We start from the raw sequence: 54,847 nt of genomic DNA on the forward strand, positions 1-54,847 counted from the left end.
CGCCGGTCACGCGCTCACATGGCACTCGAACGCGTGCAGGTACGGGTTCACCGGCCGGACGGTGTCCACCGCGAGCCCCGCCGCGGTGAGCCGGCTCACCATGCTGTCGGTGGTGTGCTTGGCCCCGCCGACGTTGAGGAGCAGCAGCAGGTCCATCGCGGTGCTGAAGCGCATCGACGGGGTGTCGTCGACCAGGTTCTCGATGACGATCACCCGGGTTCCGGGCCCGCCCGCCTGGACCACGTTGTGCAGCAGCCGGGACGTGCTCTCGTCGTCCCACTCCAGGATGTTCTTGATGACGTAGACGTCGGCCTTGACCGGGATCGCCTCGCGGACGTCGCCCGGCACGATCTGCGCGCGGCCGGCCAGGTCGCCGCCTTCGCGCAGCCTCGGCAGCGCGTTCTCCACCACCCGGGGCAGGTCCAGCAGACTGCCCCGCATCCCCGGGTACTTGTCCAGCAGACAGGCCACCACGTGCCCCTGGCCGCCGCCGAGGTCGGCGACGGACGCGGCCCCCGACAGGTCGAGCAGGGCCGCGACCTCCCGTGCCGACTGCTCGCTGGAACGGGTCATCGCCCGGTTGAAGACGTCCGCGGACTCCGGCGCGTCCTCGTTCAGATAGGTGAAGAACTCCTTGCCGAACAGGCCCTCCACCACGTTGCGGCCGCTGCGCACCGCCTCGTCCAGCTTGGGCCAGGCGGCCCAGGTCCACGGTTCGGTGCACCACAGCGCGATGGCGCGCAAGCTGTTCGGGTCGTCCTCGCGCAGCAGCCGGGACATGTCGGTGTGCGCGAAGGTGCCGTCCGGCCGCTCGGTGAAGACGCCGTAGCAGGCCAGGGCCCGCAGCATCCGGCGCAGCGGCCCGGGTTCGGTCCGCACCTCGGCCGCGAGGGCCTCGGCGCTCTGCGGGGTGTCCCCGAGGGCGTCCGGCACACCGAGGCGGGCGGCGGCCCGTACGGCGGCGGACAGGGCCGCCCCGAAGACGAGTTCGCGCAGCCGCATCGGCGCGGGCGGGGCGGTGGGGGCCTGGGCGGTGGCCCGGTTCGGCGGTGCCGTCTCAGCGGTGGTCATCTGCCGCCTTCCTTCGTTCTCGGCGTGCGTCGGTGCAGCGGGGGCAGTGGTCGGGCGGTCAGCACAGGCCGGCGGGCTTGGAGACCCGGCAGGCGTTGTAGTCGAAGGTGTTGCCGATGCCCTTGGTCTCGGTGTCGACCAGGTCGGCGGGGGAGTTGCCGGCCAGCGCGTTGCCGCTGATGCGGTTCCGGTCGTTGGTGACGCCCACGAAGCTCTTGAACAGCACGATGCCGCCGGACATCGGCGCGTCGCCCGAGTTGTTGGTGACCCGGTTGCCCTCCACCACGGTCTTCTCCGCGCCGGTCAGCACGATGCCGGAGCCTTTGATGGCGGGCAGCCGGTCGGTCTTGGGGCAGGACTTGTTGTTCTCGGTGACGTCGTTGAAGGCGACCTCCAGGTCACCGGCCCTGGGCTTGTTCTCGTCACCGACGACGAACACCCCGGCGCAGTTGCCCGCGATGTAGTTCTCGGCCACCGAGAGGTTGCGCAGCCGCCGCACCGTGACGCCGATGCGGTTGCCCTCCAGCCGGTTGTGGGCGACCACCGTCCGCCGGGTGTCGAGGGCGCCGGCCTCCTCGGTGATGGTGTTGGCGAGGAAGACGCCCGCGTCGCCGTTGCCCTGCGCGTAGTTGCCCGTGATGTACCCGTGCACGGACCGCTCCTGGGCGATGCCCCACACGGCGTTCTCCACGGCCTGGACGTCCCGCACGGTCATGGTGTCGGTCGCCATGCCGAACACCCCCGCGCGGCTGAAGCCGGTCACCTTCAGGTCGGCGACCGTGACGCCCTCGACGTTCTTCGTCTTGGTGCCGATCACACAGATGCCGTTGCCGCCCTCGGCGCAGCTCTTGGTGGCCTTGGTGTTCTTGGTGTCCTTGGCCGGCGTCCTGCCCGCCGTCGTCTTCTCGGCCGGCTCGATCACCGTGTTCGCGCCGGTCCCGCGCAGGGTGACCCGGGGCGTGCCGATGGTGACGCTCTCCTTGTAGGTGCCGGGGAGCACGAGCACGGTGTCGCCGGGCCGTGCTCTGTCGACGGCCTTCTGGATCGATTCACCCTGGTGGACCACGAGGGTCTGGTGGAGGGCGGCCGCGGAGGTGGCGCCCGGACCGATTGCCGTACCGACGAGTGCCGCGACGGCACCCGCGGCGTAAGCGATGTGACATCTCTTCATACTGGGTACGTTATGACCGAATAATCCGTAGATGTGCGGATAGGCCAATCGGCGGCGTGTCCGCGCGAGGGGACGCATACTGGCGACGTGACCCGGGTCAGTCCCCTCCGCCGCGGACTCGGGGCGGTCGCGGGCTGGGTCCGCAGCGCCCCGGGCACCTACGTCTGGCTGGCGGTCCTGTTCGTCACCACCGTCGCCGTGCACCACATGTCGCCCGGGTTCGAGCAGCACTTCCTGCGCCGCAGGTCCACCAACATCCACGAGCTGTCCCGCACCCCGCTGCGAGTGCTGGTCACCAGCGCGATGTGGATCGACGGCGGGCACTGGCTGCCGTACGCGTTCCTGTACACCGTCTTCCACGCCCCGGCCGAACGCTGGCTCGGCACGGCCCGCTGGCTCGTGGTGTGCGCGGCGGCCCATGTACTCGCGTCGCTGGTCAGCGAAGGGCTGCTGCTGAAGGCGATCCGGGACGGCATCGCGCCCCACTCGGCGGTCGACACCCTCGACATCGGCGTCAGTTACGCCCTGGCCGGCGTCGTCGGCGTCCTCACCTACCGCATCGCGGCCCCCTGGCGCTACGCCTACCTCGCCGTCGCCACCGCCGTCTTCGCGCTGCCCCTGACCGAGACACCCACCTTCACCGACATCGGACATTTCCTCGCGCTGCTGATCGGTCTGGCCTGCTATCCGCTGACCAGAGGCCGCGGAAAAGCATGGAATCCGAAGGAGACACTGACCGCGCTCAAGGGTTAGGTTCCCGGCCATGAGCAGCTCGGCAAGCAGCGTCGTGAACGGTGGCATCTCCTTCTGGTACGCGGACGACGGCCTCCCGGCGGTACGGGAACCGCTGCCCGGGGACGCCACGGCGGACGTGGTGATCGTCGGTGGCGGGTACACCGGCCTGTGGACCGCGTACTACCTGAAGAAGTCCGCGCCCTTCCTGCGGATCACCGTCCTGGAGCAGAAGTTCTGCGGATACGGTGCCTCCGGCCGCAACGGCGGCTGGCTGTACAACGGCATCGCGGGCCGCGACCGCTACGCGAAGCTGCACGGCCACGAGGCCGCGGTACGCCTCCAGCGGGCGATGAACGACACCGTGGACGAGGTGATCGCGGTCGCCGAGGCGGAGGGCGTCGACGCCGACCTGCACAAGGGCGGCGTCCTGGAGGTGGCCACCAGCCCCGCGCAGCTGGCCCGGCTGAGGGCGTTCCACGAGCGCGAGCTGGCGTACGGCGAGAAGGACCGGGAGCTGTACGGCGCCCGGGAGACGGCCGAGCGGATCCGGGTCGCGGACGCCGTCGGCTCCGCCTGGACCCCGCACGGCGCCCGGCTGAACCCGGCGAAGCTGGTGAAGGGCCTGGCGGCCGCGGTGGAGGCGCTCGGCGTGGTGATCCACGAGATGACCCCGGTGACCGAGATCCGTCCCAAGCACGCCGTCACCCCCTACGGCACCGTCCGCGCCCCCTACGTGCTGCGCTGCACCGAGGGCTTCACGGCCGCCCTCAAGGGCCAGAAGCGGACCTGGCTGCCGATGAACTCCTCGATGATCGCCACCGAGCCGTTGACCGAGGAGCAGTGGGAGGCGATCGGCTGGGCGGGCCGGGAGACGCTGGGCGACATGGCGCACGCCTACATGTACGCCCAGCGCACCGCCGACGGCCGGATCGCGCTGGGCGGACGCGGGGTGCCGTACCGCTTCGGCTCCCGCACGGACAACGACGGCCGCACCCAGCGGGCGACCGTGGAGGCGCTCCGGGACGTCCTGGTGCGCTTCTTCCCGTCCCTGGCGGGGGTCGCCGTCACACACGCCTGGTCCGGCGTCCTCGGTGTGCCGCGCGACTGGTGCGCCACCGTCACCCTCGACCGCGCCACCGGCCTCGGCTGGGCGGGCGGCTACGTCGGTTCCGGCGTCGCCACCACCAACCTCGCCGCCCGCACCCTGCGCGACCTCGTCCGGCAGGACTCCGGGCAGGCGGGCCGCACCGAACTGACCGAACTGCCCTGGGTCGGCCACAAGGTCCGCAGATGGGAGCCGGAGCCCTTCCGCTGGCTCGGGGTCCACGGCATGTACGCCACCTACCACACGGCCGACCGCCGCGAGCGCCGCCACCCGGCGACGGAGTCCTCGCGGCTGGCCAAGGTGGCGGACCGGGTGGCGGGACGGCACTGAGGCGCCGGCCGTTGGCTCCCTGACGAAAGCGGGACGGGGCCATGACAAAAACGCGACCTGGGGCGGCAAGTATGATCCCCGCCGCAGATCAACAAGCGGAACATTCGGGTCCGGTTTGCCGTGGCAATCGTGCGGCGGGCCCGCGTTCCGCTACGGGGAGAGGTTCTGTTTTCATGCGTATCCGTGTCGCCGCCCGCGTTCCCGCCGTCGCCGCGATAGCCGTGTGCGGCCTGCTGCTCACCGGGTGCAACGACGATTCCGGTGCGGGCGCCGATTCCGCGTCCTCGCCCGCACCGACCGCGTCGGCCACCGCCGGCGGCTCCGCCCCGGCGGCGTCGCCCTCGCGGTCGGCCGCCGGTGACGGGGGCGCGGCCGCCGGGACCGCCGTGCCGGTGAACAAGACGATCGACGACGAGGTGATGGGCGAGAAGGCCACCGTCGTCAAGTACGTCGAGGACTTCCAGCCGTCGGCGGCGGCCAAGGCCAAGTTCCCGGCGCTGGCGGACGAGAAGGTCGTCCTGGTCGACGTCGCGGTCACCGCGAGCTCGAAGTACTACGACAGCTTCGGCGCCTCGTCGTTCTACCTCACCGGCATGCCCAACGGCATCGACCAGGCGAGCACCACCATCCTCGACGACGAGATCAAGGCGGCCGGCTACCCGCCGCTCGAGGACGCCGAGACCGGCAAGACGTCGACGGGCTGGGTCGTCTTCACGCCCACCAAGGACGCGGACAAGCTCGTCCTGCGCTACAAGCGGCTGGCGGCCAAGGCCTCCGACGGGACCGAGATCACCGCGAAGAACTTCGACGTCCCGCTCGGCTGACGGGCGCGGAACGGGTCGCGTCCCTCTCTCAGCCCACCGACTCCCGCACCGGAGTGCCGGCCGGCGTGCCGTGCTTCGGGGCCGGGGCGGTCACCAGGAGGCCCGCGGTCAGGGCGGAGACGAGCATGATCGCGGCGGCCCAGGCGATGGCGACGGCGTAGCCGTGCACGACACCCGCCGGGACCGTGCCGGGCCGGTGCGGGCGGGTCGCGATGTAGGTCGCGGCGCTGGTGGTGGCGATCGTGTTCAGCAGTGCCGTACCGATCGAACCGCCGACCTGCTGGGCCGTGTTGACGGTCGCGGAGGTGACCCCGGCGTCACGCGGCGCGACCCCCGCCGTGGCCGTCGCGAACACCGGCATGAAGGTGAGCCCCATGCCGAGCCCCAGCAGCACCAGGGAGGGCAGGATCTCCCCGGCGTAGGAGGAGTGCACGGTCAGCCGGGTGAGCAGCAGCAGCCCGCTCGCCGCCAGCAGCATGCCCGGAACCAGCAGCCACCGCGGCGGCACGTGGGGCAGCAGCCGCGCCGAGATCTGCGTGGACCCGGTGACGATCGCGGCGGTCATCGGCAGGAACGCCAGGCCCGTCCGGACCGGCGAGTAGCCGAGGATGACCTGGAGGTAGTAGGTCATGAACAGGAACAGCCCGAACATCCCGATCACCGCGAACATCATGGTCAGCAGGCAGCCCGCCCGGTCCCGGCTGCGCAGGATGCGCGGCGGCAGCAGCGGGCTCGGCGCCCGCGCCTGCCACCACACGAACGCCACGAGCAGCAGGACCCCTGCCGCCAGCAGCGCGAGCACCAGCGGGTCCGCCCAGCCGCGCGGCTGGGCCTCGCCGAAGCCGTAGACGATCGCGACCAGGCCCCCGCAGCCCAGCAGCACACCGGGCACGTCGAGCCGGACGTCCCGGTGCCCCGGGCGGTCGTGCAGCAGCGTGAACGCGCCGAAGACCGCGAGCGCCGCGATGGGCACGTTGACGTACAGGCACCAGCGCCAGGTCAGGTACTCGGTGAGCACCCCGCCGACGATCAGCCCGATCGCCGAACCGCTGCCCGCCAGCGCGCTGTAGAGCCCGAACGCCTTTCCGCGCTCGCGCGGGTCGGTGAACATCGTGGTCAGCAGGGACAGCGCGGAGGGCGCGAGCAGGGCGGCGAAGACCCCTTGCAGCGCGCGGGCGCCGAAGAGCATCCCGGAGCCGGTCGCGGCCCCGCCGAGCGCGGAGGCGAGCGCGAAGCCGGCCAGCCCGATCACGAAGGTGCGTTTTCGTCCCACGAGATCGGCGATCCGGCCGCCCAGCAGGAGCAGCCCGCCGAAGGCAAGGGTGTACGCGGTGATCACCCATTGCCGGTTGCCGTCGGACATGTGCAGGGCGCGCTGCGCGGAGGGGAGCGCGATGTTCACGATCGTGGCGTCCAGGACCACCATCAGCTGGGCCAGGGCGATGACGACCAGCCCCCACCAGCGGTGCGGATCCGTACCCTCCGCGGCGGCCCGGGACTCACCCGTTCGGCCGATGCTCATCTGGCCAGAACACCATGGATCGCCAGGTGCCGCATCTGGGTGACTTCGCCCTGATTCTCAGGTATTTCTCAGGGTTCCGGTACGCGCGTCCCGGCCGCCTTTCCGGCGGTGCCGCGACCCCGCGTCCGGAAGCGGGTCCGGGGCCGGGAGGGGAGGAGCGGTGCGGGCGGGCGGCGGTGATTGTCAGTGGTGGGGTGGAGCATGGAGTCATGGCGAGGGGAACGACCGGCAGGAGCCGGATGGGACGGGGCGCACGGCGACCGGAGCTGCGGCTGCCGCCGCTGGAGCCGTGGGCCGGCGCCGGGCTGGAGCCCGACGGGGACTACGACGGGCTGGAGTTCGCGGACGCGGACCTCACCGGCCAGGACGCGGCGGGCGCCCGGTTCATGGACTGCGCGCTGCGGGGCTGCGCGATCGACGGGACACGGCTGCGGCACGCCCGTGTGCTGGACTCCGCGCTCACCGGTCCGCGCGGGGTCGGCACGGATCTGTCCGAGGCCACCCTGCGCGACGTCGAACTGACCGACCCGCGCCTCGGCGGCACCCAGTTGCACGGCGCCGTGCTGGAGCGGGTCGTCGTGCGCGGCGGCAAGATCGACTGTCTGAACCTGCGCATGGCCCGGCTGCGCGACGTGGTCTTCGAGTCCTGCGTCCTGGTCGAACCGGACTTCGGCGGCGCGCGCCTGGAGCGGGTGGAGTTCGTGGACTGCGCGCTGAAGGGGGCGGACTTCACCGGGGCCACGCTGAAGGACGTCGATCTGCGCGGCGCCGCCCCGCTGGAGATCGCCCGGGGCCTCGACCGGCTGTCCGGCGCGGTGATCGGCACCGCCCAGCTGCTCGACCTGGCACCGGCGCTGGCGGCGGCGCTCGGGATACGCGTGGAGTAGCGGGCGGGCGGAGCCCTCAGGCGACGCGGGGGAAGCGGGCCTGGAGGGTCCAGATCGCCGGGTTCTCGCCCAGGTCCTCGTGCAGGTCCACGAGGTCGGCGACCAGGTCCTGGAGGAAGTCCCGTGCCTCCCGCCGCAGTTCGGTGTGCGCGAAGGAGAGCGGGGCCTCGTCCAGCGGCTGCCAGTCGGCCGTGATGTCGACCCAGCCGAAGCGACGCTCGAACAGCATCCGGTCGCTGGACTCGGTGAAGTCCAGTTCCGCCCGCTGCGGCCGGGCGGCGCGGGAGCCCATCGGATCCCGGTCCAGCCGTTCCACGATGTCGCACAACGCCCACGCGAAGTCCAGCACCGGCACCCATCCCCAGGCTGTGGACAGCTCCCGGTCCGTCCTGGTGTCCGCGAGGTAGACGTCTCCGCAGAACAGGTCGTGCCGCAGCGCGCGCACGTCCGCGCGGCGGTAGTCGGTCTGCGGGGGATCCGGGAACCGGTTGGAGAGGGCGTAGCCGATGTCGAGCACGGACCGATGGTGTCACGGCGGCGCGGGGGCCCCGGGCGCGGTGCCGGTCCGGGGCCGCCGCCTTCCTGTGAACGGGCTGTGTCCGGGAGCTGTTTCCGCAGGCAGCGGGCTTCGCGACGCCGATCGATCCGCTCCCGAAGACGTCTCCCCCGATGATCCGCTTCCGCCTAAGATCGCTGACATGTCCAGATCCGTACGCCTGGTACCGGCCGTCGCGGTCGCGTTGGCACTCGTCCTCGCCGGCACCGGGTGCGGGGGCGGGGTGCGCGGCACGCCGGGGGGTCCGGGCGTGCGGGACCCGTATTTCCCGAAGGCGGGCAACGGCGGGTACGACGTCGACCACTACGACCTCACCCTGGACTACACCCCGGCCACCCGCCGCCTGGTCGCCACGGCCGTCATCAGGGCCCGCGCCACCAAGGACCTGTCCGCGTTCGACCTGGACCTCGCCGGGCTGCACGTGGACTCGGTCGGCGTCGACGGCCGGGACGCCCGCTACAACCGGGCCGGGCAGGAACTCACCGTCCGGCCGCACGACGATCTGCGCAAGGGCCGCGTCTTCCGCACGACCGTCCGCTACTCAGGCGTCCCCGGCACTCTCACCGACCCCGACGGCTCCGCGGAGGGCTGGCTGCCCACGGCCGACGGCGCGCTCGGGCTCGGCGAGCCGGTCGGGTCCATGGCGTGGTTCCCCGGCAACGACCACCCCTCCGACAAGGCCACCTACGACATCACCGTCACCGTCCCGCAGGGCCTCCAGGCCGTTTCCAACGGCGAGTTGGCGGACCGGTCCACCCGCGCGGGGCGTACGTCCTACCACTGGCACGTCGCCCAGCCCATGGCCAGCTACCTCGCCACGGTCGCGATCGGCCACTTCGACATCACCCGGTCCAAGGGGCCCGGCGGGCTGCCCGTGCTCACCGCGGTCGACCCCACGCAGGCCAAGGCGAGCGCGGCGGTCCTCGCGAGGCTTCCCGAGATCGTCAAGTGGGAGGAGGACACGTTCGGGCCGTACCCCTTCTCCTCCGTCGGCGCCATCGTCGACCGGCCGGACGACGCGGGCTACGCCCTGGAGACCCAGAACCGCCCGGTCTTCCCGGGCGCCCCCGAGCTGGGCACCCTCGTCCATGAACTCGCCCACCAGTGGTACGGCGACTGCGTCACCCCCAAGTCCTGGCGGGACATGTGGCTCAACGAGGGGTTCGCCACGTACGCCCAGTGGCTGTGGGACGAGGACCACGGCGGCGACACGGCCGAGAAGACCTTCCGGTCCTACTACGACGCCCACGACAGCGCCCTGTGGGCCTTCCCGCCCGCGACCCCCTCCGGCGCCGCGCACATCTCCGGGTCGCCGGTCTACGAGCGCGGCGCGATGGTGCTGCACAAGATCCGGCAGAAGGTCGGCGACAAGGCATTCTTCGCCCTTCTGCGCGCCTGGCCGGCCTCGCACCGCTACGGCAACGCGAGCACCGCGGACTTCACGGCGTACGTCGAACACCGCTTCCCGGACCAGGACTTCGGCGAGATATGGAAGGACTGGCTGTACGGCCAGGGCAAACCGGCCCACCCGTGACCGGGGCGCCGCGTGCCGGGGGCTCCGCCCTCCCCCGGGCCCTCGGGCGGGGAAGGGCGGAGACGGCGGTACGTCAGACGTTCACGCCGAAGTCCTGGGCGATGCCGACCAGGCCGGAGGCGTAACCCTGGCCCACCGCGCGGAACTTCCACTCCGCGCCGTTGCGGTACAGCTCGCCGAAGACCATGGCGGTCTCGGTGGCGGCGTCCTCGGACAGGTCGTAGCGGGCGATCTCCGCGCCGCCGGCCTGGTTGACGATGCGGATGTAGGCGTTGCGCACCTGGCCGAAGTTCTGGCCGCGGTTCTCCGCGTCGTAGATGGAGACCGGGAAGACGATCTTGTCGATGTCGGCCGGGAGGCCGCCCAGGTTGACGTTGATCGCCTCGTCGTCGCCCGCGCCCTCGCCCGTGCGGTTGTCACCGGTGTGCACGATGGTGCTGTCCGGGGTCTGCTTGTTGTTGAAGAAGACGAAGTGGGCGTCCGAGAAGACCTTCCCCTGCGCGTCGACCGCGATCGCGGAGGCGTCCAGGTCGAAGTCCGTGCCCGTGGTGGTGCGGACGTCCCAGCCGAGGCCCACGGTGACGGCCGTCAGGCCCGGAGCCTCCTTGGAGAGCGAGACGTTGCCACCCTTGGACAGGCTTACAGCCATGTTGGGAGTCCCTTCCTAGTTGTCCCTGTGCGTGCCGACGAAGCTACCGTCACCCGGGAGAACGTCGAGGGGGGTGCCCATGGTTCCGCACCCCTTTACCTTTTTTACCCGCTCTCCGCCGCGGATCCGGGAAATCCAGGTGACGTGGACGGCCCCGGGCCGGGAACATGGAGGGCATGTCCGGTCCATACGTCGTCCGCGGCTCCGTCTCGCTCCCCGAGGCCGAGCTGATGTGGCGTTTCTCCAGGTCGTCCGGTCCGGGCGGGCAGCACGTCAACACCAGCGACTCCCAGGTGGAGCTGCGCTTCGACCTCGCGGCCACCGAGGCGCTGCCGCCGGTGTGGAAGGAGCGGGCGCTGGAGCGGCTGGCCACCCGGCTCGTCGACGGGGTGGTGACCGTGCGGTCGTCCGAGCACCGTTCCCAGTGGCGCAACCGCGAGACCGCCGCCGTACGCCTCGCCGCGCTCCTCGCGCAGGCCAGCGCGCCCCCGCCCAAGCCCCGCAGGCCCACCCGGATACCGAGGGGCATCAACGAGCGCCGGCTGCGGGAGAAGAAGCAGCGCGCCGAGACCAAGCGCGGCCGTTCCGGGCGCGACTGGGGGTAGCGGGGCCCGCCCTTCCCCGCCGGCTACCCGTGCCCCACTCCCAGCACCCCCACGGTCTGCCCCCCGCTCGTCTCCCCGTTCTTCCGGAAGCCCAGCCGGAGGTAGAACCCCTCGGGGCCGTCCGCCCCGGGATGCCAGGTGACGTACAGGTCGGAACCGCCCCGGCGCCGGATCTGCGCGCCCACCGAGCCGACCGCGAAGCGCCCGTACCCGCGCCCCTGCTCGCCCGCCGCGATGTTCAGCCGCCACAGCCCCGACCGGCGCACGCTTCCGTCGCCGTACCAGTCGATGTCGAGGAAGGCCATGAGGAACCCGACCGGCCGTGCGCCGTCGAGGATCAGCCGCGGCCAGGCCACACCCGGGGGGTGGACGTACGCCTCGGCGAGGGAGCGTTCCACCGGCTCGACCGCGTGCTCCTGGTCGGGCCGGACACGGATGCCGAGAGCGGCCTCGAAATTCCCGGGCGTTATTTCTTCCAGGTGCAATGTCACGCGCGCACCTTAGACGGCGAGTTCACCCCGCCACCACGGAATTACCCCGGAGGGGATTTGCGGGTTCTCAGCCCAACTTCCGGTAACGGCCCCGGAAATACGTCAGCGGGCCGCCCTCCGTGCTCGGCACCCGGGCCGCCAGCACCCGCCCGACGACCAGGGTGTGGTCGCCCGCCGCCACCCGCTGCTCCGTGCGGCACTCCAGCGTCGCGAGCGCGCCGTCGACCAGCTGGGCGTGCGTGACCTCGCCGCGGGTGCAGCCGAGGTCCGCGAAGAGGAGCCGGTCGCTGATGCGGCCCTTCATGGCGAAGCGGCCCGCGATGTGCCGCTGGCTCTCGGCGAGCACCGACACCGCCCACAGCGGCTGTTCGGCGAGCAGGTCGTCCATGCGCGAGCCCTCACGCAGGCTGACCAGCACCAGCGGGGGATCGAGGGAGACCGACAGGAAGGCCGTGGCGGTCATGCCGACGTCCTCCACGCCCGGGGCGTCCGGGTCGTCGGGGTCGAGCGGCGGCTCCTGCGCGGTCACCAGGACCACGCCCGCGGCCAGCCGGGACATCGCGGCCCGGAACTCGTCGTTGCTCACCCCCTCAGCATGCCCGGAAGCTGCGAGGGCGGTGGGGGAAGGCGTCTTCAGCACGCCGGAAACGCTAGTGTGCGCTCTGCGCCGGCCGCATCGGGCCTCCGCCCGAGCCGGGTCCTAGGACCAGCGGCGGAGCGGAACCGGAAAGCAGGCATTCGACGAACGCTTGGAAAACGCCGAAACGCCGCCCAATTGTTCATGTTTTGCTGTGACTTGAGTCACAAGGGGTAGGAATTGTTGACCCTGTGTACCGGGTTAGCGGCGCGCTGTGATTCAGTGGCGGTGGAACTGCCGGAGCAACCACGAGGCGCCGAGGACGACGACCCTTGATTCGCTGCGAGGTCTCGGGGGGAGGGCGAGCATGGAGACCGAGTCGGAGCCGTATGTCCGTCTTGCGTCCCTGCGGCAGCTGCACCAGGTCATGGCGGACATGAACACGGCGCGCAGCCTGGCGGACACGCTGCAGACCGTCGCCGACGGTGTGGTCAACGCCCTCGGGTACGAGATGGCCGGGGTGAACCTCGTACGCCCCGACGGCGATCTCGTCGTCGCCGCGTTCTCCGGGAACTCCGCCGCCGAGGCCCTGATCACCGGCCGGGTCGGCTCCCGTGACGCCTGGGACCGGCGCCTGGGCATGGGCGAGCGCTGGGGCGACCTCGTCTTCATACCGCACACCGAGGGCTGGGTGCTGGACGACGACGACGTGCCCCAGTGGTTCACGGACGGACCCGCGCCCCGCTTCGAGGACGAGTGGCACCCCTCCGACCGCCTCTTCGCCCCCATGTACACCCCGGGCGGGCCGGGCGGCTCCTGCGGTGAACTGCTCGGAGTCATATCCGTCGACCGCCCGCGCAACGGCCGCCTGCCCGGCGCATGGGGCCGCGAGGCCCTCCAGATGTACGCCTTCCAGGCCGCCATCGCGATCAGCAACGCCCGGCTGCGCTCCAACATGCAGCGCGCCCTGGTCCGCCTGGAGCGCGAGCAGCAGGCGCTGCGGGCGAGCGAGGAGAGTTTCCGGCAGGCGTTCGAGTACGCGCCCTCCGGCATGGCCATCGCCGAGATGGGCGGCGAGCAGCAGGGCCGCATCCTGCGCACCAACGACGCCCTGTGCCGGCTGCTCGGGCGTCCGGCCTCCGCGATGCGCCGCTACTCCTTCTCCGACCTGGTGCACCCCGAGGACATCGGCACCCTGCTGCGCACCTCGGCGGAGGGCGGGCGCGCCGAGCTGCGCCTCGGCCGCCGTGACGGCAGCTACGTCTGGGTGTCGCTGCGCAACAGCGTGGTCGCGGACGCCGCCGACGGGCCCCGCTTCCTGCTCACCCACGTCGAGGACATCGAGGAGCGCAAGCGCCGCGAGCTCCAGCTCGCCCACCGCGCCTCGCACGATTCGCTGACCGGCCTGCCGAACTCCGCCGAGCTGCGCTCACGGCTCGCCGCCCGGCTGTGCCGCCGCCCGGCGCACGCCCTGGAGTCCCTGGACGCGGCCTACGGCCACCACCCCGCCTTCGACGGGCCCAGCGGGCACGGCTTCGACTTCGCGCCGGGCGCGGAGTCGTTCGACGGCTACGACCACCATGTGCACACCGTCGCGCCCGAGGGCGAGCAGGACGACGGCACCAAGGGCCTCGCGGTGCTCTTCTGCGACCTGGACGGCTTCAAGTCGATCAACGACCGGTTCGGGCACAACGCGGGCGACGCCGTCCTGATCGAGGTCGCCCGGCGGCTGTCCCAGGGGGTGCGCGACGGCGACACGGTGGCCCGGCTCGGCGGCGACGAGTTCGTGATCCTCGCCGACGGGCTCGGCCGCGCGGACGCCCAGGACCTGGCGGTACGGCTGCGCAACGAGATCATCCAGCCGATCCGGGCCGAGGGCCGGGCGGTCCGGGTGGGGGCGAGCTTCGGCATCGGCTGGGCGCACTGCGGGATGACGGCCGACGAAGTGCTGAAGTCCGCCGACGAGCGGATGTACGTAGAGAAACGATCTCGTCCCAAACAACACCGCCGCGCGGGATGAGCCGCAGGTCAGCTAGTTGATGCGGTCTGCGTCACCTGTTTGGCTCAAGCGGAACGGGTAGGCTCGCCTTTCCAGCCATGACCGTATCCGTTCGCACCTGTTGAGGAGTACCAAGGGATGACGCCCGGCGACAACGGCGCGAGCACGCCCGAGGAAGACGACCCGTTCGGCTATCTGTACGCGGACGGCCAGGCCAGAGGAGCCCAGCCGCCGTCCGGTGGTTACGGCTACCCGAACTCGGTCAGCAGGGTGCGCGCGGTCGGCGAGCGTCAGTACGGCCAGCAGCAGGCGCCCTACGTTCCGCAGCAGGGCGGCTACGGCCAGCCCAACGCGCACTACCAGGCCCCGGAGACCCTCCCCGGCGGCGCCCCGCCCGCGGGCCACGCCCCGGCCCCCGGCCCCGGCCGCCGCGGCCCCAACACCAAGGGCCTGCTGATCGGCGCGATCGCGGTGGTCGCCGCGGTGGTCATCGGCATCGGCGTCGCCATGCTCAACGGCAGTTCCGACGACAAGTCCGGCGACCGGGCCGGGACCACCCCGACCCAGACCCAGTCCGCGGATCCGACCCCGACGAGCAGCAGCTCGGCGGGCGGCGAGCTGCCGAAGGTCGACGCGGCGGACAGCTCCGTGCAACTGGCGGGCGGCACCTCGGTGGCCACGGACGTCAAGGGTGCGAAGGGGGCGGGAGGCAGGTATGTGGCCGGCCTCAACCAGGTCGGAGCCTCGGTCACCTGGACTGTCGGTGACATCCAGAAGGCCGGCTCGTACCGCCTGTACGTGCGCTATGCGATTCCCGGTGAGGACGCCAACGCGACGGTGACGGTCAACGGCAAGGCCAACCAGCAGCCGCTCGGCATGAAGAACTTCATCGGCTCGCCGAAGGGCGACTTCGAGAAGGGCTGGCAGACCACCTGGGCCCCCGTCACGTTGAACCAGGGCTCCAACACGGTGACGATCGCCTGCGGTCAGGGCAACCAGTGCAACGCCCTCATCGACCAGCTCTACATCGCCAAGGCCTGAATCACCACGCAGAGGCCGATAGGGTCCGTCATTCGCGACAGCCGCCGGAGGTGTTGTTCTCCAGCGGCTGTCGCGCATGGCGAACTTCAGGTAAAGCCCTTTGGCGCACCTCAGCCGTAAATCTCGACCGAGTTGGCGCTGCCGGGGTTGTCCGCGTAGCTGCCCGGCTTCAGAGTGACCAGCTTGGTGCCGGTGGCACAGCCGAGGGTGGCCTTCCAGAAGACCAGAGTGTAAGAGGTCTGGTTCGAGACGGACCGGGCGATGTGGGCGAGAGGGATACAGCCGGGTGTTTCGGAGTAGACCGTCCTGGTCCCGGTCCTGTTCGTCCCCGACCATCCGCAGAACCTGCCCTTCGGGCAGGTGTTGGGAGCGGCCGCCGCGGCCGGTGTGGCAAAGGTGCCGCCCAGCAACGCGCCGGCCACAGCCACCGTCGCCAGGCTCTTCGTGAGCATGCTCATGTGAGGTTCCCCTATATCGGCCACTACTGGTCAATGTAGCAAATGGTGATCATTCGGCTGGTATAAGGGGAAAGAGTGCTTTTCGATCGATCTGTCAGGCGGTGTGTCCGGATGCAAGGCTATGACGCCGTCGTCACCGACACTCGCTCCAGGAGTCTCTCGTAGGTCGCGCGGTCGAACTCGCCCGCCGCGGGCGCTCGTACGGTGGCCGCCGAGAGGGCGACGGCGTGGGCGAGGCGGGACGGCCAGGGGAGCCGGGTCACCAGGCCGGACAGGAGCGCGGCGACCGCCGAGTCGCCCGCGCCGGTGGGATTGCCGTGCATCCGGCCCGGCGGGGTGGCGTGCCAGCGGCCCTCGGGAGTGGTGGCCAGCAGGCCGTTCGGGCCCAGGGAGGTGATGACCGTGTGGGCGCCGCGGCGGCGGGCGGATTCGGTGGCGCGCAACGGGTCGTGGGACCCGGTGAGTTCGGCCAGTTCGTCGGCGTTGGGCTTGATGATGTCGGGGCGGGCCGCCACCCCGCGGCGCAGCGGCTCGCCGCTGGTGTCCAGCAGGACCGGTACGCCCATGGAGCGCGCCGTGCGGATCAGGCCCGCGTACGCCCCCACCGGGACCCCCGGTGGCAGGCTGCCGCACAGGGCCACCGCCGAGGCGCCGGAGAGCAGCTCCGCGTAGCGGTCCAGGAACGTGACCCACTCCGCGGGCGCGATCTGCGGGCCCGGCTCGTTCAACTGCGTGGTGTCGCCGGAATGTTCGTCCACGACCGCGATGGTGCGCCGTGTCGCCCCCGCCACCGGCACCAGCGCGTCCGTCAGCCCCTCGGTCCCGGCGAGCCCGTCCCGCAGCGCCCGGCCCGTGCCGCCGCCCGCGAACCCGGTGACCGTCACCTCGTGTCCGAGCGCGGCGAGCACCCGGCCCACGTTCACGCCCTTGCCGCCCGGACGCTCGATGACCTCCGACACCCGGTGCGAGGTGTGCGGACGCAGCGACGCCACCCGATGGGTGATGTCGAGAGCGGTGTTCAGCGTGACCGTGAGAATCACCCGGGCTGCCTCCCTCGAAGCCGTCGTTCCGGGGCCCGATCATGCCAAAGAGCCGGGGGCCGACACAGACGCGGGTCGGCCCCCGGCAGCGGGAGAAGCCGGGCCTATCAGCCCAGTTGGGGAGCGACCACCCACTCGCCGCGCCGCATCACGCCCCGCACGTCGAAGTCCGCGTCCAGCAGCACCAGGTCCGCGTCCTTGCCGGGCTCCAGGGAGCCGACCCGGTCCGAAACGCCGAGCAGCCGGGCCGGGTTGGCGGACAGGGCCTTCACCGCGTCCTCGACCGGCAGCCGGTCCACGGTCACCGCCCGCTTGAAGGCGCGGTCCAGCGTCAGCGTGGAGCCCGCGATCGAACCGCCCTCCACCAGCCGGGCCACCCCCTCGCTGACCTCCACCTCCAGCGGGCCCAGCATGTAGCGGCCGTCGCCGGTCCCGGCCGCGTCCATCGCGTCGGTGATGAACGCCACCCGGTCCGCGCCCGCGTGGTGGAACGCCAGCTCCAGGGCGGCCGGGTGCAGGTGGGTGCCGTCGTTGATCAGCTCGACCGTCACCCGCTCGTCCTCCAGGAGGGCGGCGACCGGACCCGGGGTGCGGTGGCCGAGGCCGGGCATCGCGTTGAAGAGGTGCGTGGCGACCGTGGCACCCGCCTCGATGGCGTCCACCGTCTGCTCGTACGTCGCGTCCGTGTGCCCGATCGCCGCGATCACCCCGTGTTCGGCGAGCAGCCGTACCGAGTCGATGCCACCCGGCAGCTCGGCGGCGAGGGTGAGCATCCGCGCCTGCCCGCGCGCCGCGTCGATCAGCTTGCGCACCTCGGCCGGCTCCGGGTCGCGCAGCAGCGCCTCGGAGTGGGCGCCCTTGCGGCACGGCGAGATGAACGGCCCCTCGAAGTGGATGCCCGCGATCTCGCCCTGCTCGGCCAGCTCGCTGAGCAGCCCGGCCTGGCGGACCAGCAGGTCCATCTCGTCGGTGACGGTGGAGGCGACGAGGGTGGTGGTGCCGTGCGCCCGGTGGGTGCGGACGGCGGTGAGGATCTGCTCGGCGGTGCCGGAGAAGGAGGCGCCGCCGCCGCCGTGGTTGTGGAGGTCGACGAAGCCGGGGACGAGCCAGTGGCCGGACACGTCGAGCACGGCGGCGCCGGCCGGCGCGCTGCCGGCGATGCGCGTGCCGTCCACGGCCACGCGGCCGTTTCGCACCGTTCCGGTGGGGAGGACGACGTTCGCGCCGGTGAGTACCCGCGGGTTCGTCGCGGCTCCTCTTGGACTGGCCATCAGGTGTCTACCTCCGGAGTAGAAGTGATCGTCAACAGGTCCCGCGCGAGCAGGCCCGCGCCCAGGCAGCCGGCGGTGTCGCCGAGGGCGGCGGGGACGATGGACGGCAGTTTCTGGAAGGTGACCCGGCGCCGGACGGCGTCCCGCAGGGGCTGGAACAACACTTCCCCCGCCTCGGCGAGACCGCCACCGATGATCAGCGTGCGCGGGTCCAGCAGGGTGAGCGCGGTGACCAGACCGTCGGCGAGCGCGTCCACCGCCTCCTGCCAGACCCGCCGGGCGCCGGGGTCGCCCGCCGCGACGGCCCGTGCGCAGTCGGCCGCGTCCGCGTCCGGGTTCCCGCCGGCCGCGGCCCAGGCCTCGCTGACGGCGGACGCGGAGGCGTACCGCTCCAGGCAGCCGCGCTGCCCGCAGGGGCAGGACGCGCCGCCGGGCCGTACGACGACATGGCCGATCTCGCCCGCGAAGCCGTGCGCCCCGGACTCCACCCGGCCGTCGATCCCGATCGCGCCCGCGATGCCGGTGCCGAGCGGCACGAACAGGAAGCGGTCGGCACCCCGGCCCGCGCCGATCCGGCCCTCGGCCAGCCCGCCGGTGCGCACGTCGTGGCCGAGCGCGACGGGCACCCCGAGCCGTTTCGCGAGCAGATCGCGCAGCGGTACGTCCTTCCAGCCGAGGTTGGCGGCGTAGACGGCGGTGCCGTGCTCCTCGTCGACGATGCCGGGCACCGCTATGCCCGCGGCGGCCGGCGGCCCGTGGTGCTCGGCGCCGTACGCGTACAGCTCGGCGGCGAAGTCGAGGATGCCCGCGACCACCGCGTCGGGGCCGCGTTCGCGGCCGGTGGCGCGGCGGGCGCGGTGCAGCAGGGCGCCGTCGTCCCCGACGAGGGCGGCCTTCATCCCGGTACCGCCCACGTCCAGGGCGATGACATGTCTCACGGGGACAGTGTGGCCCGCTGACCCACGAGAGGTCTAGTCCACTCACGTGGTGTAGACCTTAGGCGTTCATCTGATTTATTCGTTCGGACAGCAGGGTTGAGGTTTTGACGGTGCGTCGGCGTACGGCAGGAATGATCGCGACGGTGTCCGCCATGGGCATGACCGCGTTCCTCGGCGGCTGCGGGAGCACGGGCTCCTCCGACGTGACGCTCAGACTCGTGGCCGCGGACTACGGCGACTCGGCGGCGAACAGTTCGCAGAAGTACTGGGACTCGCTGGTCAAGGAGTACGAGACGACCCACCCTGGCGTGAAGGTCCAGGTCAGCGTGTATTCCTGGAACGACGTCGACCGCAAGGTCAAGGAGATGGTCGACGCCGGGCACGCCCCGGACATGGCGCAGATCGGCGCGTACGCCGACTACGCGGCGGCCGGCAAGCTCTACGCGGCCTCCGACCTGCTCTCCATCCGCACCCAGGCGGACTTCCTCTCCCAGCTGGCCGACGCCGGCCAGTGGAGCCATACGCAGTACGGCATCCCCTTCGCCGCGTCCACACGGGTGCTCTTCTACAACAAGACGCTCTTCACGAGCGCCGGGATCACCCCGCCCACCAGCTGGGACGAGCTGGCCGCGGACGCCAGGGCGCTCAAGGCGAAGGGCGTGAAGTACCCGTTCGCGCTGCCGCTGGGGCCCGAGGAGGCGCAGGCCGAGACGATGCAGTGGTTGCTCAGCGGCGGCGACGGCGGTACCGGGGGCACCGGCTTCACCGATGAGATCGGCACCTACACCATCGACTCCGAGCAGAACGTGCGGACCTTCTCCTGGCTCAAGGACGACCTGGTCGCCAAGGGGCTGACCGGGCCGGTGGCGCCGGGGAAGCTGAACCGGGCGCAGGCGTTCGCGGCGTTCGCCGACGGCCAGGTCGGCATGGTCGACGGACACCCCACGCTGATCCAGCAGGCCGAGGCGAAGGGCGTGCGCTTCGGCATGGTGCCGACGCCGAGCCGGACCGGGCGGGCGCGGGCGTCGATGGGGGTGTCCGACTGGATGATGGCGTTCAAGCAGAACGGCCACGCCGACCAGATCGGCGACTTCCTGAACTTCGTCTACAGCGAGAAGAACGTCCTCGACTTCTCCCGCGACTACGGGCTCCTCCCGGTCACCACCTCCGCGTCCAACGCCATGAGCGCGTCGGACGCGGCGCCCGACAAGGCCCTGCACCCCTTCCTGGACCAGCTGGCCACGAGCGAGCTGTATCCGGTGGGCAAGACCTCCTGGGCGTCGGTCAGCGCGGCCGTGAAGCAGAACATCGGCCAAGCCGTCGCACCCGGCGGCGACCCCGCCGGCGTCCTCACCCGCCTCCAGGCCACGGCCACGGCGGCGGACAGCGCGGCCGGCACCGGCTGAGCGCTACGGTTTCCCCATGGAACCGGGTGACATGGAACTGGGCGACCGGGAGAAGGCCGTCCTCGCGCTGGAACGCAGGCCCTTCCCCGGCCCCGGCGCGAAGGAACGCGCCATCCGTGAGGACCTCCACCTCTCCCCGGTCCGCTACTACCAGCTCCTCAACGCCCTCCTCGACGACGAACGCGCCCTCTCCCACGACCCGGTCACGGTGAACCGCCTGCGCCGGGTCAGGGAGGCGCGCCGTTCGGAGCGCTGAGGCGAAGTACCAGGCGTGACAACCGCCCCCGCTGGATAGTGTCGGTACATGGATCCTCTGCCGACCCCCGCCACCCAGGCCGGCCGGGACGGACTCGCCGCGCTGCTCGACAACCCCGCCGCCGCGGTGATCGGCCTGGACTTCGACGGCACCCTCGCCCCCATCGTCGCCGACCCCGAGCAGGCCCGCGCCCACCCCGCCGCCGTCGCCGCGCTCACCGCCCTCGCCCCCAAGGTCGCCCACGTCGCCGTGATCACCGGCAGGCCCGCCGGCGTCGCGGTCCGCCACGGCGGCTTCGCCGGTGTGCCCGGCCTCGACCACCTCACCGTCCTCGGCCACTACGGCGCCGAACGCTGGGACGCCGCCACGGGCACCGTCACCGCCCCCGCCCCCCACCCCGGCGTCGCCGCCGTCCGCGCCGAGCTGCCGGGCCTGCTGGACCGGGTCGGCGCCTGGCGCGGCACCTGGATCGAGGAGAAGGGCCGGGCCGTCGCGGTGCACACCCGCCGCGCACAGGACCCGGCGGCCGCGTTCGAGGCCCTGCGCGCCCCCCTCACCGACCTCGCCACCCGCCACGGGCTGATCGTCGAACCCGGCCGGATGGTCCTGGAACTGCGTCCGCCCGGCATGGACAAGGGCGTCGCCCTCGGCGAGTACCTGCGTGAGACCGGCGCCGGATCCGTCCTCTACGCCGGCGACGACCTCGGCGACCTCCCCGCCTACGCGGCCGTCGACAAACTCCGCTCCGAGGGAACCCCCGGGCTCCTCGTGTGCAGCGGCAGCACGGAGGTCACCGAACTGGCCGACAAGGCGGACCTGGTGGTCGACGGCCCCGAGGGCGTCGTGGCACTTCTCACCGCGCTGGCGGCTCAGCTGGTCTGATCGTCCAGGGCGTGCAGCTGGTCCAGGAACCACCGGGCCGGCGGCAGCGCCGTCCCCGCCGCGGCCAGCCGCTTCGATCGTTCGGCCCGTTCCGCCGCCGGCATGGTCAGCGCCGTGTGCAGCGCCTCGGCCGTGCCCGTGACGTCGTACGGATTGACCGTGAGCGCGTCCTCGCCCATCTCCTCGTGCGCCCCCGCCTCCCGTGAGAGCACCAGCACGCAGCCCTCGTCGGAGACGACCGGGACCTCCTTGGCGACCAGGTTCATGCCGTCCCGGATCGGGTTGACCAGCGCCACGTCGGCCAGCCGGTACGCGGCCAGGGAGCGGGCGAAGTCGTCCTTCACATGCAGCACCACAGGGACCCAACCCGGCGTCCCGTAGACCGAGTTGATCTCCTCGGCGACCCGGGCCACCTCCGCCGTGTAGTCCCGGTACACGGCGAGGTCCTGCCGGGAGGGGTACGCGAACGCGAGGTGCACGACCCGCTCCCGCCACTCGGGGTGCGCGTCCAGCAGCTGTCGGTACGCCAGCAGCCCGCGCACGATGTTCTTGGACAGCTCGGTACGGTCGACCCGGACGATCGTCCGGCGGCCCTCGCCGGTCTCGGCCCGCAGCGCCGCCATCCGCTCGGCCACGTCCGGCCGGTGGGACCGCTCGCGCAGGAAGTCGGCGTCCGCGCCCAGGCCGTGCACCCCGATCCGGGTACCGGAGGGGATCCCCGGTCCCAGCACCGCGTGGCAGCATTCGGTGAACGCGTCCGCCCACCGCCGGGTGAGGAAGGCCGCCCGGTCCGCGCCGAGGATCCCGGTCAGCAGCTGCGCCGCGATGTCGTCCGGCAGCAGCCGGAAGTACTCCGCCGGTGCCCACGGTGTGTGCGAGAAGTGGCCGATGCGCAGGTCGGGCCGCAGCCTCCGGAGCATCCGCGGGGCGAGCGCCAGGTGGTAGTCCTGGATCAGCACCGCCGCCCCCTCGCCGGCCTCCTCGGCCAGCGCCTCGGCGAACGCCCGGTTGTACGCCTCGTACGCCGCCCACCGGCGCCGGAACTCCGCGTCGAAGACGGGCTCCAGCGGTGTCTGGTACAGCATGTGGTGCACGAACCAGAGCACCGAGTTGGCGATCCCGTTGTACGCGCCGGCGAAGACGTCCGGATCGATGTCCAGCATCCGCACCCGCTGCCCGCCGGTGTCCGCCTCCGGCAGCGGGCCGCCCTCGGCGCGGCGCGCGGCCTCCCGGTCGCCGTCGCCCAGCGCGGCGCACACCCAGACCGCGTCCGTCTCCGGACCGATCGCCGACAGGCCCGAGACCAGCCCGCCGCCGCCCCGCCTGGCGCGCAGTGAACCGTCCTCGGCCGCCTCGTACGAGACCGGGCCGCGATTGGAGGCGACCAGCACCTCAGCACCGTGGGTGGAAACCATGGTCCAGAACCTAGCCCGGCCCGGAAACACTCAAACCCGCGGACCACCGCGGAACCCGGCCGTACCCGGCCTGCCTGCGCGTTCAGGCCACCCGGCGCCGGGCGTACTCCGCGATCTCGGTCATCGGCGGCCGCTCCTCGGTGTCCACCGGGTAGGTGCGCGGCTCGAAGCCGAGGACACCCCGCTCGAACTGGGTGAGCGCGGGGCGCACGAGGTGGCCGCGGGCCAGCCGCAGCTGGGCCGTGCGGTAGATCGCCGCCGCCATCCGGCCGAGCGCCTGCCCGTCCTGGTGCCGGTGCTTGCGCACGCCGACGTCCACCTGGGCCAGCGCGTCCAGGCCCACCAGGTGCAGGGCGTCCACCAGCATGCCCAGCTCCACCCCGTACCCGACCGGGAACGGGAGCCGTTCGAGCAGCGCGCGGCGGGCCGCGTACTCCCCGCCCAGCGGCTGCACGAAGCCCGCCAGCTGCGGCCAGTGCATGTTCAGCAGCGGGCGCGCCATCAGCTCGGTGACCCGGCCGCCCTGCCCCGCCGCTCCGGCCAGCGGACGGTCGTACATCGCCTTGACCAGCTGCACGTCCGGCTCGGTGAGCAGCGGCCCGACGATGCCGAGGACGAAGTCGGAGGAGAACTCCCTGAGGTCCGCGTCGATGAAGCAGATGATGTCCCCGGTGGCGACGAGCAGCGAGCGCCACAGCACCTCGCCCTTGCCCCGCACGGCGGGTATCCGGGGCAGGATCGCGTCCCGGTGCACCACCCGCGCGCCGGCCGCGGCGGCGACCTCGGAGGTGCGGTCGGCGGAGCCGGAGTCGATCACGAGGACCTCGTCGACGAGCGGCACCCGCTCCATCAGATCGCGCCGGATCACCGCGACGATCTCGCCGACGGTCTCCTCCTCGTCGAGCGCGGGCAGCACCACGCTGACGGTCTGGCCGGTGCGCTGTTTCGCCGCCAGGACCTGGTGCGACGGCCGGTCGCGCACGGACCAGGAGCGATTGCCCATCCAGCGCTCGACTTCTTCCAGCACGGTCCCCGGCTCCTCACGCTCGTCTCGCGGTACGGACGACTATCTCAACTCTCCAGGCCTTCGGTTACAGTCTTGAGCAACGCCGATGACCATCGCATGTCGGGGGTCGCGCGCGGACACGCCGCAGCACTGCGGACACAATCGAATACCGCTCATCCAGAGGGGCAGAGGGACACGGCCCGATGAAGCCCCGGCAACCCTCCAGCCGGTTCTCGTGATCCACGACAGCGAGGCTCCCGGCTAGGGAAGGTGCCAAATCCGTCTCACGGCGAAGTGCGTCGTGAGGAAGATGAGGAGAAAGGGCCTCGCCTCCCATGGCTGTGCAGACAATCGCCACCTCCGGTACCTCCGCCGTCGATCTCGGCCCCGCCGCCGCCCTCAGCTGTCGCGAATGCGGCCACCGCGTCCCGCTCGGCCCGGTCTTCGCCTGCGAGGAGTGTTTCGGACCGCTGGAGATCGCCTACGACTTCTCCGCCTACGACACCGAAGAGCTGCGCAAGCGGATCGAGGACGGCCCCGCCAACATCTGGCGCTACGCCCCGCTGCTGCCGGTCCCGGCCGACGTCGCCGGCAAGCCGAACATCAACCCCGGCTGGACCAAGCTGGTCAAGGCGGACAACCTGGCCCGCGAGCTGGGCGTCACCGGCGGTCTGTACGTCAAGGACGACTCCGGCAACCCGACCCACTCCTTCAAGGACCGGGTCGTCGCCCAGGCGCTGGAGGCGGCCCGCGCCTTCGGCTTCACCACGCTTTCCTGCTCCTCCACCGGCAACCTGGCCGGCGCCGTCGGCGCCGCCGCCGCCCGCGCCGGTCTGCGCTCCTGCGTCTTCATCCCGCACGACCTGGAACAGGGCAAGGTCGTCATGGCCGCGGTCTACGGCGGTGAACTCGTCGGCATCGAGGGCAACTACGACGACGTGAACCGCTTCTGCTCCGAGCTGATCGGCGACCCGGCCGGCGAGGGCTGGGGCTTCGTCAACGTGAACCTGCGGCCGTACTACGCCGAGGGCTCCAAGACCCTGGCGTACGAGATCTGCGAGCAGCTCGGCTGGCGGCTGCCCGACCAGATCGTGGTCCCGATCGCCTCCGGCTCCCAGCTCACCAAGATCGACAAGGGTCTCCGGGAGCTGATCGAGCTCGGCCTGGTCGAGGACCGGCCGTACAAGATCTTCGGTGCCCAGGCCGAGGGCTGCTCGCCGGTCTCGACGGCCTACAAGGCGGGCCACGACGTGGTCAGGCCCCAGAAGCCGGACACCATCGCCAAGTCCCTCGCCATCGGCAACCCGGCCGACGGCCCCTACGTCCTGGACATCGCCCGGCGCACCGGCGGCGCGGTGGAGGACGTGACGGACGAGCAGGTCGTGGCCGCGATCAAGCTGCTGGCCCGCACCGAGGGCATCTTCGCCGAGACGGCCGGCGGGGTGACCGTCGGCGTCACGAGGAAGCTGATCGAGAGCGGGGCGCTCGACCCGGCGAAGACCACCGTCGTCCTCAACACCGGCGACGGCCTGAAGACCCTCGACGCGGTGGCCGGCACCGGCCTGACCGCCACCATCCGCCCGAACCTGGACTCCTTCCGAGAGGCTGGCCTCGCATGAGCGTGACCGTTCGCATCCCCACCATCCTGCGCACCTACACCGGCGGACAGGCCGAGGTCGCCGCCGAGGGCGGGACGCTCGGCGAGGTCATCGAGGACCTGGAGAAGAACCACGCCGGCATCGCCGCCCGCGTCCTGGACGACCAGGGCAGGCTGCGCCGGTTCGTGAACGTGTACGTCAACGACGACGACGTCCGTTTCGAGCAGGGACTCCAGACCTCCACCCCGGACGGCGCGGGCGTCTCCATCATCCCGGCGGTGGCCGGCGGCTGCTGACCGGACGATCGATCATTACCTTGGGTAATGACGGTCACCGAAGGTACGTCGGATTGCCCTCTCCGTGAGAGAAGCGGAGGGGGCAATTCTGCGTGATTGAGCGCGGTACAGTTGGGGAACGCGCCCTCCGATGATCGAGGGTAAGCCCTCGATTCTCTTCTGCGGGCCCGACAAGAAGTAGCCAAAATGCACGGGCTTTCCGCGGCTTTTGCGTCTTTTACGGGGCCCGACTTGCCCTGAATTCGGACGAATTCTCCCTACATTCCGGATCGTTCGCGTCCAGAATTCTCGTCCAATTGACCTGTTGCAGACGGCAGTTGGACAGATACATTCAGCCGCGGTCGACGCGTTCCGGCGCACGCCCCCGACACATCGGGGGGCGAGGTCTGACCCGGGTCCGCGAAGTGCGGATCTGTGCAAGGGCCAGTAATAGGGGAGTTAGGCATGGCTCAGGGCACCGTCAAGTGGTTCAACGCGGAGAAGGGGTACGGCTTCATCGCGGTCGACGGTGGTGCGGACGTCTTCGTCCATTACAGCGCCATTCAGATGGACGGCTACCGCACCCTGGAGGAGGGCCAGCGAGTCGAGTTCGAGATCTCGCAGGGCCAGAAGGGTCCGCAGGCCGACATGGTTCGCGTCGCCGTCTGAACGTTTCTCCACCGAAGGGCCCGCACCTCGCACAGGGTGCGGGCCCTTCGGCGTGCCCGGCCCGCGCGTGTTCGCCTCCGGCGGACCCGGCCGCCGAGGAGGCCCGGGAGGGCCCAAGGCGCTTGCACTCGACCATGCCGAGTGCTAATCATTGCGTTAGCACTCTGAAGGTGAGAGTGACAAAGAAGGACCGGGTCGGTGAGGTCCGCGGGCCACGTGGGGCAAGGAACCACAGGCCGGCGAACCGTCCGTCGCGGGCGCGGGCGCGGTCCGAAGGAATCACCCCCAGTCCTGGAGGGACCACTTCACATGGCCAAGATCATCGCGTTCGACGAGGAGGCGCGGCGCGGCCTCGAGCGCGGCATGAACCAGCTCGCGGACGCCGTCAAGGTGACGCTCGGCCCCAAGGGTCGCAACGTCGTCCTCGAGAAGAAGTGGGGCGCCCCCACGATCACCAACGATGGTGTCTCCATCGCCAAGGAGATCGAGCTCGAGGACCCGTACGAGAAGATCGGCGCCGAGCTGGTCAAGGAAGTCGCCAAGAAGACGGACGACGTCGCCGGTGACGGTACGACCACCGCGACCGTGCTCGCCCAGGCCCTGGTCAAGGAAGGCCTGCGCAACGTCGCCGCCGGCGCCAACCCGATGGCCCTGAAGCGCGGCATCGAGAAGGCCGTCGAGGCCGTCTCCGCCGCCCTGCTGGAGCAGGCGAAGGACGTCGAGACCAAGGAGCAGATCGCCTCCACCGCGTCCATCTCCGCCGCCGACACCCAGATCGGCGAGCTGATCGCCGAGGCGATGGACAAGGTCGGCAAGGAAGGCGTCATCACCGTCGAGGAGAGCAACACCTTCGGTCTGGAGCTCGAGCTCACCGAGGGCATGCGCTTCGACAAGGGCTACATCTCCGCCTACTTCGCCACCGACATGGAGCGCATGGAGGCGTCGCTGGAGGACCCCTACATCCTCATCGCGAACTCCAAGATCGGCTCCGTCAAGGACCTGCTCCCGCTCCTGGAGAAGGTCATGCAGTCGGGCAAGCCGCTGCTGATCATCGCCGAGGACGTCGAGGGCGAGGCCCTGTCGACCCTGGTCGTCAACAAGATCCGCGGCACCTTCAAGTCCGTCGCCGTCAAGGCCCCGGGCTTCGGCGACCGCCGCAAGGCCATGCTCGGCGACATCGCCATCCTCACGGGCGGCGAGGTCATCTCCGAGGAGGTCGGCCTCAAGCTGGAGAACGCGACCCTGGACCTCCTGGGCCGCGCCCGCAAGGTCGTCATCACCAAGGACGAGACCACCATCGTCGACGGTGCCGGCTCCTCCGACCAGGTCAACGGCCGCGTGAACCAGATCCGCGCCGAGATCGAGAACAGCGACTCCGACTACGACCGCGAGAAGCTCCAGGAGCGCCTGGCCAAGCTCGCGGGCGGCGTCGCGGTCATCAAGGCCGGTGCCGCCACCGAGGTGGAGCTCAAGGAGCGCAAGCACCGCATCGAGGACGCCGTGCGCAACGCCAAGGCGGCCGTCGAGGAAGGCATCGTCGCCGGTGGTGGCGTGGCCCTGCTCCAGGCCTCCCAGGTCTTCGAGAAGCTGGAGCTCGACGGTGACGAGGCGACCGGCGCCAACGCCGTGCGCATCGCGCTCGAGGCCCCGCTGAAGCAGATCGCCGTCAACGCCGGCCTCGAGGGCGGTGTCGTGGTGGAGAAGGTGCGCAACCTGACCCCGGGCCACGGCCTGAACGCCGCGACCGGCGAGTACGTCGACCTGGTCGCCGAGGGCATCATCGACCCGGCGAAGGTGACCCGTTCCGCGCTGCAGAACGCCGCCTCCATCGCCGCGCTGTTCCTCACCACCGAGGCCGTCATCGCCGACAAGCCGGAGAAGGCCGCCGCGGCCGCTCCGGGCGGCATGCCGGGCGGTGACATGGACTTCTGATCGACCTCCGGTTGATCGACGTCCTTACCGAGGGCGGCACTTCCTGTCAGGGACAGGGGGTGCCGCCCTCGGGCTTTTCCCGCGCACCCCGGGCGTGTCCGGGGTCACAGACGACCGCTTCCGGGTCCGGGAATGCCTGCCTCTGTACAACGGCTTACTTAAGCAGCTACAACAATGCGCATTCACATACCGCCTGGTTAGCAGCCTTCCGAGGAGCCCCCACATGACCGTCGACACGCCGCCCGCCTCCCGCGCGGCCCGGGTACTCTCGCGCCCCATCACCCTCAACGGCCTCACCGTCCCCAACCGGATCGTGATGGCGCCGATGACCCGGATGTTCTCCCCGGGCGGCGTCCCCGGCGAGGACGTGCGCTCGTACTACTCCCGGCGTGCCGCCGCGGGCGTCGGCCTGATCGTCACCGAGGGCACCTACGTCGGCCACGACTCGGCCGGCCAGAGCGACCGGGTGCCGCGGTTCCACGGTGAGGAGCAGCTGGCGGGCTGGGCGAAGGTGGCCGAGGACGTGCACGCGGCGGGCGGCACGATCGTCCCCCAGCTGTGGCACATCGGCATGGTCCGCAAGGACGGCGACGCCCCCTTCCCGGCCGCCCCCGCGATGGGCCCCTCCGGCCTGGTCACCGCGGGCGCCGAGCCCACCGGCAGGGCCATGACGCGGCAGGACCTCGACGACGTCGTCGCCGCGTTCGCCCAGGCGGCCGCGGACGCCGAGCGCATCGGCTTCGACGGCGTGGAGATCCACGGCGCCCACGGCTACCTCGTCGACCAGTTCCTGTGGGAGGGCACCAACCGCCGCGGCGACGCCTACGGCGGCGACCCGGTGGCCCGTACCAAGTTCGCCGCCGAGATCGTCGCGGCGGTCCGCGAGCGCGTCTCGGCCACCTTCCCCGTCATCTTCCGCTACTCGCAGTGGAAGCAGCAGGACTACACCGCCCGGCTCGCCGAGACCCCGCAGGAGCTGGAGGCGATCCTGGCCCCGCTCGCCGCGGCCGGCGTCGACGTCTTCCACGCCTCCACCCGCCGCTACTGGATGCCCGAGTTCGAGGGCTCCGACCTCAACCTCGCGGGCTGGACGAAGAAGCTCACCGGCAAGCAGACCATCACCGTCGGCTCGGTCGGCCTCGACGGCGACTTCACCGGAGCGTTCGCCGGCGAGGGCTCCCCGGTTCAGGGCATCGACAACCTGCTCGACCGCCTGGAGGCCGACGAGTTCGACATGATCGCGGTCGGTCGCGCGCTGCTCCAGGACCCGCAGTGGGCGGCGAAGGTGCTCGCGGGCCGGGTGTCGGAGCTGGCGCCGTACGACGCGGCGTCGATCAAGACGCTCAGCTGAGGTCGCCCCGCCGAGGGCTCAGATCCCGCCGATGTTGCCGTTCAGCGGCTCGATGTCGACGCGTACCGGGGTGCCCCACACGCGGAGCACCTCGTAGTCGGTGAACTCGTGCACGAGCCGGTACGCCATCGCCGGCCGCGCCCCGCGCCGCTGCGCGGCGAGGTACGCCTCGGCCTCCCGGCGGTCGCGCCGGGGGGTGCCGCACAGCTGCCACTCCTGGCCGTTCCACAGCTCCGGCAGCCAGCGCTGCTGGGGCTGCGGGCGGTCGCCCCGGACGCCGTAGCGCGAGGGCGCGGTGGCCACCGGCTCGGCCGGGTTCGGCCGGCCCCCGTACTCCGAGCGGCGGGCGGACCGGCGCCGTGTCTCGCACAGCAGGCACAGGTCGGGGGCGCTCTCGTCCACGGGGCCGTGCGGATGCTCGGCGCACCGGGTGGCCGGCGCGTTCGCCCCGACGCTCTCCTCCAGCAGATCCAGTGCCCGGCGCAGATCCGTCCTGATCTCCTGGAGCCGTCCGTCCGGAGTGTCGGCGGTCAGCGCCTCCCCGTGCTCCCCGAGCAGCCGGAGCGCGCGGCCGAGGGCGGTCAGCTGGGCGTGATTCATGGTGGTGGGTTCCGGTCGGTAGGCGGATCTCTGGCGCGTTCGCTGCCCCCAGTGTCCAGGATGCCGCCGCGGAACCGGCACGGCTCCACCGGTGCTCCCCGAGGGGAGGATGTGGTGGAGTGGGGGCCATGGCGACTTCGACGGGGCGACTGGTCGAGGGTCTTCGGCGGTTCAACGACGCCCACCCCTGGGACCACAACGCCCACTACCACCCCTGGCTGCTGCGGCAGTTGCCCCGGCGGTTCGGGCGGGCGCTGGACGTGGGGTGCGGTGCCGGGGAGCTCGCGCGGCTGCTGGCCGGGCGGGCGGAGCGGGTGGAGGCGGTCGACTCCGACCCGGGGATCCTGGAGCGGGCCCGGGAGCGCGGCGGGGCTCTCGCCAACGTCCGGCACACCCTCGCCGCCGCCCCCGACGGGCTGCCGCCCGGCCCCTACGACGTCATCACCTGTGTCGCCGTACTGCACCACCTCCCCTTCACCGAGACGCTCACCCGGTTCCGGGCGGAGCTGGCGCCCGGCGGCACGCTGGTCGTCGTGGGGTGCGCCCGGGACGAGGACGTGCGCGGGGTCCTCTCCGTGCCGCTCAACGCCCTGTTCGGCTGGGTGAAGAACCGGGGGCGGGCCGCCGCGGAACGGCCCGTGGGCATGACCGCGCCCGTGCGGCGGCCGGGGATGGACTTCTCAGAGATCGCCGGGCAGTCCCGCCGGCTGCTGCCCGGGGTCCGGCTGCGGCGGGGCTTCTTCTGGCGGTACACCCTGGTGTGGCGCGCTCCTCGGGAGGGTGAGCCAGGTGGCCAGGAAACCGACCGTGTAGCCGGTGAGGAGGCCGCCCGCGTAGATCGCCGCGGTGGCGGCCAGGCTCCGGTTGCCGGACAGCAGGGGGAAGAGGGCCCAGCCCGAGGGGCCGATCGCGGTCGCGCCGACCTTCGTGCCGAGCATCGCGAAGGCGCCGATGAACGCGCCGCCCGCCGCGCCGCCCGCGCAGGCGGTCAGGAAGGGGCGGCCGAGGGGCAGGGACACGCCGTAGATCAGCGGCTCGCCGACCCCGAGCAGCCCCGCGGGCAGGGCCGAGCGGATTCTCGTACGCAGTGAGCCGTCGTGGCGCAGCCGGACGTACACCGCGAGGGCGGCCCCCACCTGGCCGGCGCCCGCCATGGACAGCAGGGGGAGCAGGACGGTGTAGCCCTGCTGCTGGATGAGAGTGGCGTGGATGGGGATCAGGGCCTGGTGCAGGCCCAGCATGACCAGGGGGAGGAAGAGGCCGCCCAGCAGCAGGCCGGCCAGTGCGCCCGTCGTGGTCAGCAGCCAGTTCGCCGCGGCGCCGATCGCGGTGGCGACCGTACCGGCCGCGTACATCAGGCCGTAGAGCGTGACCAGGCCGGGGACGAGGACCGTCACCGTCGGGGTGAGCAGGACGTCCAGGGTCTCGGGCACCCGGCCCCGGCAGAACCGCTCCACCCGGGTGGCGAGGAAGGCGGCGGCCAGTGCGCCGAGGACCCCGCCCTGGCCGGGGGCGAGGCGCGTCCCGAACGCCGTCACCCCCGCCACGCCCGGGTACACGACCACCGCCGCCACCGCCGCGCCCAGCACCGGTGTGCCGCCGAACTCCTGGGCCGTGTTGTAGCCGACGAACACCGCGAGCAGCGCCATGAAGGCCGACGCGAGCGCGGTCAGCGCGGGGGTGAGGCCGGGCAGCCAGCCGGCGTTCCGGAGCACGCCACCCACACCCGCGAGGATGCCGCAGCCGATCAGGGCGGGGATGAGGGGGACGAAGACGCCCGCGACGCGGCGCAGGGCGGTCCTGAGGGGGGTGGCGTGGCGGCGGCGGAACTCCTCCTTCAGGGCCGCCGCGGCGGGCGGTCCCCCTTCCAGCCGCGCCCGCACCTGGTCCGTCACCGCCGCCACCACCCCCGGCCCGAGCACGATCTGCCACGCGGCCCCGTCCTCCACCACCCCGAGCACCCCGGGCACCGCCCGCAGCCCCGTGCCGTCCGCCGCGTCCGGTTTTGCGAGGGTGAGCCGCAGCCGGGTCATGCAGTGGGTCGCGGAGGTGACGTTGGCGGGGCCGCCGAGGTGGGTCAGGACGGCGGTCGCGGTGGAGGCGGGGTCCGTGTGCACCCCTTGAGCGTGCGGTCAGCCGGTCGCGCGGGCCAGCGCGGCGCGCAGATGGCCGCCGGAGTCCTCCAGAAGGCGGGCGGCCGTCGGCCCGTCGGCATCGGCCAGCAGGACGAGGATCGCCGTCTTCACCTCGCCCTCGGCCTCGGTCAGGGCCCGCTCGATCTCCGGGTCGGCCGCGCCCGTGGCCAGCGCGACGATCCGGCGCGAGCGCGCCCGCAGCTTGGCGTTGGAGGCGCGCACGTCGACCATCAGGTTCCCGTACGTCTTGCCGAGCCGGATCATCGTGATCGTCGACAGCATGTTGAGGACGAGTTTCTGGGCGGTGCCCGCCTTGAGCCGGGTGGAGCCGGTGATCAGCTCCGGTCCGACGACGACCTCGATGCCGTGCTCGGCGGCGGCCGCCAGCGCGCTGTGCTCGTTGCAGGCGAGCCCGATGGTCAGGGCGCCCTGCGCGCGGGCGTGCTCGACCGCGCCGACGGCGTACGGGGTGCGGCCCGAGGCGGAGACGCCGACCACGCTGTCCTCGGGGCTGAGCTTGAGCGCGTCGAGGTCGCCGCGGGCCAGTCCGGCCGAGTCCTCCGCGCCCTCCACGGAGGAGACCATCGCCTCCGGGCCACCCGCGATCAGGCCGACGACCTGGGCGGGATCGGTGTTGAAGGTGGGCGGGCACTCGGAGGCGTCCAGCACGCCGAGGCGCCCCGCGGTCCCCGCGCCCGCGTAGATGAGGCGGCCGCCCCGGCTCATCCGCGCGGCCACCGCGTCGATGGCGGCGCAGATGCGGGGGAGCTGGCCGGCGACGGCGGCGGGCACGCCCGCGTCCTCGCCGTTCATCAGGCGGGCGATGTCGAGGGTGGGCAGGCGGTCGATGTCGGCGAGTTCGGGTCGGAAGGCCTCGGTGGTCAGTGCGGCCAGCTGGCTGCGCAGGTCATGGGCGGTCATGGGAGCGGCTCTCTCGGTCTCGGATGCCGGTTGGTGTTCCCCCGGTGCCGGTGCTCACCTGGCGTCGGCGCAGGTGCTCACCTGGAGTTGCTGCGGTGCCGGTGCGCCAGCGCCTCGTACGACGCGGCGAGCGAGGGTGCCGCCGTCTCGTACGTGCGCTGGGCCACTCCCACGAACAGGCAGTCCACCACGAGCAGTTGACTCGTCCGCGAGGACATCGCGGCCGGGCGCAGCTCGGTCTCCCGTGAGGTGGACGTGGTCAGGACGTGGTCGGCGTACTGGGTGACCGGTGAGTCGGGGCGGCCGGTGATGGCCACGGTGGTCGCCCCGCGCTCGAAGGCGGCCCGCAGCGGCTCGATGACGTCTCCCGTCGAGCCGGAGTGGGTGATCGCGATCGCCACGTCGCCCGAGCGGAGCTGGACGGCGTTGGTCACGGCGAGATGCGGGTCGCTGTGCGCGTGCGCTATGAGCCCTATGCGCAGCAGCTTCTGGGTGAGGTCCTGGGCGACGAGCCCGGACGCCCCTATGCCGTACACATCGGTGCGGCGGGCGCCGGCGAGCGCGGTGACGGCCGCGTCGAGCTGGCCGGTGTCGAGTCCGGCGGCGGTGTCGGCGAGGGTCTGCTGCTCCTCGTACGCCAGTTTGGCGACGACGTCGGCGATCGGGTCGTCCACGGCGATGTCGGTGGTGATGGCGGGTGCCCGCCCGGACTGCTGCTGGGCGGCCAGGCCCGCGAGGGCGAGCCGCAGGTCCCGGTAGCCGGGGTAGCCGAGCAGCCGCGCGGTGCGCACGACGGTGGCCTCGCTGGTGCCGGTCAGTTCGGCGAGTCCGGTGACCGTGAGGGCGGCGCAGCCGGCCGGGTCGCTCGCGACCGCCTCGGCGACGCGCTGCATGGACCGGGTCATCGACGGGGCGAGGGTGCGCACCTTGGCGGCGAGCGAGCCCACCGGACCGCCGAAACTTTCCTTCGCGTCCTTGGTCACCTCTGAAAGATATTTTCGGTTCGGTGTCCGGGTCAAGAGTGCGCACAATGGGTTGCATGGAGCCCATCAGTCCCCTTGAACAGGCCTTGCACGCTGCCCGCGCCCTGGTCCTCGCCGATCTCGTCGCCGACCGGGTCGCGGAGGCGGACGTGGTCTCGCTGGTCGAGGACTCCGTGGCGCAGCGGCGCTGGTGGGTCGAGCAGTGGCCGGACGGCGTGCCCTACGTGGCCGGTCTGGTGGCCCAGGACGTGCAGGACGCGCTGCTCGAACGGTACGGCCGCTGGCCGCTGTGCCCGGTCTGCGGCTCGGGCGACCCGCACGCGCTGGAGGTGGAGCCCGAACTGGGCCCCGACCCGCACTGGGTGTGTCACCAGGCGGGCGTCAAGGTCGCGGCGGTCGGCCTGCTGGGCGCCGCGACCGGCGGGACCGCGTCCTCGTGAGGCGCCCGTGACGGTGTACATCGACCCGCCCACCTGGCCGGGGCACGGACGCCTGTGGTCGCACCTGGTGAGCGATGTGTCCTATGACGAACTCCGGTTGTTCGCCGATGGGCTGGGGGTGCCCCGGCGGGCCTTCGAGCGCGACCACTACGACCTTCCCGCGCACCGGTACGCGGACGCGGTGACGGCCGGCGCGGTGGAGGTCGGCAGCCGTGAACTGGTCCGGCTGCTGCGGGGGTCGGGGCTGCGGCGGCCCAAGGGGCTGGTGCGGCGGGGGCTTTCGTAGCCGCGCCCTCGCGGGTGCGCCGGCTGTTCACCGGCCCCTGGTCAGGCGTGCAGCTCGTAGGCCAGGAGCCGGTCGTCGATCGCGCCCGCCGGCTCGAACCCGGCCCGGGTGAGGACCCCCTGGGAGGCGGTGTTGGCCTTCTGTGCCCGCGCGTACAGCGTCCGTACGTCGTCGCGGGCCAGCGCCCACCCCGACAGCGCGCGCAGCGCCTCCGTGGCGTAGCCCTGGCCGCGGGCGTCCCCGACCAGGTTGTAGCCGATCTCCACCCGGCCGCTCTCGTCCGGGGCGCCGTGGAAGCCGAGGGCGCCGACGGCGCGGCCGTCCTCGGTGCGGACGAGGGCGAAGGAGGTGAACTCGGGCCGGTGGACGCCGGCTTCGTAGGCCTTCAGCAGCATCCTGGCCGCGTCCCGCGTGCCCTCCTCGGGTCCGTCGCCGATCCAGTGGAAGCCGCCGTCGCCGCCGAGGGCGAGATCGCGGGCGGCGGCCGGGCGGACGCCGGTGAGGGCGAGGCGCTCGGTCCTCAGGACGAGGTTGTTGTACCACCGCCACCCGGTGACCGGGGCCCGGCCGGGCAGTTCGCCGCGGCCGGTCGCCCACAGCAGGGTCGGCCAGGGCTCCGGGCCGGGCTGGACGTGCGGGAAGATCGTGGCCAGCACCGAGTCGGCGAGTTCGGCGGACGGCGCGTAGGCGAGGCCGAGTCCCTCGGCCATGTCATGGGTGTGCAGCAGGACTTCGGCGACGCCCATCGCGGCGAAGCCGTGGCGGTCGGCGCCGCGGAACGGGTAGGGGTGGAAGGCGCGGACGTCCGGCGGCGCGGTGGTCACGGCGGCGGCGAGCAGCGCGCCGGTGGTCTCCAGGACCTGGAGCAGCCCCGTGTTGCCGGTGCCCTCGTCCAGCTTCAGCTCGAAGGGGACGTAGGCGTCCCGCGCGCGCCCGGCCAGATTGGCGGCGTACGCGAGGAGGTCGTCCGCGATGTGCACGGCGGTGCTGTGGCAGTCCCACTCGACCCGGCCGGCGCGCACGCTCCGCCAGTCCCGGCCGACCGCCCCGCGCAGCACGGCCAGGCACCCGGCCACCGCCTCGGTCACATGGTCCCCGCTCATCGCTCGCATGGGCGCACCCTAGGCGGGGGGCGTCGTCACCGCGAGAGCATTTCCAGTTCGGCGGCGAGGTTGTAGCGGGCGGTGGGCTCCCAGTGCTCCTGGCCGTAGGTGGTGTGGAACAGCCTCGGCATTGCCAGGAGTTGACGCAGGACATCGGAACGCCCCTGCCGGAAGGCGTCGTTGGGGACGAAGTGGTACTCCTCGCGGATCTCGGCGGCATAGGCGGCGTACGCCGACGGGGGCGCGGCCAGGATCGCCAGGTCGGCGTCGCACAGCACCCGGCCGTCGCGGTCGTCCTCGGCCGGGTCGTGCGTGACGGTCAGCCGGACGAGCCGGGCCACCGCCGCTGCCTTCGCCCGCGGCACCCCCGCCTCGGGCAGCGCCCGCTCGGCCAGCCGCGCCGAGCGCTCCTCGTTCTCGGAGCGCTCCGGCAGGTAGACGGCGTCGTGGAACCAGGCGGCCAGGCGTACGACGGCGGGGTCGGCGGCGTGCGTCTCCAGCACGTCGATGTGATCGAGGACCGCGGTGAGGTGGGCCAGGGTGTGGTAGCGGCGCTGGGGTTCCCGCCAGCGGGCGAGGAGGTTGTCCGCGTAGGGGGCGGGGTCCGGGCCGCCCTCGGGGCCACGGGCGGCGTCCAGGGCGCGGGCGAAGCGGAGGCGGAGGGCGTCGAGGTCGGCCATGGGGGTCATTCTCCTGGATGTCCCCGGTCACCGGCCCGGCCCTGACACGGGGCAGGGCCGGTCGCGGCCGGGGCGTGTCCACCATGCGCTTCCCCGGTCCGGCGGCCTGCTCCGCCGGCAGGGTGACCGTGGCCCGCGCCGGGTCGGCCGTCGCGCGAGCGTACCGAGGCGCGCGTGACCCGGACCCGGACGGGCGCGTCCGCGGCGTACTGGCGCGCGCCCGGCAGCGTACTCTTAAATTGGACTAGACCTCTACTGGATCTTTGGCCGCGACGAATGGGGTGCCATGAGCAAGCGTGCAGTCCTGGAGGTGATCGCCCTCGACATCGAGGACGCGGTCGCCGCCCAGGCCGGAGGCGCGGATCGCCTGGAGCTGGTCACCGAGATGGCCGCCGACGGGCTCACCCCGTCCGCCGCCACCGTCGCCGGCATCCGTGCCGCCGTCGACATCGACCTGCGCGTGATGCTCCGCCTGGCGGACGGGTTCGCGGCCGGTGACGTGGCGCGGCTGCTGCGGGTGGTGGAGGAGATGCGGGCGGCCGGTGCCGACCAGTTCGTGCTGGGTTTCCTCGGCACGGACGGCGGAGTGGACCTGGCCGCCGTGGAGCGGGTGGCCGGCGCGCTGGAGGGCTGCCGGTGGACCTTCCACCGGGCGATCGACCGCGCGGCCGACCGCGACGCCCTGCGCAAGCAGCTCGCCGACCTGCCCGGTCTCGACACCTACCTCACCGCGGGCGCCGCCTCCGGCGTCGACGAGGGGCTGCCGACCCTGCTGGCCGAGTACGGCCGCCGCGATGAGCCGGGTTACGGCCAGACCCTCCTGGTCGGCGGCGGCCTCCGCCTCGACCACGTCCCGCCCCTGCTCGCCGCGGGCCTCCACGCCTTCCACATCGGTGGCGCGGCCCGCCCCCAGGGCTGGCGCGGGCCGGTGTCGGAGGGAGCCGTCAAGGAGTGGCGGCGGGTGCTGGACGGCGCGGCCGGCTAGCGCCTTTCGGATCAGGCCGGCCCCGGGCGACGGCGCCTTGTCGCCGACCCGGCTCCGGCGAGGTCCGGATGAGAGGCGCCGGGGCTCTCACCCCGGCGCGCCCCGGCTCGCCCGGCGGCGTCCCGGCCCGCCGTTCCGCCGCGTCGTCAGGCCGGCTGCCCGTGTCCGTGCCCGGCCGCCAGGCGGGTGAAGGTCTTCGCCAGCGGGGGCTTCTGGATCTGGCGGATCAGCCAGGCGACCGTGTGGATGCCGAACCCGGTGCGGGGCGCCGCCTGCCGCACCCGCCCGGGGAACAGCCGCTGGGCGTCCCGGACGCGCGGGCGCATCGCGCTCTCGTACGCGGTGAGCGCGTCCGAGAGGCGGTGCGGCAGCCGCAGGGCGTCGGCCGCCTCGACGGCGTCGGCCAGCGCCGCCGCGCCGCGCAGCGCCAGGGCGGTGCCGAGACCGCTGAGGGGGCTCGCGCACCAGGCGCTGTCCCCGAGCAGGACCACCCGGCCGTCGGACCACTTCGGCAGGTGGATCTGGTCGAAGGTGTCGAGGGCGAAGTCGGGCGAGTGCCGTGCGGCGGCGAGCAGCTCCCGGGTGCGCCAGCCCACGTCCGCGAACACCCGGTCGAGCAGGGCGAACCGGGCCTCCCGGTCGTGCCGCGGCGGCAGCGACGTCGTCGCGAAGGTGAACCCGATCTCCTGCTGGCCGGGGTGGCCCGGACGTGCCTCGACGGAGCGGCTGCCCGGTGCGTTGTGGGTGATGAACCAGCCGTCGACCGGAGGGGTCCCGGGCGTCTCGTCCATGGTGAACCAGGCGTGCGCGAGGCCCAGCCGGCGGCGGAAGGCCTCCTCGGGCCCGAAGCGCAGCCGTCGTACCCGGGAGTGCGCCCCGTCCGCGCCGATCACCAGGTCGAACTCGGCGGGCGGCGCGTCGCGGAACCGCACGGACACCCCGTGCGGGGCGTCCTCCAGCGCCTCCACGGTCTCCCCGAAGAGATGCGTGACACGCGCGCCGGCCGCGTCGTGCAGGATGCGGGCGAGGTCCGAGCGGAGCAGCTCCTCCTTGGAGACGTAGCCGTTGCCGTCGAACGCCTCGACGGGCATCGCCGCCAGCCGGCGTCCGTCGCCGTCCACCCAGGCCGCGCCGCGCTGGTCCAGCAGCCGGGTGAGGACCTCGTCGAGCAGGCCGAGGCGGGCGAGCACCGCCCGGCAGTCGCCGCGCAGGTCGACGGCCTGGCCGCCGCCGCGCAGCGCCGGGGCGATCTCCGCGACGGTGACCTCCCATCCGGCCCGTCCCAGCATGAGCGCGACGGTGTCGCCGGCGATCCCCGCGCCCACCACAAGTACCCGAGGCATGAGCCCCACCTCTCTAACGCGAATCTCTTGCGTTTGAGCGTACGCCGAGGAATCCATCTAATGCGAATCACTCGCGTTAGATGGGCGAGATCCCGCCACTAACGCGAGTGTGTCGCGGTAGCATGGGCGTATGACGCAGGCAGCAGGGACGATCCGTCCGGGAGGCAGATCCGCCAGGACCCGGGACGCGGTGCACGCGGCGGTCCGGGCACTGCTCGACGCCTCCCCGGACGGCACGGTCACGGTGGCGGAGGTGGCCGAGCGCTCCGGGGTGCACCCCGCGACCATCTACCGGCGCTGGCGCACTCCCGAGGGGCTCGTCCTCGACACGCTCTTCGAGGAGCTGAGCCGGCGCTCGCCGCTGCCCGTGACCGGGGACCTGCGGGCCGACGCGCTGGTCTACACCCGCCGGCTGCTGGCGGACCTGCGCGAGGACAAGAACCTGGTGCTGGCCCGGTCCTTCGCCGCCGCGACGCGCTCGGGGGTGCTCGACGCCGACGGGCTGAACCAGTTCGTCGAACCCCGCACGCGCCAGATCGGGGCGATGCTCACCGCCGGCGGCACGAGCGAGCTGGACGTCAGGGACGTCCTGGAGCTGATCCTCGCCCCCGCCTACACGCACGCCCTGCTGGGCCACCCGCTGCGCACCGACGCCGACGCGGAACGCCTGGTCGACAACCTCCTCGCCGTCCTCGACCGGCGCAGGGCGCGCGCCGGAACGCCGGGAGACGCGGCCTGAACCGTCGTACGCCGGACGGCTGGGTGACGCGGCCCGGACCGCCGGACCGCAGGACCGCCGGACCGCCGGACCGACGTCAGGAGCCGTCGCGGACCCCGGACGACGCGAACCGCCCCGCCCCCGGCCGATTTCTCGGCGCGGTGTGGGGCGGGGCGGTGCGGTGCGCGCGGGTGAGGGCGCGAGGCCGGGTGGCCGCTAGTCGACGTCCACCGGGCCGTCGTCCGACTTCTTCTCGCGCCGGGCGCTGAGCTGGAGCAGGCCGTTGTCACGGGGCTGCTGCTCGGAGCGGTCGCCCTCGGACTCCTGGCCGCCGAGGTTCTGGCGGACCGAGTCCAGGATGGTCAGACCCTGGGAGACCAGACCGGCCGCGATCTCACCGAGGCCGTCCGCGCCGTTCAGGACGTTGACGTTGGCGCCCGCCAGGCCGCCGGCCGCCTCCTTCACGATCTGCGGCAGCTGGTCGATCAGCATCCGGTCCAGCGCGACACGGTCGTACGACGCCGCCGCCTCCGCCTGGATCTTCATCCGCTGGGCCTCGGCCGCCGCGAGGATCCTGACCCGCTCGGCCTCCGCCTCGGCCGGCTTCACGACCTCGGACACCAACTGCTTCTGTCGCAGCAGGGCCTGACGCTGCGCCAGCTCGGTCTGCGCGTCCAGCACCTCCTGCTGCGCGTGCGCCTGCGCCAGCGGACCGGCCTGCGCCGCCTGGGCCTGCGCCCGGTCCACCTCGGCCGAGTACTCGGCCTTGACGACGGCGGTCTGCCGGGCGTACTCCGCCTGCCGGCGCGCCGCCTCCTGCTCCGCCTCCACCGCGGCCTGCGTGGCCTGCGCCTGGGCGATCTGCGCCTGGCGCTGGATGGCCGCCTTGTGCGGGGCGGACATCGCGTCGATGTAACCGGTGTCGCCGTCGTCGATCGACTGGATCTGGAGCGAGTCCACGATCAGCCCGATCTTGGCCATCTCCATCTTGGAGGTGTCCAGCACCTCCGCGGCCAGCTTCTGCCGCTCGGTGACGATCTCCTCGACCGTCATCGAGCCGATGATGGCACGCAGATGACCGGCGAAGATCCGGCCGGTCAGCACCGACATCTGGTCCTGGTCGGACAGGAAGCGCTGACCGGCGTTGATGATGCTCTCGTGGTCGTTGCCGACCTTGAAGGCGATGACGGCACGCACATGCAGGGCGATGCCCTGCTTGGTCACACAGGTCTCGGTGACCTCCGACTCGCACATCGCCAGTGAGAGGAAGCGGGTCTTGCGGAAGAACGGCACCACGAACTTGCCGTGGCCCGTCACCACTCGGAACGGCGCGCCCCCCAGTCCCCGTCGTCCGCCCGAGATCAACATCGCCTCGTCCGGCGCGGGTACGCGGTATCCGAACATTTTCTCGTACTCCTCAGCAGGCGTCGACGGCGTCGCCGCCGAGCGCGTCCAATGGATCAGCCCACTCGATGACGCCGACCTCGCGGCATCCCCGTGATTCGATCACGAGGACCGTCGCTCCGGGCGGCAGGGGATCCTCCGACCAGGCGAGGAACGTCTCGGAGCCACCCCGGACCCGGACCAGTATCTCGCCGGGTCCGGCGGATCCACGTGTTCCGATGAGGACCTTCCCCGTACAGCCGATCACGGCTTCGTCCTGCGTCATCACCGGCCGTCCTCCTCGCGCTGGCCTCAGGATTCCGACGATAGCCCCAGTCGGGCCGCGCACCAACGGGCGGGATGTCACAGCACGCGCACAGACGCGGCCAGCTGCTCGGGCAGGGCTGCCGTGTGGGTCATCACGAGGCCGGAGACCGCACGGGTGAGGGCCACGTACAGCCGCCGCAGGCCCGTCCGCTCGTCCGGTTCGCCGTCGACCACCGCCCGCGGCTCGTCCAGCACCACGTAGTCGTACTCCAGGCCCTTGGCGAGCGAGGCCGGCACCAGGGTCAGCCGGGTCTCGCGGGTCGTCTCCTCGCCCGGCGCGAGGAATCCGATCCCGGCCGCGGTCAGCGCCTCGGCCAGCGCGGGGACCCGGGCATCGGCGGCGATCAGACCGGTCGAGCCCTCGTTGGCCAGCAACTCCGCGCAGGCGGAGACGACTTGGTCCGTGCTCTCGGTCGCGCGGACCTCGAAGAAGCCCGGGTTCTCCCGCACGGAGGCGACCGGGGTCAGGCCCGGCGCGATGTGCGGGAGCAGCCGGGAGGCGTACGTGATGACGTCGGTCGGCACGCGGAAACCGGCCGTCAGCTCCTCGATCACGCCGTCCTGTTTGCCCAGGTGCCCCAGTGCCTCGTCCCAACTCCGGGTCGCCCAGGGGGTCGTGCCCTGCGCCAGGTCGCCGAGGACGGTCGCGCTGCCGGTGCTGCAGCGGCGGCCCACCGCCCGGTACTGCATGGGGGAGAGGTCCTGCGCCTCGTCCAGGACCACATGGCCGAGCGAGTGCGTGCGCTGGATCAGGTCGGCGGCCTCGTCGATCAACACCGCGTCCGCGGCGGACCACTTGGCCGACTTCACGCTGCGGACCGGCTTGGCCCACAGGATCGTCCTCTGCTCGTCCTCGTCCAGGATCCCGGCCGCGTGCTCGTCCAGGAACTCCGGCTCGGTGAGCAGCCGCAGCACCAGTTTCGCCGGGTCGACGACGGGCCAGATCGCCTTCACGGCCGCCTTCACCGCGCTGTTGCGGGCCACCGCGTCCTGCACCCGGTCGTCCGGCGCCTCCCCGGCCCGCTCCATCTGCACCAGCACCGCGTGCGCGATCCGCTGCGGCAGCGCCTCGCGGGCGGCGCCGTACCGGATCTCCCGGTCCAGCAGCTGCCGGACCAGCTCCTCCAGTTCGTACGCGGGTACCCGCCAGCGCCGGGATCCGCGCACGACCACGACCGGTTCCGTCGGCGGGGTCACGTACGAGTACAGGGCCCGGCGCAGCACCTCGGCCAGCCGGGCGTCGCCCTTGATCACCGCGGCGGCGGCCTCGTCCGTGCCGCGCACCTCCACCTGTGCCACCAGGTCGTCCACGGTGGCCTGCTGCACGGACAGTTCGCCCAGCGCGGGCAGCACCTGCTCGATGTAGTGCAGGAAGGACTTGTTCGGGCCGATGACCAGGGTGCCGGTGCGGGCGAGGCGCTCGCGGTGCGCGTACAGCAGGTACGCCACCCGGTGCAGGCCGACGGCGGTCTTCCCGGTGCCGGGGCCGCCCTGCACGCAGACGGTGCCGCCGAGCCCGCTGCGGACGATCTCGTCCTGCTCCGGCTGGATGGTGGCGACGATGTCCCGCATCGGGCCGACGCGCGGCCGCTCGATCTCCCGCTGGAGCAGCTTGCTGGTGGTGGCCGCCTCGGCCGGGTCGGACAGCCGCTCGTCCTCGTACGCGGTCAGGTCCCCGCCGGTGTAGCCGAAGCGGCGGCGCAGCCCGATGTCCATCGGGTCCTTCTTGGACGCCCGGTAGAACGGCTGGGAGACCGGCGCGCGCCAGTCGATGACCATGGGGTCGCCGTCCGCGTCGTGCACATGCCGGCGCCCGATGTAGAACTGCTCGCCCGACGCCCCCTCGGCCCGGTCCTCGCCCGGGGCGTGCAGGTAGTCGAGGCGGCCGAAGAACAGCGGGGTGTCGCTGAGGTCGGCCAGCGCCTTGATGCGGTCGTCGATCTGGCGGCTGAGCACCGCCGCGTTGACCCAGTTCGCGGTGACGTCCCTGATGTCCAGCGCCTCCACGTCCTCCCGCATGGCACGCAGCGCGGCACGCGAGTCGGCGAGGTGCGAACGTTCCCGGGAGAGCGGGTCCCCGGCGGGGTCGATGGCCTGTTCCTGGGCGTACGTGGACAAGGGGGGTGCCTCCGGTGGGCCTGCTGCGGGCGGTACGACGGTGACGGTGTCGCCGCCGACGACGGTGCGGGTGACTCCGCTGTCGTGTACGACGGCGATGCCGTCCGGTTTCCGTCCGGGCGGCGGCTCTCCGGGAAGGAGGCGGGCAAGAGAGGAGATTTTAGTGAGGGAGTGGGGGGGAACGCCAATGGATATTCCTCGGGGAGCGACACGGCGCCCGGCGTCCCCGCCGGACCGGTGACGGGGGCTCGTGGCCTCAGCGCTCGCCCTTCCCGTCCCGCGGGCCGTAGCCGTACGCGCCGCCCTGTTCGCGGGGTTCGCCGGCGACGGAGACCGCCACCGGGGTGGTGCTGCTCGCCCCGGTCACGGTGAAGGAGCCGAAGACCCGGTCGTCGCCACGACGGTCCAGGGGGCACGGTGCCGCCCACACGTGAACACGACGCCCTCAGGCGCTGGGTGAGGATGCCCGTGCCCGGCATGTTCGCCCGCCCCCGTGCTCCGCACGGCCCCTAGGGGATACGGGCGGGCCGGACGCCGGGGTCGGGTCGGGGTCGGGTCCACCCGCGGGTGCAGACGGGGGCCGCTGGAATCGGACCCGTGGACCGATACCGCGAAGGGGCTCGGAGTTCCACCATGGAGTCATGAGCGCAGCAACCGTTTCCCCCTCCACTCCCCGCCCCCCGACCGGAGCCACGGCCGTGGACGGCGCCCCGCGCCACCTCCTGGGCAGCGCCCTGCGCGCGCTGAAGGTGTTCGCGGAGGCGGCGTTCGGCGTCGTCATCCTCGGCGAGTACGGCGAGGAAGCGGGCATACGCCGGGTGTGACGGCACCGCCTCCCACCCGGCCCTCCCGTCAGCCCTCCGTCTCGGACCGGCCCTCCGACTCCGTGAGGATCTCGTCCGCGTCCATGATCCGGTAGGCGTAGCCCTGTTCGGCCAGGAAGCGCTGGCGGTGGGCGGCGAAGTCCTGGTCGATGGTGTCGCGGGCCACGACCGAGTAGAAGTGGGCCTGGTGGCCGTCGGCCTTGGGCCGCAGCACCCGGCCGAGCCGCTGGGCCTCCTCCTGCCGGGAGCCGAAGGTGCCGGACACCTGGACGGCGACCGTGGCCTCGGGCAGGTCGATGGAGAAGTTCGCGACCTTGGACACCACCAGCACGTTGATCTCGCCCTCGCGGAAGGCGTCGAAGAGCTTCTCGCGCTGGGCGTTGGAGGTCTCGCCCTTGATGACCGGGGCGTTCAAGTGCTCGCCCAGCTCGTCTAGCTGGTCGATGTACTGGCCGATCACCAGGATCTGCTGGCCCGCGAACCGGCGGACGATCGCCTCCGTCACCTTCCGCTTGGTGTCCGTGGTGGCACAGAAGCGGTACTTCTCCTCCGTCTCGGCCGTCGCGTACGCCAGCCGTTCCGACTCCGTCAGGTTCACCCGGACCTCGACGCAGTCGGCGGGCGCGATATAGCCCTGCGCCTCGATCTCCTTCCAGGGCGCGTCGAAGCGCTTGGGCCCGATCAGGGAGAACACGTCCGACTCACGGCCGTCCTCGCGCACCAGAGTCGCGGTCAGCCCCAGCCTCCGCCGTGCCTGGAGATCGGCGGTGAACTTGAAGACGGGAGCGGGCAGCAGATGTACCTCGTCGTAGACGATCAGTCCCCAGTCCCGGGAGTCGAACAGCTCCAGGTGCGGATAGACGCCCTTCCGCTTGGTCGTCAGCACCTGGTAGGTGGCGATGGTGACCGGGCGGATCTCCTTGCGGGTCCCGCTGTACTCGCCGATCTCGTCCTCGGTCAGCGAGGTCCGCTTCACCAGCTCGTGCTTCCACTGCCGGGCGGAGACGGTGTTGGTCACCAGGATCAGCGTGGTCGACTTCGCCTCCGCCATGGAGGCGGCGCCCACCAGCGTCTTGCCCGCGCCACAGGGCAGCACGACGACGCCGCTGCCGCCGTGCCAGAAGTTCTCCACGGCCTGCTTCTGGTACGGCCGCAGGGTCCAGCCGTCCTCGTGCAGGTCGATGGAGTGCGCCTCGCCGTCCACGTAGCCCGCGAGGTCCTCGGCCGGCCAGCCGAGCTTGAGCAGCGTCTGCTTGATCTGCCCGCGCTCGGAGGGGTGCACCACCACGGTGTCCGGGTCGATCCGCGCGCCGACCAGCGGGGTGATCCGCTTGGACTTCAGGACCTCCTCCAGGACCGGCCGGTCGGTGGTCGTCAGGACCAGCCCGTGCGCGGGGTGCTTGGAGAGGGTGAGGCGGCCGTAGCGGTCCATCGTCTCGGCGATGTCCACGAGCAGCGCGTGCGGCACCGGGTACCGGCTGTGCTCCACCAGCGCGTCCACGACCTGCTCCGCGTCGTGCCCCGCGGCCCGCGCGTTCCACAGCCCGAGCGGTGTCACCCGATAGGTGTGGATGTGCTCGGGCGCCCGCTCCAGCTCGGCGAACGGCGCGATGGCCCGACGGCAGTCGTCGGCCCGCTCGTGGTCGACCTCCAGGAGCAGGGTCTTGTCGGACTGGACGATCAGTGGACCATTCACGCGCGGCACACCCTTTCCACAACGGCCTTCACCGGGACCAAACCTCCAGTGTGCCCCATCCGGGGGCGGTCGCGGCGGGGCGCGGGCCGGCGGGACCGTCCCCGCTCACTCCTCGGCGAGCTCGGCGACCCCGGTGATGCGGTGCAGCGGGTAGGTGCGGACCTCGTCCGCCGTGTGGTCGTAGGCCGTCACGAAGCCGCCCTCCACGCGGATCGGGGCGATGACACGCTGGCTGGCGGCGCCCTCGGCGTTGACGTAGCCGATCCACAGGGACTCACCGGTGAGGACGGCGGCCTGCACGGTGGCCAGGGTCTCGGCGGAGGAGGTGCGGGGCAGTTCGCCGGCCGCCGGGTCGGTGCCGGCGGGCTTGCGGGGGGCCGTGGCGGCCAGGTCGCCGGCCCGGATCGCGCGGATCGCGGCGGACAGGAGCGTGCCGTCGGGCGGCGGCGGGCCGTCGGGTACCGGCTCGGGCGCGGTCCGGGGCGGGGTGCGGTGGGCGTGCACCCGGGTGATCAGCACGTCGCCCTCGGCGGATTCGGCGGCGGGCGCGAAGCCCATCGCGCGCAGGCCCTCCAGCAGGGCGGCCGGGTCGGACTGGGCGGCCAGCACGGTCGGGGCGAGCCGGCGCAGGCGCAGGGCGGTGGCGCGCTTGTCGGCGAGGATCTCGTTCAGCAGGGCGTCGTCGTCGCAGCGGACGTACGCCGAGGCGGCGCCGATCCGCAGATGGCCGTGCTTGCGGGCCACGTCGTCGATCAGGTAGGCGAGCGGCTGCGGGATCGGGGTGCGCGAGTGCCGGGCGAGGAAGTCGTGCAGGTCGGCGGCGGTCCGCCCGGCGTCCAGGGCCCGGCGCACCGACCCCGGTGTGAACCGGTAGACCGTCGCACCACCCTTCGACTCGACGTCCGCGAGCACCCCGAGCATCTCCGCGAGCGGCCGCTCCAACGGCCCCGGCGCGACCGCCGTCAGATCGGCCTGGAGGAGCACGTGGTCGAGGGGCTCGGGCAGGAGGGGGGCGAGGAGCCGGGCGGCGGTGGCGGTGGCGACGGCCTGCTCGGCCGGGGTGAGGGGAGCGGGGGACGCGGTGGCGGCCGGGACGGTGGTGCTCGGGGCCGTCGCCGGGGCGGATGCGTGGTGGTGATGGACGGGGAGCTTGTCCCCGGGGCCACCCGGTTCACCCGCACCGGCCGGGCCGCCCGCGCTGCCTCCGGAGGCGACGCCGGCCGAGTCGGTCAGTGCGGCCGCGGCGGTCAGGTCACCCCTCTCAGCCCTCTCACCCGGCCCGCCCGGACCCACCGCCCCCGGCGTCCCCAGCAGCGCCCTGCCATGGGTGGACAGCGCGCCGCGCCCCGTCACGCCGAGGAGTTCCGCCTCCGTGAGGGTCCACCGGGCGAGGCGGGTGCGGAGGTCCTCGGCGGGGGTGTCCTTGCCGGGGCGGGGGGTGCCCGCGGCGCCCCGCAGGGGGCGTTCCCAGTGGAGGCGGGTCAGGACCGCCTCCGGGGCGGGCGCGGCGCCCGCCGGGAGTCCGGACAGCAGGGTCAGGACCCGGTGCCGTACCTCGGGCGCGGCCGAGCGGTCCAGGCCGGGGCCGAGCGCGGAGAGGGTGCGGTCCTTCGCGTCCCGGCCGCCGACGAGGCCCGGCGCCCGGGTCGCCGCCAGCCAGGCCCCGGCGAGCAGCGCCCAGCGCTCGGCCGGGGGACGCTCGAGCCACTCGTCGTAGAAGGGGGTGGCGGCGTACCGCTCGTCGGCCTCGCCGTCGGAGGCCAGCAGGCCCGCCGCGTAGGCCAGTTCGACCCAGAACGCGGCGACCGGTTCGGGCACGTCCAGGGCGACGGCGGTCCGCTTGAGATCGCGCACGCTGAGCCCGCCGGCCCGCAGCACCGCGGGGCCGCCCTCGTCCCAGTCCTTCAGCAGCTCCTCGACCGTGGCGAGCGCGGTGTACGCCTGGCCGGCCGCCGTGGCGTCCACACCCTGTGGACGGTGGTTCGCGGCCGGCTCCACCGCGGGCGGCAGCGGCTCGGGCTCCCGGTGGGCGCGGCCCGCGCGCAGATGCAGGGCCACCTCGCGGGGCAGCACGACGGTGCCGGGAGCCGTCGGCAGCAGCAGGCCCCGGTCCAGCAGCCAGCGCAGATGGGCGGCCGGTTCCGGGGTGACCTGCCCGTACGGCGGCCCCCACACCAGCCGGGACAGCACCTCCAGGGCACCCTCCGGCGCCCCGGAGAGCAGCTCGGCCATCTTCCTGCGATGGGTGAACAGCGCGGTCAGCGCGGTCACCGCCGACACCGAGTCATGGGTCGAGGCCAGCCCCGCCGTGGTCACGATCTCCTGGATCCGCCCCGGGGACATGCCCGAGGTGGCCTCGTGCACGGCGGGTCCGAGCCCGGTCGGCGAGGGGTGCTGCGGGGACGGAGCGAGCAGCTCGCGGGCGGTGCGCACCAGGCGCAGCCGCTCGTCGTCGCCCCACACCAGGGCCTGTTCGCGCAGGGTGGCGAGGGCGCGGGGGAGCGCGGCGGCCACCGTCTCGTCCCCGGCGTCCCCGGCCATCAGCCCGAGCAGGGCGGTGCCGGAGGCCGGGTCCGGGGCCACGGCCAGCGCCTCGGCGGTCTGCAGCGCGAAGCGGTCCAGCCGTTCCAGGGCCCGCAGCACCGAGGCCCGGGTGCCGGCCCGGGTGGCCAGCTGGGTCAGATCGGTGGGCACGGGCGTGATGAGGTCCGGGCGGCTGCGCAGCAGCGCGGCCAGGGAGGCGTCGTCCCTGGCGCGGAGCGCCTCCGCGAGGGACCGAGGGGCTGGGTTGGCCTCTTGGCTCATCCGGCCAACGGTAGCGGGTTACCCCCGGCGGTTCAGCCGTGGCGGGCGGGGCCCCGCTCTGCGCTACCGTCCTCACGGGGTTTCAGTCGGCGTCACCCCGGAGGGATTCCGTGGGCATCGAAAGCGACAAGGTCGTCTACGAGTACCTGAGCCGCGTCGGGGACATCGCGTCGCAGCGGCAGCTGCCGTCGTCCGCGCGCATGCGGCTGGTCTCGGAGCTGCGCAACGAGATCGACCGCGACCGGGCCAGAGCGACGGTGGACAGTCCCGACGCGGTCCGTCGCATCCTGGACCGCCTGGGCACCCCCGACGAGGTGGTGGAGGCCGCGGGCGGCACCGGGCCCGCGGGCGGCGCGGGCCGTCCGTCCACCGCCGTGCCGGCGCAGCCCGTACCCCGCGAGCGGGAGCCGGAGCTCGCGTCGCCGGCCGACGAGCGGCCGCGGGGCCTGCGCCGGGTGGTACCCCGGCCGCGTTCCACCGGGTCCCGGCCCGAGCCGTCCGTGCCCCGGGACGCGCCGCCGCCCGCCGCCGGGCACGAACTGTGGGAAGCCGCGTCGGCGCCCGACTGGTGGCGTACCGCCGGTGGTCCCTTCGGCGGCGCCGGGAACAGCCCCTTCCTGGACACCGACCCGGTGCCCGGCTTCGTCGGCGGGGTGGAGATCCCGGACCTGCTCCGCCGCCCGCCGCACGAGATCGAGAAGGAGAAGCGGGAGAGGGAGGAGAAGGCGGAGAAGGAGAAGGCGGCGCAGGCCGCTCCGGCCGCCCCCGCCCGGCGCTTCGGTCTGTTCCCGCGCCGTGCCCCGGCGCCCGCCCCGGCCCCGGACCAGGCTCCCGGCACCGTGCCGGACGCCGAGGCCGCCGTCCCGGCCCGCCGTCTCCTGCCCGGTCCGGCCGCCGGCTGGTCCAACCCGTTCCTGCTGCTGGCCGCCGCCGCACTGGTCGCCGGGGCGGTGCTCGGCAACTGGTTCGCGCTGCTCGCGGGCTGGGCGATGGCCTACACCTCCCGGCGGCTGAGCCCGTCCGAGAGCAAGTGGGCCGTGCTCGTGCTGCCCGGCACCGCGGTCGTGGCGGGCCTGGTGTGGCTGTGGGGACGGCAGAGCGGCCGCTGGGGCGACCCGATCGCCCAGGGGCAGATGAACGACGCCGTCGCCCAGACCTGGCCCTGGGTGGTGCGGGGCGCGGCCGTCGCCTCGGCGCTCTACGTGGTGTGGCGCTCGCAGCGCCGGAGCTGACGTCCGCGGGGCGCCGGCCGGACGCGGGCGCGGGCCCCGCCGGGCCCGCCTGGCACCATGTCCCCCATGGCCTCCCTCACCGTCGGCTTCGACCTCGACATGACCCTCATCGACTCCCGGCCGGGCATCCGCGCGTGCTACGTGGCGCTGGCGGAGCGCACGGGGACGTACATCGACGCCGACCTGGCGATAACCCGGCTCGGCCCGCCGCTGGCGGAGGAGCTGGTGAACTGGTTCCCGGCCGAGCGGGTGGCCGAGGCGGCCGACCTGTACCGGGAGATGTACCCGTCCACGGCCGTCGCCGCGACCCCCGCCATGGCGGGCGCCCGCGAGGCCATGGCGGCGGTGCGCGCGGCCGGCGGCCGGACCATGGTGGTCACCGCGAAGTACGAGCCGAACGCGAAGCTGCACCTGTCCCATCTGGGCATCGAGCCGGACGTGGTCGTGGGCGACCTGTGGGCCGAGCAGAAGGCGCAGGCGCTGCGCGAGTACGGCGCGGGTGTGTACGTCGGCGACCACACCGGTGACGTGCGCGGGGCGCGTACGGCGGGCGCGCTGTCGGTCGCGGTGGCGACCGGGCCGTGCCCCGCGGACGAGCTGCGCGCGGCCGGAGCGGACGTCGTCCTGGACGATCTGTCCGCTTTTCCGGCGTGGCTGGCCGATTACCGCCCCTGACCGAGCCGGGTCCGACGGCCCTCGGGACCGGCCGCGGGCCCGCTCGCTACCGGGACGCCGCGGCGCTCCTCGCCTGCCGCCGGCCGGCCGCGATCGACCGCAGCACCCCCGCGCCGGCGATCAGGAAGCCGACGCCCATGAGCATGCACAGTCCGTACATGTAGGTCGGAAACGGCTTGGTTCCGAGGAACAGCGGGACCAACGTGACCAGGGTGGCCAGGGCCCCGACGAAGAACACGATGGCGCCGGCACGGATCAGTCCGTCGCCGGGCCCGGCGGAATTCGCTTGGGTTTTGTCACGCACCGGACCAGGGTAGTTCCTGCGCGAGAGAACGACCGGGGGACGTCTTGTCACCGGGTCCAGCACCATTAGCCTTGATGACAGCGGGTCACGGCCGACCCGCTCCAGTGCTATCCAGAGCCGTTTCCGAGCAGTTTTCCCGACGAGTACGAGGACGAGGACAGACGTGCCTACCGGCAAGGTCAAGTGGTTCAACAGCGAGAAGGGCTTCGGCTTTCTCTCCCGCGACGACGGCGGTGACGTCTTCGTCCATTCCTCGGTTCTCCCCGCCGGAGTCGACGTGCTCAAGCCGGGACAGCGTGTGGAGTTCGGCGTGGTCGCCGGACAGCGCGGCGACCAGGCGCTCTCGGTGGTCGTGCTCGACCCGACGCCCTCCGTGGCCGCCGCCCAGCGCAAGAAGCCCGACGAGCTGGCCTCGATCGTGCAGGACCTGACGACCCTCCTCGAGAACATCACCCCGATGCTGGAGAAGGGCCGCTACCCGGAGAAGGCCTCCGGCAAGAAGATCGCCGGGCTGCTCCGCGCGGTCGCCGACCAGCTGGACGTCTGACCGCGCCCGCTCGTCCGGGCTCCGGTCAGGGAAAGGCGAGCGCGTCCGGGCCGAGGGGTGGCACCAGCCCCTCGGCCGCGGCCCGGGTGAGCAGCCCGCGGACCGCCGCGTAGCCGTCCTCGCCGAGGTCGGCGGTGAACTCGTTGACGTACAGCCCGATGTGCCGGTCGGCCACCGCCGGGTCCATCTCCTGGGCGTGCGCCATGACATACGGCCGGGAGACCTCGGGCGCGTCCCAGGCGGCCCGTACGGAGGCGCGCACGGAGTCGGCGAGCCCCTTCAGCGTCCCGGCGCCCAGCGACCGCTTGGCCACGATCGCGCCCAGCGGGATCGGCAGCCCGGTCGTCCGCTCCCAGTGCTCGCCCATGTCGGCGAGCTTGTGCAGCCCGTAGTTCTGGTAGGTGAAGCGGGCCTCGTGGATCACCAGACCCGCGTCCACCTTGCCGTCCCGCACGGCCGGCATGATCTCGTGGAACGGCATGACCACGATCTCGCCGACCCCGGGGACGGCGTCCGCGGCCCACAGCCGGAACAGCAGGTACGCCGTCGACTTCTCGCTGGGCACCGCGACCGTACGGCCCGTCAGGTCGGCACCGGCCTCCCGCGTGAGCACCAGCGGCCCGCAGCCCCTGCCGAGCGCGCCGCCGCAGGGCAGCAGCGCGTACTCGTCGAGGATGTACGGCAGGACGGCGTACGACACCTTCAGCACGTCGAACTCGCCGCGCTCGGCCATGCCGTTGGTGATGTCGATGTCGGCGAAGGTCACGTCCAGCGCACGGGCGCCGGGGACGCGGCCGTGGGCGAGGGCGTCGAAGACGAAGGTGTCGTTGGGGCAGGGCGAGTACGCGATCTGCAAGGGCTCACTGGTCATACCGGTTTCCAACTCTCCAGTGCGGGCGCGAACTTCCCGAACGCCGCGGTGAGGGCGGCGAGGGCGTCGCCGATGCGCCAGGCGGCGCGGTCGCGCGGGCCGACCGGGTTGGAGATCGCGCGGATCTCCAGCACCGGGGCGCCCTGGGCGGCGGCGGCCTCGGCGACACCGAAGCCCTCCATGCCCTCGGCGAGCGCGCGGGGGTGCCGGGCGCGCAGCGTGGCGGCGCGGTCGGCGGTGCCGGTCATGGTGGACACGGTCAGGACCGTGCCGGTGCGGGCGCCGGTGGCCTCGGCCACGGCCCGTACGAGTGATTCCGGCGGGCGATGGGTGACGGTCCCGAATCCCAGCTCGGTGACCGGGAGGAAGCCGTCGGCGGTCTCGGCGCCCAGGTCGGCGACGGTGATCGCGTCGGCGACGACGAGTGAGCCGAGCGCGGCCCCGGGCGCGAACCCGCCGCCGATCCCGGCCGAGACGACCAGGTCGTAGGGGGCGCCGGCGAGCGCGGCCGCGGTGAGCGCGGCGCCGGTGGACGCGGCGGCCCGCGCGGGCCCGACCCCGGCGGCGAGCAGATCGATCACGGCACCGGTGCGAGGGCGGCCGGCCCCGGCGGCCGTACGGATCAGCACCGCACCCGGCAGCCGTACCTCTTCCCCCGGCTCGGGGAACGCCTCCGCCACCGCGTCCCGTTCGGCCGGGACCGCGGTGGCGACGAGGACTCGTGCGGACGTCTTGATCAGGCCTTCTTCAGCTTGAAGGACCACACACCCTTGGTCGGGTTGGAGCCCATCTGGATCACCAGCGTGTTGGAGTCGCCGCCGGTGCCGTACTGCTCGTTGAAGAACGCGTTGCCCGGCAGGGTGCGGTACGTCTCCTTGCTCAGGCTGGTGAAGGGGCGGCCGTTGACCAGCACGGCCCAGCCGGCGTCCGCGATCTTCGGGTCGACACCGATCCGGATGGTCGAGTCCTCGCCGACCGAGATCGCCTTCGCGTCGCCGGTCTTCTTGGCGCAGGCGGCGAGGGCCTTGGCGTCGAGCGCGTTGCCGTCGTTGTAGCAGACCGCCTCGGAGTGCACCGAGTCCCGGCCGACGGTGATCGTCGCGGTGGGCGTCGGCTTGTCACAGGCGGACAGGACGAGCAGTCCGGCGGCAACGGCGCCGGCAGCGGCGACGGCGCGGCGGCGCCGCACAACGCGGTGTACTTCAGCGGCTTCGCCGCGGGGCAGCGTGGTCATGGCCGAAAGATTATCGGTCGCCCGGAGTCGTCCGCCCACGCGGGGTGCGGCGTGCCCGGTTCGTTACGCCAGTCGTGTCCGCGACAACCGAAGCATGTCCGGTTCGTCATGTCACCTGCCCCTTTACGACGTCGTCCCGTCACGTGCGGCATCGGCCCGGTACGGCGGAGCGTCCGCTCATGCCACCCGGGCTCGGGGCCGCCCGCCGTACCGGGCGGAGGCGATCAGTCCGCGCAGGGTGCTCAGCCAGCCCACGGCCACGAACGCGGCACCGGCCAGCAGTCCCACCGTGCCGTTGAGCGGCATCACGATGCCGACCGCGCCGCCGAACACCCACGCCATCTGGAGCAGCGTCTCGGAGCGGGCGAAGGCCGAGCTGCGCACCAGCTCCGGCACGTCCCGCTGGATCAGCGCGTCCAGTGCCAGCTTGGCCAGCGCCTGCGCGAACCCGGCGACCGCCGCCAGGCAGGTCACCAGGACGGCCCCGAAGAACGCCGCGGCCACGATCGCCATGCCCAGCGCCGCCGCGACGACGGTCACGATGATGATCTCCGGCGCCCGTGATCTGAGCCACGCGCCCACCGCCGTGCCCAGCGCGTTGCCGGTGCCGGCCGCGACGCCCACCAGGCCCAGCGAGACCACCGCGCTCTGGCCGCTGAGCGGATGCTCGCGCAGCAGGAAGGCGAGGAAGAAGATCAGGAAGCCGGACAGGCACCGCAGGGCCGCGTTGGCGCCGAGGGCGTGGGTCACGGCGGGCCCGACCTCGCGCAGCCCGGGTCGCTTCACCTTGGTCCGCGGCAGCCGCCTCTCCTCGGCGGCGAGCAGCGCCACGGCCTCGCCGCGGGCCGAGTCCACCTTGGGCGGCAGCGAGAAGGACAGCACCGTGCCGGCCACGAAGATCACGAAGGCGCCGTAGAGCGGCCAGGGGTCGCCGAGCCGGTGCAGTCCCGCCGCGATCGGCGCGGCCACCCCGGTGGCCAGCAGCCCGGCCAGGGTCACCCGGGAGTTGGCCTTCACCAGCGAGAACAGGGGTGGCAGCAGCC

The 54,847-nt window shown here is 72.7% G+C and carries 55 protein-coding genes, 1 pseudogene and 1 riboswitch (1 of these 57 cut by a window edge); of the genes and pseudogenes, 25 read left to right on the forward strand and 31 right to left on the reverse strand.

Features of this window, described 5'->3' with window-relative positions; genetic code table 11:
* Window positions 1-6: 6 nt before the first annotated feature.
* Both VT52_RS13880 and VT52_RS13885 read right to left on the reverse strand, forming a co-directional pair.
* Window positions 7-1,071, reverse strand: coding sequence for a methyltransferase (locus tag VT52_RS13880; protein WP_046422175.1), 1,065 nt, complete (start codon window positions 1,069-1,071; stop codon window positions 7-9).
* Between the two features lie 58 nt (window positions 1,072-1,129).
* A complete protein-coding gene (locus tag VT52_RS13885; RefSeq protein ID WP_046422174.1) occupies window positions 1,130-2,242 on the reverse strand; it encodes a right-handed parallel beta-helix repeat-containing protein in 1,113 nt (370 codons plus the stop codon).
* A gap of 87 nt (window positions 2,243-2,329) precedes the next feature.
* On the opposite strand from VT52_RS13885, the gene VT52_RS13890 reads away from it, so the two are divergent.
* The 3 genes from VT52_RS13890 (at window position 2,330) to VT52_RS13900 (ending at window position 5,236) form a co-directional block, all read left to right on the forward strand.
* Window positions 2,330-2,995: a rhomboid-like protein gene (locus tag VT52_RS13890; protein WP_206306510.1), complete on the forward strand. Its 666-nt coding sequence runs from the start codon at window positions 2,330-2,332 to the stop codon at window positions 2,993-2,995.
* Window positions 2,996-3,005: 10 nt separating this feature from the next.
* Entirely contained in the window at window positions 3,006-4,412 is a 1,407-nt protein-coding gene (locus VT52_RS13895; protein ID WP_206306511.1) for an NAD(P)/FAD-dependent oxidoreductase, read from the forward strand.
* 173 nt (window positions 4,413-4,585) lie between these two features.
* On the forward strand, window positions 4,586-5,236 hold the full coding sequence (locus tag VT52_RS13900) for a hypothetical protein (RefSeq protein ID WP_053055528.1): 651 nt from the start codon (window positions 4,586-4,588) through the stop codon (window positions 5,234-5,236).
* A gap of 28 nt (window positions 5,237-5,264) precedes the next feature.
* Here VT52_RS13900 and VT52_RS13905 read toward each other — a convergent pair whose 3' ends face one another.
* Window positions 5,265-6,758: an MFS transporter gene (locus tag VT52_RS13905; RefSeq protein ID WP_046422173.1), complete on the reverse strand. Its 1,494-nt coding sequence runs from the start codon at window positions 6,756-6,758 to the stop codon at window positions 5,265-5,267.
* Window positions 6,759-6,967: 209 nt separating this feature from the next.
* On the opposite strand from VT52_RS13905, the gene VT52_RS13910 reads away from it, so the two are divergent.
* The gene (locus VT52_RS13910) at window positions 6,968-7,645 is read left to right on the forward strand and encodes a pentapeptide repeat-containing protein (protein WP_079175038.1); all 678 of its coding nucleotides are present in this window, start codon (window positions 6,968-6,970) and stop codon (window positions 7,643-7,645) included.
* Between the two features lie 16 nt (window positions 7,646-7,661).
* On the opposite strand, the gene VT52_RS13915 is transcribed toward VT52_RS13910, so the two are convergent.
* Window positions 7,662-8,162: a hypothetical protein gene (locus VT52_RS13915; RefSeq protein WP_046422171.1), complete on the reverse strand. Its 501-nt coding sequence runs from the start codon at window positions 8,160-8,162 to the stop codon at window positions 7,662-7,664.
* A 181-nt stretch (window positions 8,163-8,343) separates the two neighbouring features.
* On the opposite strand from VT52_RS13915, the gene VT52_RS13920 reads away from it, so the two are divergent.
* The gene (locus tag VT52_RS13920) at window positions 8,344-9,735 is read left to right on the forward strand and encodes a M1 family metallopeptidase (protein WP_206306512.1); all 1,392 of its coding nucleotides are present in this window, start codon (window positions 8,344-8,346) and stop codon (window positions 9,733-9,735) included.
* Between the two features lie 73 nt (window positions 9,736-9,808).
* Here the strand turns inward: VT52_RS13920 and VT52_RS13925 are convergent, their stop codons facing one another.
* Entirely contained in the window at window positions 9,809-10,384 is a 576-nt protein-coding gene (locus tag VT52_RS13925) for a TerD family protein (protein ID WP_046422170.1), read from the reverse strand.
* A 167-nt stretch (window positions 10,385-10,551) separates the two neighbouring features.
* Between VT52_RS13925 and arfB the strand changes: the two genes are divergently transcribed.
* On the forward strand, window positions 10,552-10,989 hold the full coding sequence (gene arfB / locus VT52_RS13930) for an alternative ribosome rescue aminoacyl-tRNA hydrolase ArfB (protein WP_046422169.1): 438 nt from the start codon (window positions 10,552-10,554) through the stop codon (window positions 10,987-10,989).
* A gap of 23 nt (window positions 10,990-11,012) precedes the next feature.
* On the opposite strand, the gene VT52_RS13935 is transcribed toward arfB, so the two are convergent.
* Window positions 11,013-11,480, reverse strand: coding sequence for a GNAT family N-acetyltransferase (locus VT52_RS13935; protein WP_046422168.1), 468 nt, complete (start codon window positions 11,478-11,480; stop codon window positions 11,013-11,015).
* A gap of 67 nt (window positions 11,481-11,547) precedes the next feature.
* Complete coding sequence (locus tag VT52_RS13940) at window positions 11,548-12,039, reverse strand: flavin reductase family protein (protein WP_107481330.1); 492 nt, start codon at window positions 12,037-12,039, stop codon at window positions 11,548-11,550.
* 385 nt (window positions 12,040-12,424) lie between these two features.
* On the opposite strand from VT52_RS13940, the gene cdgB reads away from it, so the two are divergent.
* Window positions 12,425-14,077: a diguanylate cyclase CdgB gene (gene cdgB / locus VT52_RS13945; protein ID WP_046422166.1), complete on the forward strand. Its 1,653-nt coding sequence runs from the start codon at window positions 12,425-12,427 to the stop codon at window positions 14,075-14,077.
* A 117-nt stretch (window positions 14,078-14,194) separates the two neighbouring features.
* On the forward strand, window positions 14,195-15,097 hold the full coding sequence (locus VT52_RS13950; RefSeq protein ID WP_046422165.1) for a CBM35 domain-containing protein: 903 nt from the start codon (window positions 14,195-14,197) through the stop codon (window positions 15,095-15,097).
* Between the two features lie 110 nt (window positions 15,098-15,207).
* Here the strand turns inward: VT52_RS13950 and VT52_RS13955 are convergent, their stop codons facing one another.
* The 4 genes from VT52_RS13955 to VT52_RS13970 form a co-directional block, all read right to left on the reverse strand.
* A complete protein-coding gene (locus tag VT52_RS13955) occupies window positions 15,208-15,555 on the reverse strand; it encodes a peptidase inhibitor family I36 protein (protein ID WP_046422164.1) in 348 nt (115 codons plus the stop codon).
* A 119-nt stretch (window positions 15,556-15,674) separates the two neighbouring features.
* Complete coding sequence (locus VT52_RS13960) at window positions 15,675-16,595, reverse strand: 1-phosphofructokinase family hexose kinase (protein ID WP_046422163.1); 921 nt, start codon at window positions 16,593-16,595, stop codon at window positions 15,675-15,677.
* 107 nt (window positions 16,596-16,702) lie between these two features.
* Entirely contained in the window at window positions 16,703-17,866 is a 1,164-nt protein-coding gene (nagA, locus tag VT52_RS13965) for an N-acetylglucosamine-6-phosphate deacetylase (protein ID WP_046422162.1), read from the reverse strand.
* On the reverse strand, window positions 17,866-18,804 hold the full coding sequence (locus tag VT52_RS13970) for an ROK family protein (protein ID WP_079175040.1): 939 nt from the start codon (window positions 18,802-18,804) through the stop codon (window positions 17,866-17,868). Before VT52_RS13970 ends, nagA begins: the two co-directional genes overlap by 1 nt.
* A 152-nt stretch (window positions 18,805-18,956) precedes the next feature.
* Between VT52_RS13970 and VT52_RS13975 the strand changes: the two genes are divergently transcribed.
* Genes VT52_RS13975 through otsB form a run of 3 tightly spaced genes read left to right on the forward strand, consistent with a single transcriptional unit; the run spans window position 18,957 to window position 21,348 of the window.
* Complete coding sequence (locus VT52_RS13975) at window positions 18,957-20,210, forward strand: extracellular solute-binding protein (RefSeq protein ID WP_240509751.1); 1,254 nt, start codon at window positions 18,957-18,959, stop codon at window positions 20,208-20,210.
* Between the two features lie 16 nt (window positions 20,211-20,226).
* A complete protein-coding gene (locus VT52_RS13980) occupies window positions 20,227-20,466 on the forward strand; it encodes a DUF3263 domain-containing protein (RefSeq protein WP_240509752.1) in 240 nt (79 codons plus the stop codon).
* A gap of 48 nt (window positions 20,467-20,514) precedes the next feature.
* Window positions 20,515-21,348 carry a trehalose-phosphatase gene (otsB, locus tag VT52_RS13985; protein WP_046422158.1) on the forward strand — a complete coding sequence of 278 codons (834 nt, stop codon included), beginning with the start codon at window positions 20,515-20,517 and terminating at the stop codon, window positions 21,346-21,348.
* Here the strand turns inward: otsB and VT52_RS13990 are convergent.
* Entirely contained in the window at window positions 21,336-22,763 is a 1,428-nt protein-coding gene (locus VT52_RS13990; protein WP_107481327.1) for an alpha,alpha-trehalose-phosphate synthase (UDP-forming), read from the reverse strand. The two genes, otsB and VT52_RS13990, sit on opposite strands and share 13 nt — an antisense overlap.
* A gap of 82 nt (window positions 22,764-22,845) precedes the next feature.
* A complete protein-coding gene (locus VT52_RS13995) occupies window positions 22,846-23,790 on the reverse strand; it encodes a glucosyl-3-phosphoglycerate synthase (protein ID WP_046422156.1) in 945 nt (314 codons plus the stop codon).
* Between the two features lie 149 nt (window positions 23,791-23,939).
* A riboswitch (SAM riboswitch) is annotated at window positions 23,940-24,086 on the forward strand.
* An 18-nt stretch (window positions 24,087-24,104) separates the two neighbouring features.
* On the opposite strand from VT52_RS13995, the gene thrC reads away from it, so the two are divergent.
* The 5 genes from thrC (at window position 24,105) to VT52_RS14020 (ending at window position 29,594) form a co-directional block, all read left to right on the forward strand.
* Window positions 24,105-25,388 carry a threonine synthase gene (thrC, locus tag VT52_RS14000; protein WP_046422155.1) on the forward strand — a complete coding sequence of 428 codons (1,284 nt, stop codon included), beginning with the start codon at window positions 24,105-24,107 and terminating at the stop codon, window positions 25,386-25,388.
* Complete coding sequence (locus VT52_RS14005) at window positions 25,385-25,663, forward strand: MoaD/ThiS family protein (RefSeq protein ID WP_046422154.1); 279 nt, start codon at window positions 25,385-25,387, stop codon at window positions 25,661-25,663. Before thrC ends, VT52_RS14005 begins: the two co-directional genes overlap by 4 nt.
* A 444-nt stretch (window positions 25,664-26,107) precedes the next feature.
* Window positions 26,108-26,311, forward strand: coding sequence for a cold-shock protein (locus VT52_RS14010; protein WP_037653356.1), 204 nt, complete (start codon window positions 26,108-26,110; stop codon window positions 26,309-26,311).
* 309 nt (window positions 26,312-26,620) lie between these two features.
* Entirely contained in the window at window positions 26,621-28,243 is a 1,623-nt protein-coding gene (gene groL, locus VT52_RS14015; RefSeq protein WP_046422153.1) for a chaperonin GroEL, read from the forward strand.
* A gap of 223 nt (window positions 28,244-28,466) precedes the next feature.
* On the forward strand, window positions 28,467-29,594 hold the full coding sequence (locus VT52_RS14020; protein WP_046422152.1) for an NADH:flavin oxidoreductase: 1,128 nt from the start codon (window positions 28,467-28,469) through the stop codon (window positions 29,592-29,594).
* 18 nt (window positions 29,595-29,612) lie between these two features.
* Here VT52_RS14020 and VT52_RS14025 read toward each other — a convergent pair whose 3' ends face one another.
* Window positions 29,613-30,194, reverse strand: a complete 582-nt coding sequence (locus tag VT52_RS14025; RefSeq protein WP_046422151.1) for a hypothetical protein — start codon at window positions 30,192-30,194, stop codon at window positions 29,613-29,615.
* Between the two features lie 128 nt (window positions 30,195-30,322).
* Between VT52_RS14025 and VT52_RS39560 the strand changes: the two are divergent.
* Window positions 30,323-30,730, forward strand: a pseudogene (locus VT52_RS39560) (class I SAM-dependent methyltransferase); the annotation flags it as partial.
* A gap of 144 nt (window positions 30,731-30,874) precedes the next feature.
* On the opposite strand, the gene VT52_RS14035 reads toward VT52_RS39560, so the two are convergent.
* The 3 genes from VT52_RS14035 to VT52_RS14045 form a co-directional block, all read right to left on the reverse strand.
* Window positions 30,875-32,311, reverse strand: coding sequence for a PTS transporter subunit EIIC (locus VT52_RS14035; RefSeq protein WP_046422149.1), 1,437 nt, complete (start codon window positions 32,309-32,311; stop codon window positions 30,875-30,877).
* A 15-nt stretch (window positions 32,312-32,326) separates the two neighbouring features.
* Window positions 32,327-33,250: an N-acetylmuramic acid 6-phosphate etherase gene (murQ, locus tag VT52_RS14040; RefSeq protein WP_046422148.1), complete on the reverse strand. Its 924-nt coding sequence runs from the start codon at window positions 33,248-33,250 to the stop codon at window positions 32,327-32,329.
* A gap of 77 nt (window positions 33,251-33,327) precedes the next feature.
* Window positions 33,328-34,233: a MurR/RpiR family transcriptional regulator gene (locus VT52_RS14045; RefSeq protein ID WP_046422147.1), complete on the reverse strand. Its 906-nt coding sequence runs from the start codon at window positions 34,231-34,233 to the stop codon at window positions 33,328-33,330.
* Between the two features lie 56 nt (window positions 34,234-34,289).
* Here VT52_RS14045 and VT52_RS14050 point away from each other — a divergent pair, with 56 nt between their 5' ends.
* Both VT52_RS14050 and VT52_RS14055 read left to right on the forward strand, forming a co-directional pair.
* Window positions 34,290-34,673 (forward strand): hypothetical protein, encoded by a 384-nt coding sequence (locus VT52_RS14050; protein WP_046422146.1) that lies wholly within the window; start codon window positions 34,290-34,292, stop codon window positions 34,671-34,673.
* Window positions 34,674-34,680: 7 nt separating this feature from the next.
* Window positions 34,681-34,959: a DUF4031 domain-containing protein gene (locus VT52_RS14055; protein ID WP_046422145.1), complete on the forward strand. Its 279-nt coding sequence runs from the start codon at window positions 34,681-34,683 to the stop codon at window positions 34,957-34,959.
* 41 nt (window positions 34,960-35,000) lie between these two features.
* Here the strand turns inward: VT52_RS14055 and VT52_RS14060 are convergent, their stop codons facing one another.
* Window positions 35,001-36,062, reverse strand: a complete 1,062-nt coding sequence (locus VT52_RS14060; RefSeq protein ID WP_046422144.1) for a GNAT family N-acetyltransferase — start codon at window positions 36,060-36,062, stop codon at window positions 35,001-35,003.
* Between the two features lie 35 nt (window positions 36,063-36,097).
* A complete protein-coding gene (locus VT52_RS14065; RefSeq protein ID WP_046422143.1) occupies window positions 36,098-36,742 on the reverse strand; it encodes an HD domain-containing protein in 645 nt (214 codons plus the stop codon).
* A gap of 286 nt (window positions 36,743-37,028) precedes the next feature.
* Between VT52_RS14065 and VT52_RS14070 the strand changes: the two genes are divergently transcribed.
* Complete coding sequence (locus VT52_RS14070; protein ID WP_046422142.1) at window positions 37,029-37,727, forward strand: copper homeostasis protein CutC; 699 nt, start codon at window positions 37,029-37,031, stop codon at window positions 37,725-37,727.
* Window positions 37,728-37,873: 146 nt separating this feature from the next.
* Here VT52_RS14070 and VT52_RS14075 read toward each other — a convergent pair whose 3' ends face one another.
* The gene (locus VT52_RS14075) at window positions 37,874-39,070 is read right to left on the reverse strand and encodes an FAD-dependent monooxygenase (RefSeq protein WP_046422141.1); all 1,197 of its coding nucleotides are present in this window, start codon (window positions 39,068-39,070) and stop codon (window positions 37,874-37,876) included.
* A 130-nt stretch (window positions 39,071-39,200) separates the two neighbouring features.
* On the opposite strand from VT52_RS14075, the gene VT52_RS14080 reads away from it, so the two are divergent.
* Window positions 39,201-39,809, forward strand: a complete 609-nt coding sequence (locus VT52_RS14080; protein ID WP_079175043.1) for a TetR/AcrR family transcriptional regulator — start codon at window positions 39,201-39,203, stop codon at window positions 39,807-39,809.
* A gap of 195 nt (window positions 39,810-40,004) precedes the next feature.
* Here VT52_RS14080 and VT52_RS14085 read toward each other — a convergent pair whose 3' ends face one another.
* The 4 genes from VT52_RS14085 to VT52_RS37965 form a co-directional block, all read right to left on the reverse strand.
* A complete protein-coding gene (locus VT52_RS14085; protein WP_046422139.1) occupies window positions 40,005-41,192 on the reverse strand; it encodes an SPFH domain-containing protein in 1,188 nt (395 codons plus the stop codon).
* Between the two features lie 13 nt (window positions 41,193-41,205).
* Window positions 41,206-41,457, reverse strand: a complete 252-nt coding sequence (locus VT52_RS14090) for a hypothetical protein (RefSeq protein WP_046422138.1) — start codon at window positions 41,455-41,457, stop codon at window positions 41,206-41,208.
* A 77-nt stretch (window positions 41,458-41,534) separates the two neighbouring features.
* Window positions 41,535-43,517 carry a HelD family protein gene (locus VT52_RS14095; protein ID WP_240509754.1) on the reverse strand — a complete coding sequence of 661 codons (1,983 nt, stop codon included), beginning with the start codon at window positions 43,515-43,517 and terminating at the stop codon, window positions 41,535-41,537.
* Window positions 43,518-43,872: 355 nt separating this feature from the next.
* Complete coding sequence (locus tag VT52_RS37965; RefSeq protein WP_167377701.1) at window positions 43,873-44,046, reverse strand: hypothetical protein; 174 nt, start codon at window positions 44,044-44,046, stop codon at window positions 43,873-43,875.
* A gap of 211 nt (window positions 44,047-44,257) precedes the next feature.
* On the opposite strand from VT52_RS37965, the gene VT52_RS14100 reads away from it, so the two are divergent.
* Window positions 44,258-44,440 (forward strand): hypothetical protein, encoded by a 183-nt coding sequence (locus VT52_RS14100; RefSeq protein WP_046422136.1) that lies wholly within the window; start codon window positions 44,258-44,260, stop codon window positions 44,438-44,440.
* Between the two features lie 28 nt (window positions 44,441-44,468).
* Here VT52_RS14100 and VT52_RS14105 read toward each other — a convergent pair whose 3' ends face one another.
* Both VT52_RS14105 and VT52_RS14110 read right to left on the reverse strand, forming a co-directional pair.
* On the reverse strand, window positions 44,469-46,136 hold the full coding sequence (locus VT52_RS14105) for a DNA repair helicase XPB (RefSeq protein WP_046422193.1): 1,668 nt from the start codon (window positions 46,134-46,136) through the stop codon (window positions 44,469-44,471).
* 105 nt (window positions 46,137-46,241) lie between these two features.
* Window positions 46,242-48,941, reverse strand: a complete 2,700-nt coding sequence (locus tag VT52_RS14110) for a helicase C-terminal domain-containing protein (RefSeq protein ID WP_071387447.1) — start codon at window positions 48,939-48,941, stop codon at window positions 46,242-46,244.
* Window positions 48,942-49,051: 110 nt separating this feature from the next.
* Here VT52_RS14110 and VT52_RS14115 point away from each other — a divergent pair, with 110 nt between their 5' ends.
* Both VT52_RS14115 and VT52_RS14120 read left to right on the forward strand, forming a co-directional pair.
* On the forward strand, window positions 49,052-50,173 hold the full coding sequence (locus VT52_RS14115) for a hypothetical protein (RefSeq protein ID WP_046422134.1): 1,122 nt from the start codon (window positions 49,052-49,054) through the stop codon (window positions 50,171-50,173).
* Between the two features lie 57 nt (window positions 50,174-50,230).
* On the forward strand, window positions 50,231-50,848 hold the full coding sequence (locus VT52_RS14120) for an HAD family hydrolase (RefSeq protein WP_046422133.1): 618 nt from the start codon (window positions 50,231-50,233) through the stop codon (window positions 50,846-50,848).
* A gap of 46 nt (window positions 50,849-50,894) precedes the next feature.
* Here VT52_RS14120 and VT52_RS14125 read toward each other — a convergent pair whose 3' ends face one another.
* On the reverse strand, window positions 50,895-51,152 hold the full coding sequence (locus tag VT52_RS14125) for a hypothetical protein (RefSeq protein ID WP_046422132.1): 258 nt from the start codon (window positions 51,150-51,152) through the stop codon (window positions 50,895-50,897).
* Between the two features lie 163 nt (window positions 51,153-51,315).
* Here VT52_RS14125 and VT52_RS39405 point away from each other — a divergent pair, with 163 nt between their 5' ends.
* Window positions 51,316-51,699, forward strand: coding sequence for a cold-shock protein (locus VT52_RS39405; RefSeq protein ID WP_037653330.1), 384 nt, complete (start codon window positions 51,316-51,318; stop codon window positions 51,697-51,699).
* Between the two features lie 25 nt (window positions 51,700-51,724).
* On the opposite strand, the gene VT52_RS14135 is transcribed toward VT52_RS39405, so the two are convergent.
* The 4 genes from VT52_RS14135 to VT52_RS14150 form a co-directional block, all read right to left on the reverse strand.
* Window positions 51,725-52,570 (reverse strand): 1,4-dihydroxy-6-naphtoate synthase, encoded by an 846-nt coding sequence (locus VT52_RS14135; RefSeq protein ID WP_046422131.1) that lies wholly within the window; start codon window positions 52,568-52,570, stop codon window positions 51,725-51,727.
* Window positions 52,567-53,334 carry a futalosine hydrolase gene (locus VT52_RS14140; RefSeq protein WP_167377702.1) on the reverse strand — a complete coding sequence of 256 codons (768 nt, stop codon included), beginning with the start codon at window positions 53,332-53,334 and terminating at the stop codon, window positions 52,567-52,569. Before VT52_RS14140 ends, VT52_RS14135 begins: the two co-directional genes overlap by 4 nt.
* Window positions 53,307-53,804: a hypothetical protein gene (locus VT52_RS14145; protein ID WP_046422129.1), complete on the reverse strand. Its 498-nt coding sequence runs from the start codon at window positions 53,802-53,804 to the stop codon at window positions 53,307-53,309. Before VT52_RS14145 ends, VT52_RS14140 begins: the two co-directional genes overlap by 28 nt.
* Window positions 53,805-53,981: 177 nt before the next feature.
* Window positions 53,982-54,847, reverse strand: the 3' portion of a protein-coding gene (locus VT52_RS14150) for an MFS transporter (protein WP_079175044.1). Its footprint extends 526 nt past the window's final position; 866 of the gene's 1,392 nt are visible here — the last part of the coding sequence; its start codon lies beyond the right edge, outside the window; it ends in the stop codon at window positions 53,982-53,984.

This window comes from Streptomyces malaysiense (assembly GCF_000980885.2).
In the GTDB taxonomy this organism is placed as follows: domain Bacteria; phylum Actinomycetota; class Actinomycetes; order Streptomycetales; family Streptomycetaceae; genus Streptomyces; species Streptomyces malaysiense.

Excerpts from the sequence above, each read along its gene's own strand:
- VT52_RS13975 (WP_240509751.1), top strand. The coding sequence starts at position 18,957 with ATGGGCATGACCGCGTTCCTCGGCGGCTGCGGGAGCACGGGCTCCTCC.
- thrC (WP_046422155.1), top strand. The coding sequence starts at position 24,105 with ATGGCTGTGCAGACAATCGCCACCTCCGGTACCTCCGCCGTCGATCTC.
- VT52_RS13900 (WP_053055528.1), top strand. The coding sequence starts at position 4,586 with ATGCGTATCCGTGTCGCCGCCCGCGTTCCCGCCGTCGCCGCGATAGCC.
- VT52_RS13980 (WP_240509752.1), top strand. The coding sequence starts at position 20,227 with ATGGAACCGGGTGACATGGAACTGGGCGACCGGGAGAAGGCCGTCCTC.
- VT52_RS14010 (WP_037653356.1), top strand. The coding sequence starts at position 26,108 with ATGGCTCAGGGCACCGTCAAGTGGTTCAACGCGGAGAAGGGGTACGGC.
- VT52_RS13940 (WP_107481330.1), bottom strand. The coding sequence starts at position 12,039 with ATGTCCCGGCTGGCCGCGGGCGTGGTCCTGGTGACCGCGCAGGAGCCG.
- nagA (WP_046422162.1), bottom strand. The coding sequence starts at position 17,866 with ATGGCCAGTCCAAGAGGAGCCGCGACGAACCCGCGGGTACTCACCGGC.
- arfB (WP_046422169.1), top strand. The coding sequence starts at position 10,552 with ATGGAGGGCATGTCCGGTCCATACGTCGTCCGCGGCTCCGTCTCGCTC.
- VT52_RS14090 (WP_046422138.1), bottom strand. The coding sequence starts at position 41,457 with ATGACGCAGGACGAAGCCGTGATCGGCTGTACGGGGAAGGTCCTCATC.
- otsB (WP_046422158.1), top strand. The coding sequence starts at position 20,515 with ATGGATCCTCTGCCGACCCCCGCCACCCAGGCCGGCCGGGACGGACTC.
- VT52_RS14020 (WP_046422152.1), top strand. The coding sequence starts at position 28,467 with ATGACCGTCGACACGCCGCCCGCCTCCCGCGCGGCCCGGGTACTCTCG.
- murQ (WP_046422148.1), bottom strand. The coding sequence starts at position 33,250 with ATGACCGCCCATGACCTGCGCAGCCAGCTGGCCGCACTGACCACCGAG.
- VT52_RS14050 (WP_046422146.1), top strand. The coding sequence starts at position 34,290 with ATGGAGCCCATCAGTCCCCTTGAACAGGCCTTGCACGCTGCCCGCGCC.
- VT52_RS13920 (WP_206306512.1), top strand. The coding sequence starts at position 8,344 with ATGTCCAGATCCGTACGCCTGGTACCGGCCGTCGCGGTCGCGTTGGCA.
- VT52_RS13925 (WP_046422170.1), bottom strand. The coding sequence starts at position 10,384 with ATGGCTGTAAGCCTGTCCAAGGGTGGCAACGTCTCGCTCTCCAAGGAG.
- VT52_RS13990 (WP_107481327.1), bottom strand. The coding sequence starts at position 22,763 with ATGGTTTCCACCCACGGTGCTGAGGTGCTGGTCGCCTCCAATCGCGGC.
- VT52_RS14060 (WP_046422144.1), bottom strand. The coding sequence starts at position 36,062 with ATGAGCGGGGACCATGTGACCGAGGCGGTGGCCGGGTGCCTGGCCGTG.
- VT52_RS14075 (WP_046422141.1), bottom strand. The coding sequence starts at position 39,070 with ATGCCTCGGGTACTTGTGGTGGGCGCGGGGATCGCCGGCGACACCGTC.
- cdgB (WP_046422166.1), top strand. The coding sequence starts at position 12,425 with ATGGAGACCGAGTCGGAGCCGTATGTCCGTCTTGCGTCCCTGCGGCAG.
- VT52_RS14110 (WP_071387447.1), bottom strand. The coding sequence starts at position 48,941 with ATGAGCCAAGAGGCCAACCCAGCCCCTCGGTCCCTCGCGGAGGCGCTC.
- VT52_RS14135 (WP_046422131.1), bottom strand. The coding sequence starts at position 52,570 with ATGACCAGTGAGCCCTTGCAGATCGCGTACTCGCCCTGCCCCAACGAC.
- VT52_RS14080 (WP_079175043.1), top strand. The coding sequence starts at position 39,201 with ATGACGCAGGCAGCAGGGACGATCCGTCCGGGAGGCAGATCCGCCAGG.
- VT52_RS14120 (WP_046422133.1), top strand. The coding sequence starts at position 50,231 with ATGTCCCCCATGGCCTCCCTCACCGTCGGCTTCGACCTCGACATGACC.
- VT52_RS14095 (WP_240509754.1), bottom strand. The coding sequence starts at position 43,517 with ATGCGGGAGGACGTGGAGGCGCTGGACATCAGGGACGTCACCGCGAAC.
- VT52_RS13950 (WP_046422165.1), top strand. The coding sequence starts at position 14,195 with ATGACGCCCGGCGACAACGGCGCGAGCACGCCCGAGGAAGACGACCCG.
- VT52_RS14100 (WP_046422136.1), top strand. The coding sequence starts at position 44,258 with ATGAGCGCAGCAACCGTTTCCCCCTCCACTCCCCGCCCCCCGACCGGA.
- groL (WP_046422153.1), top strand. The coding sequence starts at position 26,621 with ATGGCCAAGATCATCGCGTTCGACGAGGAGGCGCGGCGCGGCCTCGAG.
- VT52_RS14065 (WP_046422143.1), bottom strand. The coding sequence starts at position 36,742 with ATGGCCGACCTCGACGCCCTCCGCCTCCGCTTCGCCCGCGCCCTGGAC.
- VT52_RS13895 (WP_206306511.1), top strand. The coding sequence starts at position 3,006 with ATGAGCAGCTCGGCAAGCAGCGTCGTGAACGGTGGCATCTCCTTCTGG.
- VT52_RS14070 (WP_046422142.1), top strand. The coding sequence starts at position 37,029 with ATGAGCAAGCGTGCAGTCCTGGAGGTGATCGCCCTCGACATCGAGGAC.
- VT52_RS13885 (WP_046422174.1), bottom strand. The coding sequence starts at position 2,242 with ATGAAGAGATGTCACATCGCTTACGCCGCGGGTGCCGTCGCGGCACTC.
- VT52_RS14085 (WP_046422139.1), bottom strand. The coding sequence starts at position 41,192 with ATGTTCGGATACCGCGTACCCGCGCCGGACGAGGCGATGTTGATCTCG.
- VT52_RS13910 (WP_079175038.1), top strand. The coding sequence starts at position 6,968 with ATGGCGAGGGGAACGACCGGCAGGAGCCGGATGGGACGGGGCGCACGG.
- VT52_RS13880 (WP_046422175.1), bottom strand. The coding sequence starts at position 1,071 with ATGACCACCGCTGAGACGGCACCGCCGAACCGGGCCACCGCCCAGGCC.
- VT52_RS13955 (WP_046422164.1), bottom strand. The coding sequence starts at position 15,555 with ATGAGCATGCTCACGAAGAGCCTGGCGACGGTGGCTGTGGCCGGCGCG.
- VT52_RS13905 (WP_046422173.1), bottom strand. The coding sequence starts at position 6,758 with ATGAGCATCGGCCGAACGGGTGAGTCCCGGGCCGCCGCGGAGGGTACG.
- VT52_RS14005 (WP_046422154.1), top strand. The coding sequence starts at position 25,385 with ATGAGCGTGACCGTTCGCATCCCCACCATCCTGCGCACCTACACCGGC.
- VT52_RS14025 (WP_046422151.1), bottom strand. The coding sequence starts at position 30,194 with ATGAATCACGCCCAGCTGACCGCCCTCGGCCGCGCGCTCCGGCTGCTC.
- VT52_RS14145 (WP_046422129.1), bottom strand. The coding sequence starts at position 53,804 with ATGACCACGCTGCCCCGCGGCGAAGCCGCTGAAGTACACCGCGTTGTG.